This window comes from Phytoactinopolyspora alkaliphila, from assembly GCF_010550695.1.
Lineage (GTDB): Bacteria > Actinomycetota > Actinomycetes > Jiangellales > Jiangellaceae > Phytoactinopolyspora > Phytoactinopolyspora alkaliphila.
This window is the reverse complement of record NZ_JAAGOB010000001.1, coordinates 575,204-631,534: the sequence shown is the minus strand read 5'-3', so window position 1 is coordinate 631,534 and position 56,331 is coordinate 575,204. Positions and strand designations below refer to the sequence as shown.

Genomic DNA, 56,331 nt, shown 5'->3' with positions numbered 1-56,331 from the left:
ATTACCGGCCCTCGAAAACTTCGCCGTCAGCGAACCCCGGATCGCCGGCCTGGTCTACCCACGGCCCGAGTCAGCGGTTGGTGAGCTCTGCCAGCAGGTCGGCCGCCGTGTCACACCGGGAGAGCAAGGTGCCGACGTGAGCTTTGGTTCCACGGACGGGGTCGAGGGTGGGCACACGCTGCAATGCGTCCCGCCCCGGCAAATCGAAGATCACCGAGTCCCACGATGCGGCGGCGATGGTGTCGGCGTATTTGTCCAGGCAGCGGCCACGGAAGTAGGCACGCGTGTCTTCCGGCGGTGCCGAGATCGCCTGGTTCACCTGTGACTCGTCGAGCAGCCGGCGGATCCGGGACTTGGCCGCGAGACGCTGGTAGAGCCCCCGTTCGGGCCGGACGTCGGAATACTGGAGATCGATCAGATGGAGTTTCGGGCTGGACCAGTCCAGGCCGTCCCGCTCGCGGTACGACTCAAGGAGGGACAGCTTGGCCACCCAGTCCAGCTGGTCCGCGAGCGCCATCGGATCGCTGCCGAGCAGCGAGACGATGTTCTCCCAGCGGTCGAGCACGTCAGCCGTCACCGGGTCGACGTCGGTGCCGTATCGGTCCTCGACGAACTTGCGAGCCTGCTCGGCGTACTCCGCCTGCAACTGCACCGCGGTGAGGCGGCGGCCGTCGGTCAGCTCGATCCGGTACTGGAGGCTGGGGTCGTGGGAGACCTCGTGCAGGGCGTTGACCGGGCGATCGATCGCTACGTCCCAGCCGAGAAACCCTTCCTCGATCATGGTGAGGACCAGCGCGGTGGAACCGAGCTTCACGTAGGTGGAGATCTCCGACAGGTTGGCGTCGCCCACGATCACGTGGAGACGGCGGTACCGTTCCGGGTCCGCGTGCGGCTCGTCCCTGGTGTTGATGATGGGGCGTTTGAGAGTGGTCTCCAGTCCGACCTCGACCTCGAAGTAGTCGGCGCGCTGGGAGATCTGGAAGCCGTCCGTACCCCCGTCCTGCCCGATGCCGACTCGGCCGGCTCCGCAGACCACCGGCCGGGAGACGAAGAAGGGCACGAGATGACGCACGATGTCGGCGAAAGGAGTGGCACGGTTCATCAGGTAGTTCTCGTGGCAGCCGTACGACGCGCCCTTGTTGTCCACATTGTTCTTGTACAGGTGGACAGGCGCTGCTCCGGGCATGGCCGAGGCGAACCGCGCCGCGGCCGCCATGATCCGCTCCCCTGCCTTGTCCCACAGGACGGCGTCCAGAGGGTTGGTCACCTCAGGTGAGGAGTACTCCGGGTGCGCATGGTCGACGTAGAGCCGGGCGCCGTTGGTCAGGATCACGTTCGCCAGGCCGATTTCTTCGTCGGTCAGCTGGCTGGAGTCCGCGTTGGTGCGAGAGAGTTCGAAGCCGCGGGCGTCGCGCAGCGGGTTCTCCTCTTCGAAGTCCCAGCGCGCGCGGCGCGCCCGGGCGCGCTGCCCGGCGTAGGCGTTGACCACCTGCGAGGAAGTCAGCATCGAGTTGGCTGCGGGATTGCTCGGAACCGAGATTCCGTACTCGGTCTCGATGCCCATAATGCGGCGTGCGCTCATGAAACGAGCCTACGTGAGAGTTCGGCGATCACGATGAGCCCAAGTACCCAGGACCGCCCCTGCGCACACCTGCCGGACTACCGTCCGTCGGCTCAGGCGGGCCAGCCCCCAGGGTCTCACTCTCCCGTCGGCGCTGGGTCTGGATAGCGCACGCCAAGCTGCTGCAAGGCGTCGTCGAGAATACGCATCACCTCGACTGTGTCCGACAGCGGCATCTCCGGACACTCCGTGCGGCCCTCTCGCACCGCCTGCGCGACGGCGCGGAGCATCGGCACGTAGCCACGTCCCTCGAAGGCGTACTGGAACTCCTCGGGATGCTCCACTCCCCGCTCGGGTGCAGACACATGCACCATGTGCCCCGGGCGGTGGAAGCGCGGTGAGATCTCGATCCGGCCCAGGGTGCCGACGATGCTGGCGCCGCCGGCTTGCGGTGTGGTCAAGGAGGCTTCCAGATGTGCCCGAGCCCCGTTGGGCCAGCTGAGCATCATACCGACCTCCGCGTCCACTCCCTGCTCGCTGAGGACTCCACTCACCGTCACCGACTGTGGCACGCCGAGCAGCATCTGAGCGAACGCCACCGGATAGATTCCCACGTCGAGCAGCACCCCGCCACCCAACGCCGGGTTCCAGAGCCGATGCACTGGGTCGGTCGGCGCGACGAAACCCAGGTCCGCGCTCACGGACCGCACCTCTCCGATGGCGCCGTCGGCCACCATCTGCCGAGCCTTCACGATCAGCGGGTTGAACCGGGTCCACATGGCTTCCATGCAGAACACCCCCCGCGCACGTACCTCGTCGACGAGCGATTCGGTCTCGGCGAGCGAATGCGTGAACGCCTTCTCGCACAGCACCGCCTTACCCGCGGCGGCCGCCAGCCGGACGGCGTGCGAGTGCTGTGGGTGCGGTGTGGCGACGTAGACGATGTCGACATCCGGATCCTCGACCAGCTTCCGCACGGAGTCGTAGGCGCTGGCGACGCCGAACTCACCCGCGAAAGCTTGGGCACGGTCGAGGTCGCGGGAGCTCACCGCCGCCAGCGCGGCGTTCTCCAGCCGCGCCAGGTCACTTGCCATGCTGCGGGCGATACCGCCGGTGGCGACGATTCCCCAGCCGAGTTCACGATCGTCATCAATGCTCATGAGGCACGACCCTAGCGCCCGATGGCACGCGGAATATCGGGCGGGCCCGCCACCACCTTCGCGTCTCCCCCGTCGAATCGGCAGTCGCGAACAGCCACGAATCGCTGGCTGCACGCATCCGCAGAACGCGACAGGCCGAACGGGTGTCTTGCGGGCACTTTAAGAGCTGGTCGTGGCATGCTTCACCGCCACGGCCCGCGACGCCCGCAGGATACCCGTCCGGCCTGTCGTCCCCGAAGCGGAACCGAGCTACAGGTACTGCCCGGTGTTCGCGACGGTGTCGATCGACCGTCCCGCTTCGCCTCCGGTCTTGCCGGAGATGAGGGTACGGATAAAGACGATCCGCTCCCCCTTCTTGCCGGAGATGCGTGCCCAGTCGTCCGGGTTGGTGGTGTTGGGGAGGTCTTCGTTCTCCTTGAACTCGTCGAAGCAGGCGTTGAGAAGATGCTGGACACGGATGCCCTTGACGCCCGTCTCCAGGGCGTTCTTGATGGCCATCTTCTTCGCCCGGTCGACGATGTTCTGGATCATCGCGCCGGAGTTGAAGTCCTTGAAGTACAAGACCTCTTTGTCGCCGTTGGCGTAGGTGACTTCCAGGAAGCGGTTCTCCTCGGTCTCGGAGTACATCCGCTCCACGGAACGCTGGATCATCGCTTCGACCGTGGTGTTCGGGTCCCCGCCGTGCTCCGCGACGTCGTCGCCGTGCAGCGGCAGGTCAGCGGTCAGGTACTTGCTGAAGATGTCCTTCGCCGCTTCGGCGTCCGGGCGCTCGATCTTGATCTTCACGTCGAGTCGCCCGGGCCGCAGGATGGCTGGGTCGATCATGTCCTCGCGGTTCGACGCGCCGATCACGATCACGTTCTGCAGGCTCTCCACGCCGTCGATCTCGGACAACAACTGCGGGACGATCGTGTTCTCGACGTCGGACGACACGCCCGAGCCGCGGGTGCGGAACAGCGAGTCCATCTCGTCGAAGAAGACGATGACCGGGGTGCCCTCACTCGCCTTCTCCCGGGCCCGCTGGAACACCAGCCGGATGTGCCGCTCAGTCTCACCGACGTACTTGTTCAGCAGCTCCGGGCCCTTGATGTTGAGGAAGTACGACTTTCCTTCCGGCCGTCCGGTCTTGCGGGCCACTTCTTTGGCCAGCGAGTTGGCCACGGCCTTCGCGATCAGCGTCTTCCCACAGCCCGGCGGACCGTAGAGCAGCACGCCCTTGGGCGCCCGCAGCTTGTGTTCCCGGAACAGGTCGGCATGCAGGTACGGCAGTTCCACGGCGTCGCGGATCTGGTCGATCTGGCCACCCAGCCCACCGATATCCAAGTAGTCGATGTCCGGGACCTCTTCGAGGATCAGCTCCTCGACCTCGCTCTTGGGGATGCGCTCGTAGACGAAGCCCGAGCGCGGCTCGAGCAGCAGCGAGTCTCCCGATCGCATGCCCGCGTCCTGAAGGGGGGAGGCGATTCGCACCACTCGTTCCTCGTCGGTGTGCCCGATGACGAGGGCTCGCTCGCCGTCGGCGAGGAGCTCCTTCAGCATGACGACCTCGCCGATGCGCTCGTACTCCATGGCACGCACCACGTTCAGCGCCTCGTTGAGCATCACCTCCTGCCCGGGGCGTAGCTCGCCGGCCTCGATCTCCGGGCTCACCGCCACCCGCAGCTTGCGTCCGCCGGTGAAGACGTCCACGGTTCCGTCGTCGTAGCGGTCCAGGAATATGCCGAAACCGGAGGGCGGCTGCGCCAGCCGGTCGATCTCCTCCTTCAGGGCCACGATCTGGTCGCGGGCCTCTCTCAGGGTGGCCGCCATCCGCTCGTTCTGGGCCGTCACCGAGGCGAGCCGCGCCTCGAGAAAGGCCACCTCGCCGGCAAGCTCAGAAGGCTCCCGCCCCGATCCTCGACGTATGTGCTCGAAGCCGTCGTCCTGTGTCGCCACAGTCGCACCTCCTCGTCGGGTGTCGCTCTAGTACCAGACCCTACCTGTGGTTGACCGGATCGCGCCGCCCGGCAGGCGATCGTGACGAGAAGTTGACGTGGAGATCCAATTCACGGTCACGCCTCCGCGCTGGGAGCCGGCCGCCGGCGCCGGGGCGGGGCCTTCACACCCGGTGCCAGGCGGCGTGCCGTCACCAGAAATCCGGTGTGCCCGACCATCCGGTGGCTGGGTCGCACAGCGAGTCCCTCGACGTGCCAGGTGCGCAGCATGGTCTCCGAACTGGCCGGCTCGGTGAAGCCCTCGTGTTCACGGATGGTCTCCACCGTCTTCGACAGCTGCGTGGTGGTGGCGACGTAGCAGCACAAGACGCCGCCCGGGACCATCGCCGAGGCCACGGCGTCGATGCACTCCCACGGCGCCAGCATGTCGAGGATCACCCGGTCGATCTCGGTGTCGGTGAGCTCCTCGACGAGGTCGCCCACGGTCAGGCGCCAGCCGGGAGGCTCGGCGCCGAAGAACCGCTCGACGTTGCCGGCGGCGATCTCCGCGAAGTCCGCTCGTCGCTCGTAGGAATGCAGGGTGCCCTCGCCGCCGATGGCGCGAAGCAGGGACATGGTCAGCGCACCGGAGCCGACGCCGGCCTCAACTACCCGCGCCCCGGGGAAGATGTCGGCCATCGCGACGATCTGCGCGGCGTCCTTCGGGTAGATGACCGTCGCGCCGCGCTTCATGGACAGCACGTAGTCGGACAGCAGCGGCCGCAGCGCCAGGTATGACGTGCCCCCGGTGGAGACGACCACCACCCCTTCGGGCTGCCCGATCAGCGAGTCGTGGGTGAACGAGCCCTTGTGGGTGTGGAACTCGCGGCCGGACTCCAGGGTGATGGTGTGGTGCCGGCCCTTCGGGTCGGTCAGCTGGACCTGGTCCCCTTCGCGGAACGGACCGGTCCGGCGCGCGGTTTCTGTCATCGGCATGCATCGAAGGCTATCCGGCACCGCTCAGCGCGCGGTGAGGGCGGCATCGACGTCGGCGGACGCCAGCACCCCGACCGTCCTGCCGTCGCCGTCGACGACGAGATACTCCGACGCGGGCCGGTGGCGCATCGCCCGCAGGAGATCCTCGCCGCGTACGTCCAGGGGGAGGGTCATGCCCTGCTGCAGAGACCTGGCCACGTGGGAGATGGGGATCCACGGCCTGCGTTCCTCGGGCACGGCGTTCAAGGCCGCCTCGTTCACTACGCCGGTGGGACGGCCCGCGGAGTCCACCACCACCATGGCGCGCGTGCCGGCTTCATGTGCCTGGCGCAGCGCCTCGGAGACAGGCTGGTCCGCGTAGATGCTGCTGGCCGGCCGCGCTAGGCGCCGGGCGTCCAGGCCGGGGAGCTTGGCCCGCATTCTGCCCACGGTTAGCGCCTGGGTGGCACCTCCCCACAACATCACCGATACGAGCACCGCCCACAGGATGCCGAACATCGACGGCCGGCCGCCCGCGAGCAGGAACGGCAGAGCGAACACCAGGACCGCGAGGACCTGTCCGGCCCGGGCTGCGACGATGGTCCCGCGGTTCTCGTCGCCGGTGATCCGCCAGACCACGGCGCGCAGCATGTGCCCGCCGTCGAGCGGGAGCGCGGGCAGCAGGTTGAAGGCGCCGACGACGAGGTTGGCCGCGGCCAGCGCGAGGAGCAGGTACTCGGGGATCTCGGCGGTGACGGGCGCGGCGGCGAGATAGGCCGCGCCCCCGATCAACAGAGACACGGCCGGTCCCGCGGCCGACACGAGGAGGTCCCGGGCGGGAGTGGGTGACTCCCGTTCGATCTCCGTATGCCCGCCGAGGAAGTGCAGCGTGATTCCTCGTACCGGGAGCCCGAACCCGATGGCCGTCATGGCGTGGCTGACTTCGTGGAGGAAGACCGAGGCGTACAAGAGCACCGCGAACGCGAACGTGACCGCGTACGTGCCCACGCCCAGTCCCGGGAGGTTGCGAGCGACGAACGGCTCGAACCCGACCGTGATCACCGCAGCGACGACGAACCAGGTCGGGCTGACGAAAACCGGTACGCCCGCCACCCGCCCGAGCCGGATGCTGCGCCCGACACCAAGTCCCATACCGAAAGCCTACGGTGCCCCGACAGTGTCGGTGCCGTGGTCTACGCTTCGGGGGCATGGACACACTGGGACAGGCTCTGGCCGAGAAGGACACCGCAGCCGTCTCCCGCGCCGGTAAGCGCGAGGCGCCGCCGGCGTTGAGCCTCTCCCCGTCCCGTGCGGCGGACTTCATGAGCTGCCCCCTGCTGTATCGCTTCCGCACCGTCGACCGGCTCCCGGAGCCCCCCAGCTCCGACGCCACCCGGGGCACCGTCGTGCACGGTGTGCTGGAGCGGCTCTTCGACCTCCCAGCGGCTGAACGAACGCCAGAGCAAGCCGTCGGCATGGTCCGTCCGGAGTGGGAGCGGCTGCTGTCGGACGAACCGGAGCTGGCCGGACTGTTCACCGACGACGAGGACGGCTCTGCCCTCCAGGACTGGCTCAGCAGCGCCGAGGGGCTCGTACAGCGGTACTTCACCTTGGAAGACCCGCAACGGCTCGAGCCCGCGGAGCGGGAGCTGTATGTGGAGACGACGCTGGATTCCGGGCTGCGGCTGCGCGGCTATGTGGACCGGCTGGACCGCGCGCCCGCCACCGGTGAGCTGCGTGTGGTGGACTACAAGACCGGCAAGGCGCCACGCGCGGGCTTCGAGCAGCGGGCCATGTTCCAGATGCGGTTCTACGCCTTGGTGCTCTGGCGGCTGCACGGCCAGGTCCCCCGGCTGCTCCAGCTGGTCTATCTCGGCAGCGGGGAGATCCTCCGATATGAGCCGGACGAGGCCGATCTCCGGGCCACGGAACGCAAGCTGGCGGCTCTGTGGAACGCGATCGAGCGCTCCACCAACAACAAGGACTGGCGGCCAAACCCCAGCCGATTGTGCGACTGGTGCGCGCACCAGGCGATCTGCCCAGCGTACGGCGGAACTCCCCCGCCCGTGCCCGAGCGCTCGCTCGTGGATGACTCCGCCGAGACCGAGGCTCCGACGCCGCGCACCTCGGTGGCTGACCTCTAGCGTCGTGCGCCGGAGCATGGCTTGGCGAATCCGTATCCTCCTTCGGTCGGATGAGACACCTCGGCGTGCAGGATGACCGGCAGAATCGTCCGTCCGCTTACCTTTGTTGTCCATGAGCGACGGCCTCGATCATCGGCAACGGGTCAATCCGTGGCTGTTCGACGGCGCTATCGTCGCGGCTCTGCTGACCGTCGGGCTGCTGTCGATGTTCGTCAACGCGGGCAGCATGCCGTCGTACCGCCCCGGGGACGCTCTCGGCGTCCTCCTGATCGCGCTCACCACGGTGCCCGTGCTCTTCCGGCGGGTCGCCCCGGTCTCGTCCGGACTCGTGCTCGCCGCCACCACCCTGCTGTATCTGGTGTGGGACTACGCGTCGCTCTCGTCGACCCCCGCCATGCTCATCGCCGTCTACAGCGCTGGCGCGTACGCCGTGCTGGCCCCGGGCCTGGTGGTGCTCGCGTCCCATTTCACGGTGACCATGGTGTACCTCGCCTCGATCTTCAACACTGTCGACGTCGTGGGGCCTGTGCTGGTGAATCTATGCTTCGCCATACTCGGGTACACCGGCGCGTGGGCGATCGGCAGGGGCATGCGCAACGGTCGCCTGTACACCGCACAGCTGCGGGACCGCGCCGAGCGGCTGGAGGGAGAGCGTACGGCAGAGGTCCGCGTCGCGCTGGCAGAAGAGCGGTCTCGCATCGCCAGGGAGCTGCACGACGTCGTGGCCCATCACGTTTCCGTCATGACGGTGCAGGCGGCCGGCGCCCAGCGCTCGCTTGAGAGTTCGCCCGCCCGCAGCAGTGAGGCGCTCCGTTCCATCGAGACCACCGGGCGGGCCGCGCTGACCGAGATGCGCCGGATTGTCGGCGTGCTCAGGAGCCCGGAACGCACCGGCCAGATCGGGGCACACCTCGAGGCGCACCGGGGCCCACAGCCAGGGGTTGCCGATCTGGAAGGCCTTGCCGATCAGATGCGTGCCACCGGGATCGACGTGACCTTGATCCACAAGGGCGACACCGGTGATTTGCCCGCCGGTGTCGACGTCACCGTGTTCCGGATCGTGCAAGAGGCACTCACCAACGCGCTGAAACACGCCGGTCCGGCATCGGTCCAGGTCAGTCTCGAACGGGCCTCCGATTCGATCACCGTCCGGGTACGTGACGACGGCCGTGGGATGGCCGCCCAGCTCGAAGCACGCCGGCCCGGCCACGGCCTGCTGGGAATACGCGAGCGGGTGGCGATCTACGGTGGGGTGTTCATGGCTGGTCCGCGGCACGGGGGTGGCTACGAGGTGCACGCACGAATCCCCTGCGACAGTGTGGAACAATCAACGGTGCAATGATGACGGCGAACTCTCCGATCCGCGTCCTTCTCGTCGATGACCAGCCACTTCTTCGCACCGGCTTCCGGATGATCCTCGAAGCCGAGTCCGATATCGCGGTCGTGGGCGAGTCAGGCGACGGCCAGGCCGCGGTCACGGACACCAGGGCCCTGCAGCCGGATGTCGTCCTGATGGACATCCGGATGCCTCGCATGGACGGGGTGCAAGCCACCAGGTCCATCACGGGTACCGCCCGGGAGAGCCCGCCTCGCGTCCTGGTTCTCACCACGTTCGACCTGGACGAGTACGTGGTCGAGGCACTGCGCGCCGGGGCCAGCGGGTTCCTGCTGAAGGACGTTCCCGCCGATCAGCTGGTGGAGGCGATCCGGACGGTGGCACGCGGAGACTCGGTGGTGGCGCCGAGCATCACCCGGCGGCTACTCGACATGTTCGCCACCCGGTTCCCGGCTACAGACGCGCCCACGCCCGCCTCCCTCAGTCACCTGACGGCGCGTGAGCGCGAGGTGCTCACCATGGTGGCACGCGGCATGTCCAACGCCGAGATCGCGGCCGAGCTCGTCGTCTCGGAGACGACAGTCAAGACGCACGTCGGCAACCTGCTCACCAAGCTGAGCGTGCGCGACCGCGTGCAGGCGGCCATTTACGCCTACGAGAGTGGACTGGTCACACCAGGCGCTCTGTGATCTCGCCGCTGGACCGGCCGGCGTCGCCGACGGCCGTCGCGCACCGCTCAACTGCGCAATTGAGTGTTGAGCCGCGCGGCCTGTCGCGTGAGGTGGTCGCGTTCGGGGAGGCTGGACGCTGACCTGGCGGCTTCCGCGTAGAGCCGCGCCGCGGTCACTGGGTCACCGTCTCGCGCGTGCAGGTACGCTGCGACGGCGGCGTGGCGGGGCAGCGCGGGGTCGAGCTCTGCCAGGGCAGCCAGGCCGGCCCGCGGGCCGTCGGCCTCGCCGACCGCGACGGCCCGGTTGAGGCTGGCCACCGGGCTGCCGGTGAGGCGCACCAGCTCGTCGTACCACTCGACGATCTGCGACCAGTCGGTCTCCTCGGCCGCCCAGGCGTCGGCGTGGAGTGCGGCGATGGCGGCTTGGGCCTGGAACTCGCCCAAGCGGTCGCGGGCGAGCGCGGCCTGGAGCACGTCGACACCTTCGGCGATCAGGCGGGTGTCCCACAGGCTGCGGTCCTGCTCGGCCAGTGGAATGAGCCTGCCGTCCGGGCCGGTCCGTGCCGGGCGCCGGGCGTGGTGGAGCAGCATGAGCGCGAGCAGGCCCGCGACCTCCTCATGGTTGATCTTGGCCGCCAGCTGGCGAGTGAGCCGGATCGCCTCGCCGGCGAGGTCGACGTCGCCGGAGTAGCCCTCGTTGAAGACCAGATAGAGCACGCGCAGCACCGTGGCGACGTCACCGGGCTGGTTGAACCGGACGCCCGAGACGGTCCGCTTGGCTCTGCTGATCCGCTGGGCCATGGTCGCCTCCGGCACGAGGTAGGCCTGTGCGATCTGACGCGTGCTCAGGCCGCCCACGGCGCGCAGCGTGAGCGCCACGGCCGAAGCCGGTGTCAGGGACGGATGCGCGCATAGAAAGTACAGCTGGAGCGTGTCGTCCACCTCCTCCCCCGCGACGGGCGACGGCTCGGCCTCGACCCGTGTCTCGCGGTGCCGGCGGGAGGCGTCGGCCCGGGCGGTGTCGAGGAACTTGCGCCAGGCCACCGTGACCAGCCACCCCTTGGGGTCCCGCGGCGGCTCGGCGGGCCACACCCGAAAGGCTTCGACCAGAGCGTCCTGCACGGCGTCCTCGGCCGTCGCGAAGTCGACCCCGCGACGGACGAGGACGCCGATCACGGTGGGGGTGAGAGCCCGCAGCACTGCCTCGTCCACCCCTTTGCGTCACTCCGTGATGGTGTGCGAGGCGGTGAGGAACGGCCGCACCTCGAGCCACTCGTGGATGGGCTTGCCACCCGCGCCCGGAGCTGCCGAGAGCTCGCCGGCCAGTTCGAGTGCGCGCTCGTGGGTCTCGACGTCGATCACCATCCAGCCGGCGATCAGGTCTTTCGTCTCCGCGAACGGGCCATCGGTGACCGGTGGCCGCCCCTCGCCGTCGTAACGGACGAACATGCCCTCCGGGGAAAGCCCCTGACTGTCGACGAACTCACCAGTGCCCTCGAGCCGAGCCGCGAAATCCCGCATGTACTGCACGTGGGCCGATACCTCCTCCGGCGTCCACTGGTTCATCGGCACGTCGTTGACCGCAGGCGGGGCGCCCCGGTAGTGCTTGAGCAGCAGGTACTTGGCCATCGTGGGTCCCCCTTCGTACGGTACGGCCCATTGTGGCCGTATTCGCTTCAGGGATGTAGCCGCATGAAAATTCTCGACATCGCGCCCCGGAGCTTTCTGATGGACCGCCACCCGATATCAGAATTTTCATACCGGTGGTCTGTTAATTGAGCGTTTCGCTCGCTAGACTCGCTAAGACGCTGCACCATTGAGCAGACCGCTGGCTCGGAGGAGAGTTCACGCCATGACTGCTACGTCCCCAGGTCTCACGGATCGCGCACCGCTCGCGGACGCCGACGTCGACGCGTTCGAGCGTGACGGCTACATCCGGCTGAAGAATGTCCTGGATCCGGGTCTCCTGCGGGAGCGCGAGCCGGAGATCACCACCAAGGTCCTTGAGCTGAATACCGTGCACGCCCCCATGGCGGAGCGCACCACCACGCAGAAGGCCTTCCTGCAGGTTGGAAACTTGTGGAAGCATAGCCAGGCTGCTCATGACCTGGTCTTCTCACGGAGGCTGGCCCGGATCGCGGCATCGCTGCTCCAGGTCGACAGCGTCCGCCTCTACGCCGACCAGGCGCTGTACAAGGAGCCGAGCGGTGGCATCACGCCATGGCACGCAGACCAGTACTACTGGCCGCTGTCGACCGACCGCACCTGTACCGTGTGGATCCCGCTGCAGGACACGCCGCTGGACATGGGCCCGCTGTCGTTCGCGCGCGGCAGCCACCGGTTCGAGTTCGGCCGTGACCTGAAGATCAGTGACGAGTCGGAGCGCGCGTTGCAGGAAGCGCTGCAGCGGGAGGACTTCCCCATCGACGAGGCTCCATACGACCTCGGTGACGTGAGCTTCCACCTGGGCTGGACCTTCCACCGGGCGGGCCGCAACACCGGCACGGAACCGCGGCGGGTGATGACCGTCATCTACATGGACGCCGACATCCGGGTCGGGCCGCTGGTCCGCCCGGAGCAGCAGAACGATCTCGATGTCCTGATGCCGGGAGCCACCCTCGGCGACGTTCCGGACACGCCACTCAACCCCGTGCTCTACCCCTAAATGATCATGTAAACCATGTTTTCTCGTGCTTCACCATGTCTACAGTCCTGGTGAAGCACGAGAAAACATGGTTTACATGATCATTTAGGCGTCGCTTGGTGGAGGGTGGTCTCAGCCCTTCTCCGCGCCGTGAGTGAGCCCGGAGATCAGCAGCCGCTGCGCGCCGAAGAAGCCCACGATCACGGGGACGGTGATGGCGATCGAGCCGGCCATCAGCACCGTGGCCGGCACGGTGAACTCGGTCAGCTGGGCGATGCCCAGGGCCACGGTCCAGCGTTCCCGGTCCCGCACCAGGAAGAGCAACGCGAACAAGTACTCGTTCCAGGCGATCATGAACACGTAAAGGCTGGTGGCAGCGATACCGGGCAGCGACATCGGCAGCACCACCTTCCAGATCATCTTCAGCCGCCCACAGCCGTCGATCAGTGCGGCCTCCTCGACGCTGACCGGAACGGCGACGAAATAGTTCCGCAGCATGTACAGCGCCACGGGCACCGTCATCGCCATGTAGATGAGCACCAGCCCGAACAGTGACCCGGTCAGCCCGATCCGGCTCATCCCCACGAACAGGGGCACGGCGAGCACGATCCCCGGAAACAGGTAGACAGCGAGGAACATGCCGTTGACCGCCGTGCGGCCGAAGAAGCGCAGCCGAACTGCCGCGTACGCGCCCAGGACACTGCAGCCCACCGCCAGGACGACGGTGCCGACCGCCACGCCGAGCGAGTTGCGCATCAGCCGGGCCAGGCCGAATCCGCCCTCCGACTCGTCACGCAGCGCCGTGGGATAGGAACCGAAGTCCAGCTCGGACGGGGCTGGAAACAGGTCGAGCGGCGCGTTCACCACCGCGGAGAACGGGCGCACGGACAGCAGCATGCCGTAGAGAAGCGGTCCGGCGCTCACCACGACCGCCCCGGCGATGACGAGTACCTTGAGCACCGTCAGGACCCGCTTCTCGGTGGTTCCGCTCATTCGGCTCCGGCTCATCCGATGTTCTCCGCACGGTTGGCTCGTACGTAGACGGCCATCAGGACGGCGAGGATCACGGTCATCACCAGCCCGTAGGCGGCCGCAGTACCGATGTTCGCCCGGGTGATCAGCTCGTCGTACACCTTGATCGCCATCACCTGAGTGCCACCGGCGCCGCCGGTGAGGAGGTAAATGTCGTTGAAGCTCTGGAACGACCAGATGAAGCGCAGCAGGATCAGCAACGCGACGACACCCCTTAACTGTGGCATCACGATGTAGCGGAACCGCTGCGTGATCGACGCCCCATCGATCGACGCCGCTTCCTCGAGCTCGCCGGGAATCACCTGCAGGCGCGCGGTGATGAACAGGAAGGCGAGCGGGGCCGTCTTCCAGATCTCGAACAGGACGACGACGACCAGCGTCACTGGCACCGGAATGCCGAGGAAGGTCTGCGACGTGGTGCTGAGGAAGGCGATCGGGCCGTCCCAGCCGAGGAACTCGGTGCCGAACGCGTTCACCACGCCGTATTGGCTGTTCAGCAGCGTCTTCCAGATGGTGGTGGCGGCCACGATCGGCAGCACGTACGGGATCAGCACGAGGGCGCGGATCAGGCCGCGCCCGGGGAACGGATGGCGCAGCGCGATCGCCACCGCCAGGCCGGCGGCGATCGCGCCCAGCGTGGTGGCGGTGGCGTAGATGGCGGTGGTCCGGAACGACGTCCAGAACACGGTGCTGGAGAGCACTGTCGAGAAATTGTCGACGGTGAACTCGAGGTCGAACAGGGAGATTCGCGGGATGTCCACCAGCCGGACATTCAAGAACCCGAACGCCACCACCGCGAAGAACGGCAGGACGACGACGAGGAAGACCACCAGTACCGTCGGGCTCACCAGGAGCCGGCCGGTCAAGTCGTCACGCCGGGACCGGGTGAGCGGCCGCCGGGTCAGCGGCCGCCTCACCCTCCCCCGCGTCCGGTGCGAAGGCCGGGACGTCCCCAGCGTCATCCGCCGATTTCCTGCTGGACGGTGGACACCTCCGCGGCCAGCTGCGCCGCCACCTCGGCTGGATCGGTGCCTCGGTACAGGGGCTCGATGTTCTGGGCCAGGACGTGCTGGGAGAAGACCGCGCCCGCCACCGTGGCGTCGTCGGTGCCGAAGCCCCAGCGGCTGATCGCGTTGGCGCCGTCCTGCAACGCCTGGACGACCTCCTCGCCGTAGATCTCGCTGATCGACGCGTCGTTCTCCGGATCCGGCCCGAACGGCAGCTCGCCCCAGGCGTCGATGAACTCGGTGGGATTCTCCGCGGTTCCGCCTCGCAGCGGGACCCTGCCCTCGGTGGCCGTCGCCAAGGTGTCGACGTATCCGTCACCCAGGACGTACTCGATGTACTGGCGGGCCTCGTCGGCGTTCGCGCCGACCGGCACACCGTAATTGAGCGTGGCGCCGTACTGCCGCCCGCCCGTCTCGGCGGCGTTCAGGACGGTGACGAAGCCGCTGTTCTCGGCCAGGAACATCGGATCGTCGGCACACTCGGCACAGGTGAGCGGGTTGTTCGGGTCGAGCCCGGCAAGCTCGTCGATGATGTGCGAGGAGAACAGCAGCATCGCGGCGTTGCCGGCCAGATACGCCGCGCGTGCGCTTTCGACGTCGAACTGGCCACCCGCGGAGGAGTCGGCGAGCTCCCGGAAGACGCGCAGCCCTTCCGCACACTCCGGCGAGTCGACGGTGACCTCGCCGTCGGTGATCAGGTCACACCCGGTGGGCTGAAGAATCGCTTCCAGTGACTCCGTCGTGAACGGGTTGCCAGGCTGGGTTCCCAGCGCCATGCCGGACATGCTCCCGGAGCTGAGCTCGGCGGCGATCTCGGCCAGATCCTGCACCGTCTCGGGTGTGTCCAGGCCGGCGTCGTCGAGCAGGTCCTGCCGGTAGACGACGAGGTGACCCCAGCCGTCGCTGGGCACCGCCGCGAGCGCGCCACCGACGGTGACCAGGTCGAGTGCTTGCTCGCTGAACGTCTCCGCGCCGAGGTTCTCCATCACCTGAGCGGGGACCTCGGTGTCGAGCAATCCCTGCTCGTTCCAAGCCGCCGTCTGGTCCGGCGCGTGCAGGATTACGTCCGGGACGTCGCCGGAAGCGGCTCCGGTGACCAGGGACTGATTCTGGTCGGCGCCGGCCAGCGGCACGACCTCCACCTCGATGCCGGTCTCCTCGGTGAACGCCGCGGCCACCGCTTCCTGTCCGGCCAGGCGCTCCGGCGTGACGTGCGGTGTCCACATCGTGATGGGAGACGCGGGCTCCCCGTTTCCCTCGTCTCCCCCGCTCGAATCGTCACCACCGCACGCGGCTACCGCGAGCAATACCCCGGCGGCCGTCAGGCCGGTGGTGATCCGGGTGCCCTGCCGCCGGGGACTGCGCGGGCTCGTGGGTGCTCTCATGCCCAACCTCCAAGGATTTCGCCGTTCATCGGTGTTGTGTCTGCATTCGAATGGTGGCCGCGGACGTGTCGTCCCGCGGAACAGGCAGGGCTCGGCCGTCCAGCGCGGCCAGAGCGAGCAGGACGGTCGCCCCGGTCAGGCCCAACGGGGCCACCGCCGCGGGACGGCCGTCGGCCGTGACCTTCTCCGGCAGGCTGCCCAGCGCGGTGCGGCGGAGGTCCAGCCAACTGAGGAGACGATGGGCGAGAACACGGTCACCGGTAGCCGCGGCGGTGAGCGCGTACAGGGACACCTGAGGCGTCCACGCCGTGCTGTGATCGCTCCACTCCTCTCCCGGCCGGACGCCGCCGTTCGGGACAGCCGTCGCCGACATGGCGGCCCGCCAGGCGTCGAGCACGGCGGGCTCCTCCGGCCCGAAGGGCGGCAGAAGAAACGCCACCGACGCGTCGCGCCCGCCGTGCCCACTCAACCGGCGGCTGTATCCGTGCGCGCCGAACCGGTCCCGGATCGCGCCCGCGAGCTCCCCCGCAGCCCGCGCCGCGCGCCCGGCAAGTTCAGGCTCGTCGTTGCGAAGCAGGTCACGCCCGCATCGCAACGCGAGCAGAAGGGGTGCGGCCGTGCCGAGGGTGGCCTCGTCGACGTCCATCTCCCAGAAGTCCTGCGAAGCCCACGGCAGGCGCGTCCGCGGATCCAACGAATCGAGCGCGGCGGTGATGCCCGCGCGGACCATCGGCAGGAACGCGTCCGCCGCGCCACCGGTCCGGTCGCACGCCCAGGCCGCCCACAGACTCCATCCGATGCCGTCGAGCTGGCGCCCGCGGTTGTCAGGCACGTCGCCGGATCCGTCGGGAAGGTAGCGAGCCTCCCATCCGCCGTCGTCCTCTTGCATGGACGCGACGTATCGGAGCACGTGCGCCGCCTCGGCGTGGCGGCCGGCCACCGCCAGCGCCACCGCCATGAAACCCGCGTCGCGCGGCCACACGTAGCGCCAGTACGGGCTGCCGGCCGCCACCGCGGCGCCGTTGGGAAACGTCAGCACATCGATGTCGATCAGCGCCTCGCGAGCCATGCCCGCGTATGGTGAGCCGGCCCCGGGGATCTCGGCCATGCTGAGCCGCTCCCGGTTGGATTCGACCTGCTCCGGCGTCGCCATCGCGGCGCTCGGCAGCGAACCGCTGGTGACGTCGAGGAAGCCGGTACCCGGCACGCGGCGTATGTCGGAGCCCGGCGGCACCACGAGTGGGCCACCGCCCGTCCCGACGACGACGCCTTCGGAGTACAGGCGAGTCTCGGGTGTCCACGCGGTGCCACGCGTGCCCAGCTCCTGCGGGAGTGTCATGTGCCCTCCGGCTGCGCATAGGCGACGGTGGTGAAGTCGTAGCGATCTCCGCGGTAAAGGGAGCGACCATGCTCGATCTTGCGTCCGTGCTGGTCGTAACCACTCTGTACGACGTAGAGGCCGGCCGCGCGTTCTGGCACACCGAACAGCTCAGCCGTCGGAGCGTCGATATTCATGGCGCTGATCCGCCGCTCGTGCCTGGAGATGCGCACGCCGTACTCGCGCGCGAACAGCGCGTACAAGGACGACTCCAGGTCATGGTCGAGAAGGCCGGGGAAGTAGTCTGCCGGAACCCTGATCCGTTCGATGGACAGCGGTACGTCGTCGGCGAGCCGGACCCGGGTGATCTCGTAGTACAGCGCCCCAGGCTCGATGGACAGGTCGTGCGCGACACCGAACCCGGCCTGCTCGGTCCGGCTCTCCACAAGTTTCGATCCCGGCTTCCACCCCCGCTCGCGGATCTCCTCGGAGAACGACTTGAGCACCGGCGCCTTCGACAGGTGCGGAGCCGCGACGAAAGTTCCCACCCCGGGGGCGGACCTGAGCAGGCCTTCGTCCTCGAGAAGCTTGAGCGCGGCTCGCACGGTGACGCGGGAGACCCCGAACAGCTCGGCGAGGTTTCGCTCCGACGGCAGCACGTCGGCCGGCTGGAGCGTAGCGATGAACTGCTTGACCAGGAGGTCGCGCACCTGCCTGGGTTTGACAGACGGCCGGGCCATAAGGCGGCCTCCTCCCGTCTTGTCCGCATTTGGGACCAGTGGTTAGCTCACGATGGTGATGTTGACGGATACTAGACCGTCGTGGGCATCTTTAGCTAGACCGTCGGTCTGCGAATTCGCGCGGCACGAGAACGCGGCACGCAAGGAAGCCCGGGCGGCTCTTCCTGGATCGCCCGGATGTCCGGGCTCGTCCTCGTGGAGGACCGCCGGGCGTCCCTCATCCGCTGGACGGAGTGCGTAGACCAGCCGAAAACCCGAGCGCACTGTCGGTTCGCGCCCCTAGGTTGGTCTCGGGTCATCTACATCACGAGGAGCACACTGTGACCAACACCAGCCAGCCCGGCCCTCCCGCGGCCAGCGCTGTGGACCTCGCCAAGGTCTACGGCTTCGGCGATACGCAGGTCATCGCCCTGGGCGGTGTCAGCGTCGAGTTCGCCGCCGGACAGTTCACCGCCATCATGGGACCGTCAGGCTCGGGCAAGTCCACGCTCATGCACTGCATGGCGGCCCTGGACTCTCCGACGTCGGGAAAGGTTTACATCGGCGAGGTCGAGCTGAGCTCGTTGAAGGACAAGGAACTCACCCGCATCCGGCGTGACCGGCTCGGCTTCATCTTCCAGGCCTTCAACCTGGTGCCCACCCTCAACGCCAAGGAGAACATCACACTCCCCCTCGACATCGCCGGTCAAGACATCGACAAGGAGTGGTTCGATACCGTGGTCCGCACCGTCGGACTTGCGGACCGGCTGAAGCACAAGCCCAACGAGCTCTCCGGCGGTCAGCAGCAGCGTGTCGCGTGCGCCCGCGCCCTGGTCAGCCGTCCGGATATCATTTTCGCCGACGAGCCGACCGGCAACCTGGACTCGCGCTCCGGCGCAGAGATCCTCGCCTTCCTGCGCAACTCGGTGCGTGAGCTCGGGCAGACCATCGTCATGGTCACCCACGATCCCGGCGCCGCCGCGTACGCCGACCGGGTGCTCTTCCTCGGCGACGGCCAGATCGTCGACGAGATGTTCGACCCCAGCGCTGAGAAGGTTCTCGAGCGGATGAAGAACTTCGACCCGATCGGCCAGGTGTCGTAGACCCATGCTGCGAGCAACCCTGAAGAGCCTGGCCGCGCGGAAGCTCCGGCTGGGAATGAGCGCGTTCGCGATCGTCATCGGCGTCGCGTTCGTGGTCGGCTCCTTCGTCTTCACCGACACACTCAATCGCGCCTTCAGCGACATCTTCGGCGACCTGAACGCCGACGTCGTGGTGCGCCCGGCCACTCCAGAGGGCCAGGACGACTGGATGGCGTTCATGGGCACCGGTGCGTCGGTGACGGTGTCGCAGGAGCTCGTCGACGACGTGGCCGCCCTTCCGGAGGTGGAACGCGCCGACGGCGAGGTGGAGGACGCCAGCGTCTTCGTCCTGGACAAGGACGACAAAGTCGTCGGCGTCGCCGGCGCGCCTGGCGTCGCTGTGAACTGGCACGACGGGCCGTCGGCCGACGGCGAGACGGTCCTCGAGATCGTCGAGGGACGAGCCCCGGAGCGCGCCGGCGAGGTCGCCATCGACGATCAGACCGTCGAGAGCACCGGCTACGAGCTCGGCGATGAGATCCCGATGATCACTCTCGGAGACGAGCCAAGGATCACCGCGGAGCTCGTCGGTGTCTCCCGGTTCGGCGAGAGCGGCAGCCTGGCCGGAGCGAGTCTCGCCGTCTTCGACACCGAGACCGCACAGCAGCTGTTCATGGGCGGCGAGCAGGCGTTCAACCGGATCTCCGTCACGGCCGCGTCCGGCGTCGAGGCCGAAGAGCTGCGCGACGTGCTCACGCAGATGCTGCCCAGCGAGCTGGAGGCAAAAACCGGGGCCGAGGTCGATGAGGAGACCGCGTCGGCCGTCGAGGAGGGCCTCGGCTTCTTCAACACGTTCCTCCTGGTCTTCGCCGCGATCGCGTTGTTCGTGGGTATCTTCCTGATCCTCAACACGTTCTCCATCCTGATCGCTCAGAGAACCCAGGAGATGGCCCTGCTCCGGGCGCTCGGCGCCGAGCGTGGGCAGGTCACCCGGTCGGTACTGATCGAGGCGTTGATCGTGGGGCTAATCGGGTCGACCTTGGGGCTGCTTCTCGGGCTGGGGGTCGCGCTGCTCCTGCAGATGGCTTTCGCGGCCTTCGGCATGGACATCGGCGGCGGCCTGGTCATGTCCCCACGCACGGTCATCGTCGCCTACGCGGTGGGTGTGCTGGTCACGATGATCGCCGCGTTCGTCCCCGCCCGGCGGGCCTCGCGGGTTCCCCCGGTCGCGGCCATGCGCGACGACGTCGTCGCACCCACGTCCTCGGCGCGCCGGTCCTCTCTGCTCGGTGGCTTGCTGACGGCCGGAGGTGCGGCCGCGATGGCGGCGGGCCTCGCCGGCATCGCGCCTTCCCCGGTCGCCTTCGTCGGCGGCGGCGTGCTCGCGGTGTTCATCGGCGTGGCGCTGCTCGCTCCCGTCATCTCACGTCCGCTCGTCCGGGTGATCGCCGGATGGTTCCCGCGGGCCTTCGGAACGGTGGGCAGGCTGGCGCGGGAGAACGCGCTGCGCAATCCCCGCCGCACAGCGGCCACAGCGTCCGCTCTCATGATCGGCCTCGCGCTCGTCTCAGCCATCGCGGTGTTCGGTGCGTCCACCAACAAGAGCATCGACAAGGCCCTCGACGAGGGCATGGAGGCCGATTTCGTGATCGGCAACGCTGTCGGCCAGCCTTTCTCCCCCGCGGTCGCCGAACGCGCCAGGGCGACCGACGGCGTGGAAGGCGTTGCCGCCCTGCGGAACACGTTCGCGGTGGTGAACGGGTCCCAGGAGTTCCTCATGGCCATCGACCCCGAGGCGTTCGGCCAGGCCAGTCAGCTCGACATCGTCGACGGATCGACGGACCTGACCGGTGGCGGCACGATCGTCGGCGAGGACAAGGCAGACCGCGAGGGCCTCGCCATCGGCGAGGAGATCGAGGTCGACCTGCCGGCAGGCGCCAGAACGGTTCCTGTGGTCGGCATCTACGCCGAGAATCCACTCCTCTCCGGAAGCTACATCTTCGGTTTCGACACCTTCGAGGAGCTGGGCGGGCCGGCGGCCGACGCGTCGGTCTATGTCGTGGCCGCGGACGGTGCCGACCTGGCGGGCGTTCAAGCCTCGCTCGAGCAGGCGACCGCGGATCTACCGACGGTCACCGTACAGAATCAGGAAGAGTACAAGCAGTCCTCGCGTGAGGAGATCAACCAGCTGCTGTACATCGTCTATGCCCTGCTGGGCCTGGCCGTTCTGATCGCGATCCTGGGCATCGTCAACACCCTTGCGCTGTCGGTGATGGAACGCACCCGGGAGGTCGGGCTACTGCGCGCGGTGGGATTGAGCCGGCGGCAGCTCCGCACCACCATCCGGCTGGAGTCGATCACCATCGCCGTGCTCGGAGCCGTCCTCGGCATCGGCCTCGGCGTGATCTTCGGGGTGTCGCTGCAACAGGCGATCTCCGACGAGGGACTGGATGTGCTCGACGTACCGGTGGGCCAGCTCGCGGGGTTCGTCGTGCTCGCTGCCCTCGTCGGGGTCCTGGCTGCGGCTTGGCCTGCCCGGCGGGCGGCGAGACTCGACGTGCTCCGGGCCATCACCACGGAGTAGCGGTGCGCAATGAGGAGGGACCGGGCCGATGTGGGCGTTTCTAGTGGCGACGTCCCGCATCGGCCCGGCCTACCGAGCCCAGCAGTTCGGCGACGTCGAGGCCGGCGAGCGAATCGATGAGCACCAGTCCCGGCGCGGGGTCGATGGCCACGGTGTTGGGGACGCCGACGACACGCATGCCCGCGGCGAGGCCTGAGGCCACCCCCGGCGGGGAGTCCTCCACCACCAGGCAGTCGGCCGGGGCGATTCCCAGCTCCGCGGCGGCCGCGAGGTACGGCTCCGGGTGCGGCTTTCCCCGGCTGACGGAGTCCCCGGTGATCACCGCGGTGAATGTCCCAGCTGGTAGCTGGGACACGACCGCCTCGGCGAGCACCCGGTAGGACATCGTCACCAGAGCCGCGGGCACACCCGCGCGGCCGAGTCCTGCCAGTAGCTCGACAGCGCCCGGCCTCCACTCGACCCCCGCCTTCACGCCGGTCAGAACTTCGGCCAGCAAGTGGTCACGCACCTGTTCCGCCGACATCGGCAGGCCGGCTCGCTGCCTGATGTACTCTCCAGCCGCGAGCAGATCACTGCCCACCAGCGCAAGACTGTCCTCTTCGGTCCAGGACCCCCCGTGGGACTCCACGAGAACCTGCTCGGCGGCGATCCACAACGGTTCGGTGTCGACGATGGTGCCGTCCATGTCCCAGAGGACCGCGGCTGGAAGGGGAGCACTCACCCAGCCATGGTCTCATGTACCGCCGTGCCCGGCCCAAACCCCGGTGGCGCCAGCACGCGGTCGGGCGAGGGTCGTAGGCTGGCTTCGGGACGAGGAGGTCCCGCGGGAGCCACGGCGAGGTGGTAGAAGCGTTCGCCGTCGACAATCAACGCAGGGGGAAGGACCGGAGTGATCGAACTCGACAGTGTTCCGCAACTGCACGAGCCTGTCCTCATCGCCGCGTTCGAGGGCTGGAACGACGCTGGCGAGTCCGCGACGGGCGCGGTCGAGCACCTCGAGCAGACGTGGAACGCTGAGCCTCTCGCATCGCTCGATCCGGACGAATACTACGACTTCCAGGTCAACCGGCCTATCGTCTCGCTCGACCCGGACGGGATCCGCAGCCTGCAATGGCCCACCACCAGGATGTCCCTGGCCAACTCCCCCGACCTCGGCCGCGATGTCGTCCTCCTGCGGGGAATCGAGCCCAACATGCGCTGGCGCGGGTTCTGCGCCGAACTGCTCAGCGTGGCAGCGGATCTCGGCGTCGAGCAGGTCGTCACGTTCGGCGCTCTTCTCGCCGACGTCCCCCACACCCGTCCGGTCCCGGTCACCGCGTCCGCCAGTGACCCCGCCACCGCCTCGTCGCTCGGGCTGGAACCATCCCGGTACGAGGGACCTACCGGAATCGTGGGCGTCTTCCAGGACGCGGCCTCCCGCGGCGGGCTGAACGCCGTATCGCTGTGGGCGGCCGTTCCGCACTATGTCGGGCAGTCGCCGTGTCCCAAGGCCACCGTGGTTCTCCTGCGCCGTCTCGAGGACATTCTCGACCTCCCCGTGCCGCTGGGAGACCTGCCGGAGCAGGCCGAGGCGTGGCAGCACGGTGTTGAAGAGCTGGCGCAGGAAGACGCCGACGTCGCCGAGTACGTACAGCGCCTGGAGGAGGCTTCGGACACCATCGACCTGCCCGAGGCGTCCGGCGAGCACATCGCCCGCGAGTTCGAGCGTTACCTCCGCCGCCGCGGACGAGACATCTGAACCGAAGCGGCGCCTCGCGGATGACGCGTGCTCAGCCGTTGAAACCGCGGGGAACCGTGTCGTCCAGTTCGACCGTCTCCGGCCACGGCGCGTGCCCGGCGAGGCGCAGCCAGCGCACCAGCAGTTTGCGGCGCAGTCGCTGAGCGCCCCGAACCATCTCGTTGTGGAATCTCCGAGCGTGTGCCGCACGGCGACAGGCCATCCCCAGCTCATCGAGCGGCTGGCCGAGGCCCGGAATCTCCTCGCGCAGGGCGGCGAGGTCCTGTGGGTCGTCCAGGCCCGTGCACAGCACCGCGGTCAGGTCGCTCTCGGCCTGGTAGCGGCTTTCCTCGTTGACTGTGCGGGCACGCGAGGCCGCGTCGGCGACGACCACTGACGTGGCCGGGTCGAGCAGGCCGGCCGTGGCGAGTTCGAGTGCGGATGCCGAGCGCCGGAGCAGTTCCGCATCGAGCACGGCCCGCGACGCGTCGACACGGGCGTGCAGCCGGTCCAGCCGACCCGCCGTCCAGGACAGGTACACGCCGAGCAGCAGCAGCGCCCCGACGACGATCAGAATCCACATCATGACGTTCAGACCCTAACGGCGAGGCATGCGGAATACGCGGTTGGCCGGCGACCCCACGGCCATCACCATCTCGTACACGGCCAGCACCTCGCCTGCGAGCTCTGACCAGTCGTACCTGCGCACCGCGACGGACGCGGCGTCGCGGTACTGCCGCCGCCGGTCCGGGTCCGCGAGAAGCGCGCAGGCCTCGTCGGCCAGAGCATCGGCGTCGCCGATCGGAACGAGCGCGCCCAGGCGCCCGTCGTCGAGGACCGCGCGGAACGCCACCAGATCGCTGGCCAGCACGGGCGCTCCAGCCGCCATGGCCTCTACCAGAACGATCCCGAACGACTCCCCGCCCGTGTGCGGTGCCACGTAGATGTCGCTGCTGGCGAGCATGGCGGCTTTGTCCTCGTCGCTCACGGCGCCCAGGAAGGTCACGGAGTCCCGATGCTCGGCCGGAATGGCCTGGCGGATCTCGCTGGTGTCGCCCGGGCCGGCGACCAGGAGGCGCGCGTCCGGCATCTTCGCCCGGATCCCCGGCCACGCGGCCAGCAGGACAGGCAGGCCCTTGCGCGGTTCGTCCACGCGGCCAAGGAACGACAAGGTGCCGCCATCGCTTCGCCACTCCGGACGCGCGGGTACGTTGAAACGGTCCACGTAGAGGCCGTTGGGAATCAACACCGGATCGCCCCCGAGGTGCTGCACCAACGTGCGCCGAGCCTCCTCGGAGACCGCGATCCGGGCACTGAGCTTCTCGACGCTGGACTGAAGGATCCCGCGCGCCGCGCTCATCGCCCGGGACCGATCCGTGGCCTGGTGAAAGGTTCCCACCACCGGCATGTCGGCCCACCAGGTGGCCAGCAACCCCAGGCTCATGGTCTCCGGCTCGTGGATGTGCACGACGTCGAAGTCACCGTCGGTGAGCCAGCGCCGCACTCGCGCCGCGGCCCGCGGGCCGAACAGGATCCGTGCCACCGACCCGTTGTAGGGCACCGACACCGGCCGGCCAGCCTTCACCACGTACGGCGGCGCGTGGTCGTCCTCACCGCCCGGTGCCAGCACCGACACGCTGTGGCCGCGGGCCATGAGCTCTTCGCTGAAGTCCCGGATGTGGAACTGCACTCCCCCAGGCACTCCCCATGCGTAAGGGCAGACGATGCCGATCTTCACGTCGACACGAGCTTGTCGTCACTAGGCCGGCGCGGGTCTGCCGCGTCGAGATCGGAGAGAAACAGTCGCTGTGTCATGTGCCAGTCCTCTGGATGCTGGCGGATGCCGTCTTCGAAGGCGTCCGCCACCCGCTGCGTCATGGTCGCGATCCGGTTGGCGCGCTCCTGTGGCACGGGGACCGGCTCGTGAAAGTTGAGCACGATACCGTGGTTCGGCTCGCGGCCTTCATACCACATGGTCACCGGCAGGAGCACGGATCCGGTGCGCATCGCCAGCATGGCCGGGCCGGCCGGCATCCGGGTCGGCTCCCCGAACAAGGTGACCTGGACACCGCGCTGCGACAGGTCACGTTCCGCGGGGAGACATACGAGCTTGCCGTCCTTGAGGTGCTCGGTCAGCTTGGCGATCACGTCGATGCCACCCCCGGAGAGCGGGAAGATGGTCATGCCCAGCTTCTCGCGATAGGCGACGAACTTGTCGAAGAGCTTCTCCGGGCGAAGCCGCTCGGCGACGCTGGCCACCGGAAGACCCGTCTGTCCTGCCCAGGCACCCGCGTGATCCCAGTTCGCCATATGCGGCAAAGCGACCACGACGCCCTGCCCGCGCTCGAGCGGACCCCGCAACTGGCCCTCGTTGATGACTCGCACCCGGGACACGATGCGCTCCCGGTCCCAGTCCCCGATCCTGAACGCGTCGCCCCAGTACCGCATGTACGAGCGCGCCGCTTCCCGGCTCAGCCGCCGGAGCTCGTCGGGGCTGGCGTCGGGCACGACTCTCGCCAGATTGCGTTCCAGGCCCCGCACCGACGGTGAGCGGCGTCGCCACGCGATGTCGGAGAACGTGCGGAGGAGGCCATAGGCGGCCCGCTCGGGCAAGGCGCGCATAATAGACCAGCCGGCGCTGTACATCGCCAGCCGACGGCGATCCGCGAAGCCGCTCATGGCGTAGCCACCTGCTGATAGACGTGCCTGATCCGTTGGAAGACCGTCCATGCGCTCGCGCTCATCAGCAGCCAGAGTACGACCTCGAGCACCACGACAGGCCACCCGAACAGGCCGACGAGCCCGGTGGTGACCAGGATGGCAACCAGCCGGTCCGCGCGCTCGGCGATCCCTCCGGAGGCCGTGTATCCGAGGCTCTCCGCCCTGGCTCGGGCGTAGGAGACGATGGCGCCCAGGGCCAGGCAGGCGATGAGCAACGCCGTCATGCGCAGGTGCTCCCCCTGCCCGGCGAAGTAGATCGCCAGCGCACCGAAAATGGCTGCGTCGCCGATCCGGTCCAGAACCGAGTCGAGGAATGCTCCCCAGTTGCTCTGCCGTCCGGACAGGCGCGCCATGATGCCATCGATGTTGTCGGCGAAGACGAATGCGGTGATGAACACCGTTCCCCAGAAGAACTCGCCTCGGGGGTAAAAGCCCAGCGCCCCCGCCGTGACGCCGGCGGTGCCGACCACCGTCACCACGTCGGGGCTGATGCGAGCCTTGACCAGGGCCCTGGCCGTTGGCGTCAGGATTCGGGTCGTGTAGACCCGGGTGTATTTGTCGAGCATGTGCTGGTCTCGTCCAGTCTTCTCGTCAGAGTGCGATCAGGTGTTCTGCGCCGAACCGGGCGCCCTTGTTGATCAGGTGTGTGCCTTGCCCAAGCCGCCAGGTCACCTCGTTCAGCCCCGCCATCGTACTGATGGAAAGCCCGCGTCCTCTTGCGGATCCGCTCGTGGCGCAGGAGAGTGACGTAAACACCTGGTCGTCGCGGTAGGACCAAAGCTCGTTCCAGGTGTTCCCAACCGCATACCGGTCGGCGTCGGCGCAGAAGCGCTCCGGCGAGAACGTAGGCGACGGCGCCGTCCCCCGAAGGGAGTGACGCGCCATGGCCGGCAGACATGCCAACGATCGCAGCTCCGGAAGCCCTGCGGGTGGTGATGCCGCGCCGTCTGATGCACGCGATGTCCGAAACGTCGTGGTGGTCGGCCACGCGGGTTCCGGGAAGACCACCCTCGTGGAGTCCCTCCTCGCGGCTACCGGCACGGTCTCGCGGGCAGGGCGCGTGGAGGACGGCACCACCGTCAGCGACTACGACGACGCCGAAGCCCGGCAACAGCGCTCGGTGAACCTTTCCATCGCGCCACTGATGCACGCCGGGATCAAGGTCAATCTGCTGGACACGCCGGGCTACGCCGATTTCGTCGGTGAGCTCCGGGCCGGCCTGCGCGCGGCGGACTGTGCGTTGTTTGTGGTTTCCACCGCGGCGCCACTGGACGGGACCACACGCATGCTCTGGACCGAGTGCGCCGCGGTAGGCATGCCCCGAGCTGTGGTGCTGACAAAGCTCGACCATCCCCGTTCCGACTACGCCGACACCCTGACCGCCTGCCGCGAGGCATTCGGCGCGAACGTCCTGCCCCTATACCTCCCCACGCCCGCGGACGGCGCACCCATCACCGGGCTGGCCGGCATGCTCAGCCGCCGCCTGTACACCTACGCCGACGGCCGCCGGAAAGAGGCAAAGCTCGGCGACGACGACGCCCTCCGCCTGGAGGAGGCGCGAGGTGAACTGATCGAGGGCGTCATCGAGGAGTCCGAGGACGAGACATTGATGGAGCGCTATCTCGGCGGTGAGGAGATCGATCCGAAGATCCTCATCGACGACCTCGAGCGTGCTGTGGCCCGAGGCTCCTTCCATCCGGTGATCCCAGTGTGCTCCGGTACCGGCCTCGGAACAGCCGAACTGCTCGAAGTCATCACCAGCGCGTTCCCGTCTCCTGCCGAGCACCCGATGCCGGACGTCTACACCGTTCACGGCGCCACGAGGAACGGCGTGGCCTGCGACCCGGGCGGCCCGCTCCTGGCCGAGGTCGTCAAGTCGACGACCGATCCCTACGTCGGGCGGATCAGCCTGGTCCGGGTCTTCTCCGGCACGTTGCGCCCGGACATGCCCGTTCACGTCTCCGGCCACTTCCTGGCCGACCGCGGCCACGAGGAACACGACGAGGACGAACGGATCGGGACCCTCTCCTGTCCTTTGGGAAAGGTCCAGCGCCCCATCGACAAGGCCGTCGCCGGCGACATCGTCGCCGTGGCCAAGCTGTCCCGCGCCGAGACGGGCGACACCCTCTCGGACCCGGCAGACCCACTCGTCATGCGCCCGTGGGACATGCCCGAACCGATGCTCCCGGTGGCCGTCGTCGCCCACGCGAAAGCCGACGAGGACAAGCTCTCGCAAGGGCTCGCCCGGTTGGCGGCCGAGGACCCCACGCTGCGGGTGGAGAACAATCCGGAGACCCACCAGCTGGTGCTCTGGACGTTGGGCGAGGCTCACACCGACGTCCTCCTCGACCGGCTGGCGTCCCGGTACGGCGTGCACGTCGACCAGGTTCCGGTACGTGTCCCGCTCCGGGAGACCCTGGCGGCGAAGGCCTCAGCGCGAGGACGCCACGTCAAGCAGTCCGGCGGGCATGGCCAGTACGGCATCTGTGAGATCGAGGCGGAGCCGCTTCCCGAGGGGTCGGGCCTGGAGTTCGTGGACAAGGTGGTGGGCGGTGCCATCCCGCGGCAGTTCATCGCATCTGTGGAGAAGGGCATCAGGAGCCAGATGGAGAAGGGCACCACGCCGGCCGGCTATCCGATGGTGGACATCAAGGTCACCCTTCTCGACGGCAAGACCCACAGCGTCGACTCCTCCGACATGGCATTCCAGATGGCCGGAGCGCTGGCGCTGCGGGAGGCCGCCCAGACCGCGGGGGTCAACCTGCTCGAGCCGTACGACCACGTCTCGATCATGGTCCACGACGAGGACGTGGGCGCCGTCATGGGCGATCTCTCCGCTCGCCGCGGGCACGTCCTCGGCACCGAGTCGGTGGGTCAGGGCCGCAGCCTCATCCGCGCCGAGGTGCCGCAGACCGAGCTGGTCCGCTATGCCATCGAGCTTCGAGCTATGAGCCACGGAACCGCCACGTTCACCCGTGGCTTCGCCCGGTATGAACCCATGCCCCAGCACCTCGCCGCCAAAGCCCTCGAGTAACGCCCCGTTTCCCACGCCTCCCGGCTCGTTTCCACACAACGATCACCACGATCGGTGTGGGACGCGTCAGCTCGGCCAGTTCGCCACCAAGAGCTCACGAGTCTCGGAGAGCAGCTGTGGCATGATCTTGGTGTCACCCAGCACGGTCATGAAGTTCGCATCCCCGCTCCATCGCGGCACGACGTGCTGATGCAGGTGCGCGGCAAGCGAACCCCCGGCCACGCCGCCGAGGTTGAGCCCGACGTTGAAGCCGTGTGGCTGCGACGCCGCCTTGATCGCCAGGATCGCGTCGCGGGTCATGGTGGTCAGCTCGGCGGTCTCATCGCCGGACAATGACTCGAACTCGCCGACGTGCCGGTGGGTGACCACCATGAGGTGCCCCGGATTGTACGGGTGCAGGTTCAGCACTGCATACACATGGGCACCACGTGCCAGCACGAGACCGTCGGCGTCGGTCATGGTGGGGATGGTGCACAGCGGGCACGTGTCGCCGTCTCGGCCGTTGCCCGGCTCGCCTTTGATGTAAGCCATCCGGTACGGCGTCCATAACCGTTGCAGCCGATCCGGCACGCTCACCCCTTCCATCCCGTGCGTCCTGCACACCGAGTGCCATGGACCACGGTGTGCAGGACGCTGCCGCTCATACCTGGACGCGGCGCTCGACGGCGCTGACGATCTCCTCGATCGCCTCCGCGACCGGGACCCCGTTCTTCTGGGTGCCGTCCCGGTATCGGAAGGACACCGCGCCCTTCGCCACGTCGTCGTCGCCAGCCAGAAGCATGTACGGCACCTTCTGCTTCTGCGCATTGCGGATCTTCTTCTGCATCCGGTCGTCGGAGGTGTCGATCTCCACCCGGACACCCCGTGCACGAAGACGGTCCGCCACATCGTCGAGGTGCGGTGTGTGCTGATCGGCAATGGGGATGCCGACCACCTGCACCGGCGCCAGCCAGGGCGGGAATGCACCTGCGTAGTGCTCGGTGAGTACGCCGAGGAAGCGCTCGATCGAGCCGAAGAGCGCGCGATGAATCATCACCGGTCGCTGCCGGGAACCATCCGGGGCGGTGTACTCGAGCTCGAACAGCTCAGGCTCGAAGAAGTCCAACTGGATGGTCGACAGCTGCCAGGTCCGGCCGATCGCGTCCTTCGCCTGCACGGAGATCTTCGGGCCGTAGAAGGCGGCCCCGCCTGGATCGGGAAGCAGCTCCAGCCCAGACTCGGTGCCGACCTGCTCCAGGATCTGGGTCGCTTCCTTCCATGTCTGTTCATCCCCGACGGACTTCTCGGGATCGCGGGTGGACAGCTCCAGGTAGAAGTCGTCCAGCCCGTAGTCGGCCAGTAGATCGAGGACGAACGTCAGCAGCCGCGCCAGCTCTTCCTTCATGTCCTCGCGAGCGCAGTAGATGTGTGCGTCGTCCTGGGTGAATCCACGGGCTCGGGTCAAACCGTGCACCACGCCAGACTTCTCGTAGCGGTACACCGCGCCGAACTCGAACAGCCGAAGGGGCAACTCCCGGTAGGAGCGGCCACGGGAGCGGAAGACGAGGTTGTGCATCGGGCAGTTCATCGGCTTGAGGTAGTAGTCCTGCCCCTGCCGCTTGATGTTGCCGTCAGCGTCGCGTTCCTCGTCCAGGTGCATCGGGGGGTACATGCCGTCGGCGTACCACTCCAGATGCTTGGAGGTCTCGAAGAGATGAGCCTTGGTGATGTGCGGTGTGGAGACGAAGGAGTACCCGGCGTCGATGTGCCGTTGCCGGGAGTAGTTCTCCATCTCCATCTTGATCGTGGCGCCCTTTGGATGGAAGACCGGAAGCCCGGAGCCGATCTCGTCAGGGAAGCTGAAGAGGTCCAGCTCGGCGCCCAGCTTGCGGTGGTCCCGCCGCTCCGCCTCGGCCAGCCGGTCCAGGTAAGCCTGCAGCTCTTCCTTGCTCTCCCATGCGGTGCCGTAGATCCGCTGCAGTTGAGGATTCTTCTCGCTTCCCCGCCAGTACGCCGCCGCCACCCGCATCAGCTTGAACGCGGGGACATGCTTGGTGGTGGGCACATGCGGGCCGCGGCACAGGTCCTTCCAGGCCACCTCTCCCCCACGGCGCACGTTGTCGTAGATGGTGAGCTCGCCCGCGCCGACCTCCGCCGAGGCGCCTTCAGCAGCGTCGGCCGCGCCGCCCTTGAGCCCGATCAGCTCGAGCTTGTACGGCTCGCCCGCCAGTTCCGCGCGCGCGTCGTCGTCGGCCACCGCGCGCCGGACGAACTGCTGACGTTCCTTGATGATGCGCTGCATCTGCTTCTCGATGCGCTTCAAGTCGTCCGGATTGAACGGCTCGGCGACGTCGAAGTCGTAGTAGAACCCGTTCTCCACCGGCGGGCCAATTCCCAGCTTGGCTTCGGGGAAGAGCTCCTGCACGGCTTGGGCGAGCACATGCGCGGTGGAGTGGCGCAGGATGGCGCGGCCGTCATCGGATGCGATCTCGACCGGCTCCACCTTCTCACCGTCATTCAATGCGCGGGACAGGTCCACCAGGTCGTCGCCGACGCGCGCCGCGATCACGGTGCGCTCATCCGCGAACAGATCGGCGGCCGTCGTGCCCGCATCGACCTGTCGCTCGGCCCCGGCGACGACGATACGGATCTGTTCGGACACGACGACTCTCCCTGGTGTGGAACGAATGTAGGAACCCGCACGATGCTACCCGTGCCACCTGCTCGGGCCGTAACGGATATCGGCGTGACACGGTCCGCCGCAGCCGTTACCTCACCGTGACACCACGCATACCCGACCACTGGTACAAATGATCCACCTTCTGTCCGGAGAGAGGTGTGCCGGTGACTCTTCGTCGGTGGTCCACGGTCCTGCTGTCCGTCTTTCTCTTCCTGGTCTGGGCTCCTGCCACTCCGGCGGCGCCCGACGACGACTCCCCGCGCGGACCGTCCGATACCGACGCGCCGTTCGACGACACCTCCGGCCCCTCCGGCGTTCCCCAGAATGAGCGCGGGCACGCGGCGGAGAATCCTGGGCAGCAGCATGCGCCGGCGGTCGCCGGCGACCGGCTGCCCGGCAAGCCGCAAGACGACGTCATCGACGACGTACCGGTCGATCCGGACGACGCTTCCATCCCGTTGAACCTGATCCCCTACCACGACATCCCGCCGGCCCTGCGCGCGCTGCAAGAGAGCGAGCGGGTGAGCGTGGAGATCATCGGCCAGTCCGTCCTCGGCCGGGACCTGCACCTTGTCGTGGTCACCTCGCCGATGAGCGACGCGGATTGGGATGACTGGCAGCGCCTGTCCGACCTGCGCATCGACGACCCGCACGCCGCCGCCGCCGAGCTGGAGTCCGGCGGCTACGACGCCTGGCGCACGCCGTTGCTGATCAACAACAACATTCACGGCAACGAGTGGGAGGGCACCGACGCGAGCCTTCAGGTCTTGGAAGAGCTTGCCTTCTCCGACGATCCCGCGGTGCTGGACGTGCTCGACAACCACGTCGTCGCTGTCGTCATCACCAACAACCCCGACGGGCGGGTCGCCGGCACCCGTGCCAACGCGAACGGCTTCGACATGAATCGGGACTACATCACCGCGTCCCAGCCGGAGGTACGCGCCGTCCGGGCCCAGATAGCCCGCTACAGTCCGCTGACCATGCTGGACATCCACGGCTACGTCTGGAGTAACAGCACTGGTGCCGGCTTGATCGAGCCGACCACCGGCCCGCACGGCGACAACTACGAGTACGACCTCTACATCCCTCAGGCGCTCCGGCACGCGCTGGCGATGGAAGACCGCGTGCTGGACGACCTCGGCACGGACCTCGAGGCATTCGCCGCGACCCGGAACAGTTTCACCTGGCGCGGGCATGCCGACATCCCGTATCGGAACCGGACCACGGGCTGGGACGATTGGCCACCGATCTTTACCCCCATGTATGCGATGTACCACGGTGCGGTCGGGCACACCATCGAGATCCCGCTCAACCCGCGCGGCCTGGCCGACGAGACCGAGCGCCACACTCGTACGGCACTGAACACGCGCTACGCCGTGGCCACCATCGAGGCCAACCTCGCGTATGCCACCGAGCACCGCGACGATCTGCTGGCCAACCAGCTCGAGTGGTTCCGCCGGGGCGCCGACGGCGAAGCCACCCGGCCGATCGACGACGAGCTGGCGCTCTCCCTGGCCGCCGGGGACAACGCCAAGACCCATCTGCAGGACTTTCCCCGCGCTTACGTGATCCCGGTAGGCGCCGGCCAGCGCAGCGACACGGCGGCAGCAAGCCTGGTCCGGTTCCTGGTTGCGAACGACGTACGGGTCCATCAGGCGTCCCGCCCGGTCAAGCTGGGCGGCGTCCACGTCAAGGCCGGGTCGTACGTCGTCGACATGCATCAGGCGAAGCGCGGCCTCGCGAACACCGTTCTCGACGTCGGCCGCGATGTCACCGACGACTTCCCGCTGATGTACGACATCTCCGCGTGGAGTCACGGCCATCTCTGGGGTGCCACCACGCAGCGAGTCGGTGAGGCCAGCGTGGACGGGCGCGCACTTCGACCGGTCACGTCCCCCGACCCCACCGGTTTCGTACCTCCCGGCCGGCGCGCCCAGTACGGACTCACCGTGGATTCACTCGCGGGCGTCCAGGCGGTGCACCACCTGCTCGGATTGGGCATGGAGCTGCGGCGCACCGCGGACGGCACGTTCGTGGTGCCGGCAGCGCAGCGCTGGCAGATCGAGGCCGTCCAGGACACGGCGGACACCTTCGGCGTGGCGTTCAGTGTGCTTCCGCCGTCCCGGGAGACCCGCGGCGCCGCACCGTTCACCGGGGTCCGGCTCGCCGTCAGCACGTCGGCCGGCGAGTACTTCGCGCTCACCCGGATGGGATTCAGGCCCACCACAGTCACGCATGCGGGATTCAACGATGGGCTGTACGCGTTCGACGACTTCGACGCGCTTTACATCTCGGCGTCCAGCTTCAACCCGCTGAACCTGAACGCCGCTCAGGGTGCCGCGTTCGCCCAGTGGCTCGAGGATGGCGGCACCGTGGTGGGCGTCGGCGGCGGCGGCGCGCAGTTCAACCAGCGTGCTGGCCTGCTGGACGTCGGCGTCGCGCAGGGCCCGGGCTCGGCCAACGGCATCGTCGCTGTCGAGAACACCCCTGGATCGCCGGTCACCGGCGCCGCGTTGTCGAGCTCGTTCGTCGACGCTCCGGTCTATTTCACCAGGGTCGGCGTGGACGTGCGGGTCGAGCAGGCCCTGGCCGAAGGGGCGTTCTTCCTGGCCGGGCACTGGCTGGGTCACGACAGCGCGGCCGGTCGGGCCGTCGTCGTCAGTGGATCCGCGCGGGGCGCGAACGTGACGCTTTTCGGCACCCAGCCACTGTTCCGTGCTCACCCCGAAGGGCTGTACCCACAGGTGGCCGCGGCGATCTGGTAGCCCTAACTCACAAGAGCGCGATGGATCGCGGCGGCGAAACGGTCCGGGGCGCCCGGACCGTGCTCCAGGAAGAGACTCGGCTCGGTGAGCTCCAATTCCAGCACGATCGGCGAGCCGTCGGCACCGGGGATGAGGTCGACCCTGGCGTAGAGGAGCTCTGCGCCACCGGGAATCGCCGCCAGGGCGAGCTCGGCCACCTTGTGCTCGACGTCCGACGGCGTCCGGGGCGTGATCCGCTCCTCCCGGAACAGGCCCTCGACGCCCCGGTCCGGACCGTCGAGCATCGGGCCCTTGCGGATGGCATGGCTGAACTCTCCCCCGATGTAGAGCATCGAGGTCTCTCCGAATGCGTCCACGGCGGACAGATACGGCTGGATCATCACCGTGCCGCCTCTGCCGGTCACGCGGGCGACGTGCTCGCGAGCCAGCTCCCGGTGCTCGTCGTCGTCCTTGCGGTATCGGCCCGTGTCGACCGATCCGGCGCTCACCGAGGGCTTCACGACGTACTCGTCCGCGCGGGCGATCGCCGGGAGGTCCACGCCGCGCTCGCCGGGAACGACGACGGACTCCCCCGGCTCGATCCACTGGGTGGCCACAACGGGCACGCCCGCGACCTCGAGGTCGCGCAGGTAGCGCTTGTCGGTGTTCCAGCGCACCACAGCCGCCGGGTTGAGCAGCGACGGCATGGCATCGGCCCACGCGAGGAACTCGGCCCGGCGCAGTGTGTAGTCCCAGGTGGACCTCAGAACCACTAGTTCGAATGCGGTCCAGTCAGCCGCCGGGTCGTTCCACACGACGGGCGTGGCCTCGATGCCGCGCTCCGCGAGCGGCGGCAGGACGCGACGTTCGTCGTCATCGAGCGCGGGCAGCTCGGCGCATGTCGCAAGCGCGATTCGGGCCATGTGTGTGCCTTTCGACGTTCTTCTTGAGCCGATCCGACGATACGCGACCGGCCGCCGATCGTCCGGAGGCTAACGTGGGCAAGGTGACCACCGTCGCCCGCCAGCTCGCCGACCTTCCCTACGGTCATCTGCTCGAGCCACACGACGGGCCACTGCGTCCGGGTGCCGAGTACGACACGGTGCTGTTCGACTCTCTGGACTTCCAGGACGCCGAGGCCAGTGGAGCACGGTTCATGGAGTGCGCGTTCACGACGGTGACGTTCTCGGGCGGCAGTGTCCGATGCCGCTTCAACGAGGTGTGGCTGCGTGCCGTGCGTGTCGTCGGAGCGGAGCTCATCGAAGCGGACTGGCTCGACACCACCGTGTTGTCCTCGGCCTTCTCCGGGATCGAGGCCTACAGCAGCCAGTTCCGGCGAGTGGTCTTCGAAGACTGCAAGTTCGACTCGGTGAATTTCCGTGCCGCTCAGTTCTCCGACGTCGTCTTCGAAGGCTGCCTGCTCGACGAGGTCGACTGGAGCGGTGCTCACCTCAGCGGCGTCAGCTTTCCCCGGTCCACCTTGCGCGGCGTCCGGATGCCCGGCGTCACCATGGAGCGGGTCGACTTCCGCGGCGCGGCGCAGCTTCACCTCGCCGATGGTTACGGTTCGTTGCGGGGCGCCACGGTGGACGGCGATCAGCTGGCTGGCATCGCTCCGATGCTGGCGGCCGAGCTGGGCATCACGGTCGACTACGGGTGACGTGAGATTCGATGCCGCGTTGAGGAACGTCTGCCGGCCGGCAGACGTTCACTCACCTGACGCCTCATGCGATGTTGCGCCACTGCGGCGGCCGAGCGTATTCACAGCCGAATGATTTGACACCTCTCCCGTTCAGGGAGTGACACGGCCACTCGCTGCCGTGAGGAAATCACCTGAAGAGTCGAAAGGATCCCCCATGCCCAAGAAATTGTTGCTGTCCGCCGGAGTAGTGCTGTCACTGCTCGGCGTCGCTGCCTGTGGCGAGGACGACGAGGCCGGTGACGCCACCGCACCCGAGTCGGCGCCCACGGCCGAGGACGAAGGCACCGGCCAGGAGGCGGCACCAGAGCCCGACCTGGAGGGCATCCCGGATGTCGTCGCGGTGGTGAACGGCGAGGAGATCTCCCGGGACGAGTTCGTCACCACCTACGAGAGCCAGTTCCAGCAGATGGCGATGCAGGCGCAGATGTCGGGCGAGGAGGTGGACCAGGAGCAGCTGAAAGCACAGACAGCCGACAGCATGGTCGACTCCGAGCTTCTTGTCCAAGAGGCCGACGACCGTGGATTCGACGCCTCCCAGGACGACGTCGACACGACCCTGAACGAGCTCGCCGAGCAGAACGGTCTCGGAACCGCCGACGACTTCCTCGCCGCACTGGCCGAGCAGGGCATGCCGGAAGAAGAGGTCATGAAGCAGCTCGAGCTCCAGGTCAAGGTCGACCAGCTGATCAGTGACGAGGCCGGCGACATCGAGCCGTCGGAGGACGAGCTACGCAAGCTCTACGACGACGCGGTGGCTCAGCAGGAGGCTGCAGGCGAGGAAGGCGCCGCCGAGGCAGGTACTGAGGAAGGCGCCGAAGTGCCGTCCTTCGAGGAGGTGCGCCCGCAGCTCGAGGAGCAGGCCATTTCGCAGAAGGAGGCAGAGGTCGCCCAGGCGTTGCTGGCGGACCTGCGCGAGAGCGGAGACATCACGGTCAATCTCTGATCCGCTCGGACCTCACCCGTGCCGTGAGCGGGCTACTCCTCGATAGCGCCGCCCACGGCACGCAGGTGCTCCCTGAAGGTCAGCGTGGGCTCCGTCTCGCGCCGCGAGAGGTATTCACCGAATCGCACTTGTTCGCGCAGAGACAGGCCATCGCGGATCCGCTCGGCCTGCCGTCGTTCGGTATCCCGGATTCCCTGGGCGAGCGAGAACACCTCGTCCGCCCGGGCCGCGGGAAGAAAGATCACGCCGTCGTCGTCGCCGAGTGCCAGGTCGTCGCTGCTGACTGTCCAGTCCCCCACCCGCGCGGACGTCAAAGCGTCGCCGGGACGCCGATCGAGGCGCTGCGGCCCACTCGGAATCGCGCCGAGACTGAACACCGGCAGGCCGATCTCCAGAATGTCGGCAGTGTCGCGATGCAGGCCCCAGATCACGATCCCCTCGAGTCCGACGGCCTGGCTCTCCCACGCGACGAGGTCCCCGACGCACGCCTCGTCGAGGCGTCCGCCGTTATCGACGACGAGGACCGTGCCCGGGTCGGCGTCGTGCAGGACCTCGAGGAAGATGTCGACACTGCCCACATGCCGAGCCGGGGCCACCTGGCCCGCCAGCCGGGTGCCGGGGACCACGGCCCGCACCTGCGTCGGGGCGCAGCGCACCTGGACGCCTGCGCGGATACACGCATCGGCGACGTGTGCGGTGGTGAGGGTGGCGAATCGACCCTGAAGATCCAGCTGGTCCATTGCATTGATTCCTCTCGTCGGGCTCACCGACGAGTTCATCATGTCTCGTGCTTCGCGGCCAGAGTCAGCAGGTCCGCCTCCGGCGACGCACCCGGAGCGACGCTGGCGTCCGGCGGATGTCCCCGGGTGCTGGCCCGGTACAGATAGACGGCGAAGGTGCTGACCCAGACGCAGGCGAGCACGGCAATCGTCCGCTGGATCGCACCCACCCAGCCGGGAAAGAGCGCAGAGATCATCAGGGTGAACAGCACCAGCGTCAGTGCCCCGCTGACCATCGACGGCACCCGGAGGTAACGCCACCCGTTCTGCCGGCTGACGCTGAGCGAGATCAGGATCTGCGAGACTCCGGCGACGACGAAGGTCAGCCCGCTCACGACGTCATGCACGGCGTGGTAACCGGAGACCTCCCCCAGGCTGACCTTGAGCGAGCATTCCGGCAGCTGAACGCCACAGTCGTGGCGCATCGAGCCGGCGAGGAACACGCCGACGCCGCTGAGGACAATGCCCATGGAACCGAGCCGGCCCATTCTCCCCGGCAGGACATGGACCAACCCGGCTCCCAGGAACATCACGCCCACGCCGAACACGACCAGTGCCAAGATCATGATCCACGGATCGGCCGCGCCGACCGCGGCTAGCGAGCTGATGTAGTCGCTGCGGGGGTTGTAGTGCTCCTGCAAGCGGCCCGCGATGAGCCATCCCGCGGTGAAGACCAGCGCCCCGATGATGGCTGGCGTCGCGAGCCAGGTGGGTATCTTGCGCTGCCGGGCTCGGTCTGGAAGCACCAACACCATGAGGAAGCGTCACCTCGTTTCTCCGTCCACTCGACGCTTCCGGACCACGGATCTCAATAAGCGACAGCGCCGACGAAGAGGGACATACCCGACCTCAGAAGATCACAAACATATAACGACGAGATCACGTGTCGTTATATTTCGCCGTCCTCCCGGCGCGCGTCAGCGCGGAACCGTGACGACGATCTTGCCGACCTGACTGTTGGACTCCATGTGGCGATGCGCTTCCACGATCTTCTCCAGCGGGAACAGCCGGTCGATGACGGGGCGAAAGGCGCCGGTACGCAGGCCCGAACTGACAAAGGCTACGGCGCGCCGCATCCTCACGGGATCCCTGGTGGTCTCCAGCACGGTGTACGTGCGCACACTCAACGCTGGCATGCCGAGGTCGAAGCCGGGATACGGCGTCGGCCGCCCGCTCTGCGCACCCCACAGAAACAGCGTTCCGCCGGAGGCCACGGCACCGGCTAGGTCCAGCAGGTGCTGGAGGCTCTCGTCGACCCGGTACGCCGGAGGATCGTGAGTCAGCTCGATGCCGGAGACAAGGACATCAAATGCGGCGACTTCGACATCGCCGTCAGCAAGTCCACCGCCACCCACCACTTCACGGTGTTGCGGGAGGCCGGCCTGATCCGGCAGTACTACGTCGGAACCGCACGGATGAACTCCCTGCGGCGGGCCGAGATGGACGAGGCTTTCCCGGGCTTGCTCGATGCCCTCACCTCGGCATCAAGGACGCGGCACCTCGGGTGTCGAGGCGAGCCGCTCCGCTGCCGTCGCCTGAGATCGTTCAGAGTCAGTCCACGCACAGGCAGAAGGGATGGCCCGCCGGGTCGAGGAAGACCCGGAACGACGTTCCCGGCTGGTGATCGTGCTTGGTAGCCCCGAGTTCCAGGACGGCGGCCTCCGCTGCGTCAAGGTCGTCCACCATCACGTCGAGGTGCATCTGCTGGGGCACCTGCTGATTCGGCCACGCAGGCGGGGTGTAGTCCTGCACTTGCTGGAACGAGATGCACTGACCTTGCTCGCCGCGGATGTCGGCCCAGTCGTTGGAGACGTCGATCTTCCAGTCCAGCATCGCGTTGTAGAACGTGGCGAGAGCCGCTGGGTCCGGGCAGTCGATGACGACGCTTGGAAATCGTGCGATAGCCATAACGGCATGCTAGGCGCGATTGCGGACGATCCGCAGCCGGTACACCGGCAATTCTCGCTCATGGGGATGCCAGGATGTCACATGGGACGCGCATCCCGACCGGGTCGTCGCACACATGGTCCTGATGGACCTGCCAGAACTCGGCCGGCTCGTGGCCGACGTACGCGCCTCACTGACGCGGGACGGCGTCGTCGCCTTCTCGATCCTGCACCCGTGTTTCTTCGCCCACGCTCCAATCGAGGGCGTCGCTTTGTTACCGGCTTGAGTTCGGCTAGCGGCCGCGAAGACACTACGGGGCACCGACCCGTTCACACTCGGCGTGGCCTCTGGAGAACCCATTTCTGGCGGCTTGGTGCTCTGGACTCGGCTGGCGCTAGGCCCGCTCGCCGCCGACGGCAGTAAGGGCAGCTGCCACAGCCGTTCGAGGTGCATTGGCAAGTGGCGCGTGGCGAAGGCTTCCGGCGGTCGAACGCCAAGGCACGCATACGGCTCGGGTTCTGGGCCTCGCATCTTACGATCACAGCGTGGGCGAGACGTTGCGGATTGGTGCCTGCCAAACGGCGGAGATCTTGGGCGACATCGAGCCAGCGCTGGCGTGCATCGAAGACTTCGCGACGGAGGCCGATGTACGAGGCGTCGATCTGCTGCTGTTCCCGGAGTGCTTCCTGCAAGGCTATTTGGTCGAGGAGCAGCACGTACATGAACACGCGGTGGATCTCGGCTCCCCCAGGTTCGGCTCTGTATTGAGGCGGATGGAACGATTTAAGCCGACGCTCGTGTTCGGTGTCATCGAACAGGACGGCCAAACGTACTTCAACACCGCCGTAGTCGTCACTCGCGGCCGGCTCATGGGCGTCTATCGCAAGACGCACCTCGTGCCTGGTGAGTCCTTGTTCCACAAAGGTGATGCCTACCCCACGTTCGAGATGCAGGGGATCAGGTTCGGCATCAACATCTGTTACGACACTCAATTTGCCGAAGCCGCCGCCCCCATCGCAGCACAGGGCGCGCAGCTTCTCCTCGTCCCAGCGCAGAACATGATGCGCCGGGACGCCGCACATCACTGGAAGCATCTGCACAACACGATTCGTACTGAACGAGCGCGAGAGGCCGGGATGTGGTTGGTGTCGGCAGACGTCACCGGCGAGCGCGATGAGTGTCGCATTGGTTTGGGTCCGACCAGCATCATCAACCCGCGGGGTGAAGTAGTGGCGGAGGTTCCTCTGATGACGACGGGCATGGCCGTCGCCGACATCAGCTGACTCTCACCGAGCCGCGTCGTCTTCCGCTCTGGGGCGCCACGGCCTGCGTGGCCTCGATGGCGGCGGACATCGCTACACCGGTCGTGAACACCAACAGTCACCGGCGGCTCCGCGCCGGGCCCCGGGGGCGGTCATCGTGTGCCGGCCGGTCTCCAGTGCCGTGGGTGCAGGTCGAACCGAGCCAGCTCGCGTCCGGCCAGACCCCATGCGTGCCAGTACCGCGGCTCGAACTCCAGCTGCGGCACGGTCATCCAGCTCGCCACGAGTCCCTCCACAAGTAGCTGCGCCTCGTCCAGACCGGGACCGATGCAGTAGATGTTGTCCCCGAAATTGGTGGCCGCGAACACCTTGTCATGGCGGACGACGATCTCGCCGTAGCCACTGACTTGGCCCTGGTGAACGACGCGTTTGGTCTCCAGGTCCATGGCAAACCAGGTACCGCTCAGGCGCTTGTAGACGCCGTAGAGCACGCCGTCGTGGACGTCGACGTGCTGCATGCTCTGCATCTGAGGCAGTGGCTCCGCTCGCCACAGCATCGTCCTGGTGTCGAGGTCGAACGCACCCACCTGGGCGGTGTCCCGGACCCGTGGCACGCTGCCGCCGCCCCACGTGTCTCCGGCCAGGTAGGCCACCCCATCCACGACGGCGACGGAGAGGATGCTCTGGTCGGGCAGAACCCCTGGAAATACCTCCATCTCCCCGTTGCTCAGGTCAAGCAGCGTCAGCGCTCCATCCAGGTATCCCGACGCGGCGGCGCTGGCGATGACGGCCAGATTCCGCTCTGCGTCGTAGGCGATCTCCCACGGCCGCTGCTGTCCGTGGCCGATGACACCGATAGAGCGGACGTCGTCGGTGGCGGGCTCAATGTCCACAATCTCACCGCTTGGATATAGCGCACACAGAACCTTCCCGGCGTCGTGCGGGAGCAGCGCCTTGGCTTCGCCGGACACCCGGATCCGGCGGGAGCTGCCTTGCCACGGCCGGTGAACGGTGACATAGAAGTGGCCGCCCACGTGTACCGAGCCGTCCGGGTCGAGGGCGATGGACTGGGCGAGGTCCGGCCCAGCGACGTCGGTATCGGTGAGGTCGAACAGCTCGGTGCTGCCGTCGTTCAGGTCCAGATACCAGAGGACTCCACTGCCTCCGCAGCCGACCAGGGTGGAATCGTCGAGCTTGCTGATGCCGCGGATCTCGTCCCCCGGGTTGGGCGTTCCGACGACGACGAGCGCGTCGCCCTCGCGCCGGTAGACCGTTCCGGCACCACGGCCTGAGCAGTACATTTCCCCGTCCGCGGTGACGGTCAAGGAGTCGATCATCCGTGGGCTGTCCGGGGTGGACATGACAGTGACGTCGGACCCGTCCGGCGCCATGTCGATCAGATCGTTTCCTGCCGTCGCCAGCACGCGCCCGCCCGCGGCGACGATAGCTCCAATGGCGCCCGGACCGCTCACCTGCGCCGGAACGATGTCGGTCATCGCGCCACTGGCACGGTCGATCCGGATGATGTGCCGGATCGGCGTCGTGCCCACGTAGACGAACTGGTCATCGGCGGCGATGACCCGGGCAAATTCGACATCCGACGCCACTCGGCCGAGATTGCGGAGTTCACCGGTAGCCGGTTGGTACTCCCATGCCTCCGCGCGCGGCGACGTGCCCGCGTAGACGGTGCCGTCTGGAGCCGTCGCAAGACACCACACGAACCCGCCGTTCGGCCCGATCTGGCCGAGAAAGTCCACCTGGTGCGTCGCTGGGTCGTAGCCGTAGAGGTCCGGAAACGGGTAGGTCCCGGCATAGACCTTGCCGCCGGAGAACGTCGCGGCCCATCCGCCGTCGCCGCGGTCCAGCCGGTCGATCCGCTCGACGCTGCGAGCCACCAGATCGACGGTGACGAGCTTGGGTGGAGTCTGGCCGCGCGTGACGAAATAGCCGGTGGTGCCGTCAACGGCCATCCCCACGATGGCCGCCGTTCGCGCGGCGGTGCCGAACAGCTCGGGATGCGGCACGTTACGAGCCGGTGCGGCGGCTGCCCACGCTGGTGCGGTGGCACCTGCGAACCCACCGGCGGCGAGCGCGCCGACGCCTGCTGTGCGGAAGAACGATCGCCTGTTCACCTCGGGCATGATGACCCTCCTTCAGGACCGGGAAATGACGTGTGTCTCATCGAGTTCGACCCGTCCGTCTGGCAGGCCGCGGTGGCGGAGGACGGAGAGTGACAGCGTGACCGACTCGGTGTCGCGCACCGTCCGGAACACCGTGCATTGGCCGGCGTCGTCGGTCACGCACGCGGCCCGTGGCGCGGGCCGCGGTTCCCAGTGGCCCTCGACCCGGACCCCGCGCAGCGGCCGGCCGAACGGGTCGGTCACGGTGACGGCGGCGTGCGCCCGCCAGCCGTCCTCGTCGCCCGCGTTGAGGGGTGCAGCGCCGGTTTCGGTGGTGAGGGACACGTGCGCGTGTGCAGGGACCGCGATCCGGACGAGCGTCCGGCCGCGGGTGGTGTAGAGGGTGGTGTCGTCCGGGGTGGCGACGACCGTCGGCCGGCCAAACCACTCGCCGGCCAAGCCCGAGGCTACCGGCACGACAGCCGGTGCGTGCGACAGATCTGTCCAGGTGACCCGGAAGACCGTGTCTCCGTCGCTCGTGTACACCCCGGTGGCTGTGAGGGTGAGCGGCCCGCCGCGGGTGCCGGCCTGTTTCGTCCAGGTGATGGTGCGGATGGCCGGGTCGACGCCGAAGAGCAGCCCGGTGGAGGTGATGCCGACGAGCTGGTCGCCGATGGTGATGAGGTCTGTGACGGCGATCGCGCCGGCGGGAGCCGGGATCGACCAGATGACGTCGCCGGTCGTGATGTCGACAGCGGCGAGCTCCGCTCGCGTGGCGATCGGGTTGGTGCCCAGCCCGGTCGTGATGTCGCTGCCAATGTAGGCGACGCCGCCGTCGGCCGTCACCGCGGAGATGGTCTGATCGGGCACGATGTTGCGGTAGACGTCCAGGCTATTGCTATCGGCGTGATAGATGGCCAGGGCGCCGCCGTACTTGCCGTAGTCAGGCTCAGTACCGACCAGCAGCCGATCCGCGTCTGCCTGGTAGTGCGAGTCTCTCGGCCGGGTCTGCTCGTTGCCGATGTCGGCCAGCTTTTCCAGGTCACCGCTGCGCGGATCGAAGGAGTAGATCAGGGCTTGGGTGTACACGGAGAAGTAGACGATGTCTCCGGCCGGGGTGATTGACTTCGCCTCCCCTGGCACGAAATGCCGGACGCTCTGGCCGGTGCCGATGTCGTGCACCTGGACACCGGCCGCGCCGGCGACGTAGACGTGCTGGTCGTCGGCCGCCATCGCCATTGGTCCCTCTGGGCTGGCCGGAACCCCGGCCGCGTCCAGTGAGTAGCCGGTGACCGTTCCGGTGCTCGAGTCGAACGAGTAGGCCGAGCCGTCGACCAGTCCCCACACCAGTCCGCCGTGGTAGGTGAGGCCGTTTGCGGCCATCTCCGGCGCGGGGACCGCTACCGCCTCGGCGGTGCCGCTCCATAGTGAGTACCGGTACAACGTGCCCGACGGGCGGGCCGCGAAATACGCTTCTCCGGGCTCGGCACCGGTGACGGCCACCACGAAGCGTTCGTTCGGCGCTTGAACCAGCTCGTTCCGATCCGGGTTCGTCGTGTCCACGGCGAGCAGCTGGCCGCGGGGTGAAATGCCGCCCAGCAGCGTGCCCTCGTGCAATGCAAGCGACGACACGAACGTCGCGCCGTCCAGCGACGATGGCGTGATGTCAGAGACGGCTCCAGTGGACCGGTCGATGCGGACGAGGTGGGCGCGAGATCCGATGCCCGCGTAGAGATAGTCCTCATCGACTTCAAGCGCCCTGACGTAGTCCTGGCCCTCCACGATGACGCCCAGGTCGGTGACGGCGTCGGTGGCCGGATCATAAGAGAAGATCCGTCCACCGGACGATGCGTAGGTGCCGGTGTACACGACGCCATCAGGGGCTACCACCATCGCGTAGATGACGGCGCCCGAGCCGCCCGCGGTCAGTATCTCGTCGACCGTGCCCGTGGTCGTGTCGACCCGGTAGACCTTGGCCGGCGTGTAGGTGCCGACGTAGACGTCGGTGCCGGACACGGCGGTCACCCAGGCGCCCTGCCCTTCCGGGAGATCGACCTGCGCGACAGCCTCTCGGGTCGCAGGGTCCAGTCCGACGACCGACGTCGGAGAGGTCAGCCGGGTCGAGAACCAAAGAATGTCGTCGATGAAGTGTCCGGAACCGGTGGGCGTGGCGACGCTGGCTGGGCCGACGTCTTCGATGGCCCACTCTGTGTCTTCGGCACCAGCGGCTGCATTGGCCGGGAGTAGGAGTCCGGCGAACAGGAGCGTGGCCAGGGTAAATCGACGGATCATGGATCGTCCTCCATGGTCGGATAGGCGAGCCTGGAGCTTGACGGGGGATCGAATCTGATTGGCAGAGTAATCAATCAATCAGATTTGAGCAATCCCCAATCACGCAATTAGGCTGGCCGCATCTCGATTGAGATGACCGAAATGGAGGTATGCGTCTCTAAAGGCGAACGATGCGCAGGTGCCGCCACACCTGACGGCGACAAGGACAAGACCATCGGCACCGGCGCCGAGTCCAAGTTCGCGGGTCGCGGTCATGGCAGGGCTGGTTCGGGCCGAGCACCCTGTGATCAATGGAGGGTTCTTTCAGCGATGGAAGATCATGTGGGCCAGGGCCTAGAGAGTCTTCCACCGTTGAAAGAACTTTCCACCGTTGAACGTGCCCTGGGGCCGATTCGTCGATCTAAGATCCCTATGAGCCGATCGGTCAGCTCACGGCCTGCTTGACGAGCTCAGCGAGCTTCTCCCAGGCCTTCTCGCTCGGCTCGGTCAGGGCATACGAGCTCGGCCAGAGTCCGCTGGAATCGTCCAGATTCGCGTGCGCGCTGAACCCGAACGTCGAGTACCGTTCCTTGTCCGTTTGCCCGCTGCGGAAGAAGCACACGACTTTCCCGTTTCTGGCGTAGCCAGGCTGCCCGTAGTACAGCTTCGGTGCCAGCTCAGGAGCCTCCGTCGTCACGATCTCGTGCACACGTTCAGCCAGCACACGATCGGATTCCGGCATCTCAGCGATCTTTGCCTGCACATCCGCCTCGTCAGCCGCAGCCTTGTCCGCGCTGCGGCCACGCTGACCCTGCGTCTTCAGCTCCGCGGCCCGCTCCTTGATCGCGGCGCGCTCCTGCTCGGAGAACCTCTCCTCGGGCGATGCGCCCTTGTTCTTCTCGTCAGATTTCGATGCCTTGGCCATCAACGGTGCTCCTCGGCTCGTCCCGGTGATCCGTGCGATTTGCGTTCACACTAAACGCCCTGAACGATTGGCACTTCTCGATTCCTGACCGATCAACGGCACCACCGGTCGTCAACCCGAATACAGCTCAACGCCTCGAACCAAGGGGTTACCTGGACCACGTGCGCGGACCGTGCTGTCCGTGATCCCGGCGAACACGGCCGGCCATGCGTTCTAATCCATACTCAATGCCGCGTGAGTGTGATCGACGATGCGCTGAGCTGCCTCGGGTGAAGGAATGGCGGACGTGTCAAGCACGAGCGCGTCCGGCGGTGCAGGCAGCACTCCTTGCGTGCGCAGAATAGTCCTCAGGGCGTCGGCATCCCGGAGCTTGTGCCGCTCCGCTCGCCCGGGCAGCGCCACGCGTCGTACCAGCTCGTCCTCTGGGCAGGTGAGCCATACCGGCACGAACTGAGCTCCCCGTCCCGCAGCCGTGTCGCGAAGCATCTGCACGAACTGTTCGTCCTCTGGTTCGCTGCTGAGGTAGTTCGTGAAGATGTGACTCACCTCCGGACGAGCGTCCGTCACCGCGGTCATCGTCGCCTCGCGAACTCGCTCCACCAGCTCCCACACCCAGTCGGGCAGGGGCGTACGACCGTCGGCACCGTACGCCCGGAAGATGGGGTCGTTGACGAGGTGGTTGTCGATGAGGGCCGCTCCGGTTAGATCCGCCAGCTCGCTACCGATGGTGTGCTTGCCAACGGCAGGCGGTCCAACCAGGTACGTGATCGTGGGCACGTTGGGATGCTATCGGCTGCGGGGTGCGGTCATCGAAGGGAAACGTGACGTGACCAACGGATCATGGAGGAGATCGTCGTCGTGACCCATCGATACCAAGCGGTACGACCCCCGGGCCAGACCGGGCACTCCGCTTTCGAGCACGAAAGACGCGGCCGTGCTCACGTCCCGACGACCCACTGTGCGTAGAAGATGCCGAGGCCCATGGCGACGCAGAGGCCGGCGATGATCCAGAAGCGGATCACGATCGTGACCTCGCTCCAGCCCTTGAGCTCGAAATGGTGATGGAGCGGCGTCATCCGGAACAGGCGTTTGCCGCCGGTCAATTTGAAGTAGCCGACCTGCAGCACCACGGACATGGTGATGATCGCGAACAGGCCGCCGAGAATGACGAGCAGCAGCTCGGTGCGGGTGGTGATGGCCAGTCCGGCCATTGCTCCGCCAAGCGCCAGCGCCCCGGTGTCGCCCATGATGATCCTGGCGGGGGATGCGTTCCACCACAGGAACCCGAAGCATGCGCCTACCAGCGCGGCCGCCACGACGGCAAGGTCGAACGGGTCGCGCACGTCGTAGCACGCCGGTCCCGGAGCGGTAAGGCAGCTCTGGTTGAACTGCCAGATCCCGATAAGCGTGTAGGCACCGAAGACCAAGACCGACGCGCCTGTGGCTAGGCCGTCCAGGCCGTCGGTCAGATTCACCGCGTTCGAGGTACCGGAGATGATCAGCAGAGCCCAAACGACGAACAGCACGGCCGGCAGGACGATCGGGGTGTCGCGCAGGAACGACACAGCCTGCGACGCCGGAGTCAACGACTGGTCGTTCTCGAACCGGATCGCCAGAAGCGCGAACGCAAGCGCTACCACCACCTGCCCAGCCGTCTTCGCCCGACTGCGCAGGCCCAAGCTCCGCTGTTTGAAGATCTTGATGTAGTCGTCGACGAACCCGACCAGGCCGAGCCCGACCATCAGGCCGAGCACAAGCAGCGCCGAGACCGAGGGCTCGGACGGACGGACCAGGTGCGCCGCCGCGTAGCCGGCAAGCGCCGCCAGAATGATCACCATCCCGCCCATCGTGGGCGTGCCCCGCTTGGTCTGATGGCTTGTCGAGAGTTCGTCCCGGATCGGCTGGCCGTAGCCACGCCGGACAAGCGCCTGGATCGCTACCCGAGTTCCGAGAATCGAGACCACCAGACTCACGACGGCCGCGGTGAGTAGAGCAGTCACCTAGCGTTCTCCTTTATCCATCAGCGCATCAGGGACTGCTCAGGTCCCGCTGCCCGCGTGCACCGCAGCGTTCTCCGCCACGACGATAGCGGACCTCGAACACCAATCTGCTCGCACCCGCCCTGAGGCCACGCACCACGTCGAGTGGACTGGTTGGTGGATGGTACGACTCAGATTCGTGCCGAGACTTCGCTCTGAAGCTTGCTAGCTGCTCTGCTATCTAGAAGTCGCCCTGGAGGCGTTCGACGGGCTGGCCCGTGAGCTCTGCGATGAGATCAAAGTCCTTGTCCAGATGCAGGACGGCAAGCCCCGCGAGTTCGGCGGCAGCGGCGACGAGCAGGTCAGGGATCTTCACCGCACGATGGTGTCCCTGCGCCGCGAGTAACCCCTGCACCTCGACCGCACGCGCTTCCATGCGCGGAGTCAGGTTTTCGACCGGCAGACTCGCCGCTGGCGGCTCCTGAATCCCGACCCGCCAGTCACGACCGGATCGGGCCGAAAAGCCCATCTCCAACAGCGTCACAGTGGTCACCCGGACCAATCCCCGGTTAATCCGATCCAACCACTGGTCGGCATCTGGCGATGCACTGAGACGTACGTAGGCAGACTTGTCAATGACCCAAAGATCGGTCACGACCACGCCTGTTCCATCACCGACTCGTCAGCCAGATCTGCGAACAGGTCCGCCGAACGAGCCAGGTCGACACGCGTCGCAGGCCGCGCGCCGATCTGGGCGAGCCGCGACACCTCGCGCTTCAGGTACTCGCTCCGCGACAGTCCCTGCCGTTCAGCGTTGGCGTCGATCCGCCGCAGGTCATCCTCATCTATGTTGCGAATCAGCAAGTCGGTCATGACGGCCACCTCCGATAGCACACGATATCACCCTTGGGCCAACGCCACGACAAGCGGCGTGGCAAACGGCGTATTCTGCATCCGTGGGCCTGCTATTCGACACACGCGAGTCCGACTCGCCGTGGTTCGACATCGTGTGGACCTGCAGGAGCGAGCTGGTCGCTGAGATGACCTCCGTGGCAGGTGTGCGCTGGGGCCTGGTGTTCTGGGAGCATGAGGGTCGGGCGTACGCGGGCGTGACAGGTCCCGAGACCAGGACGGGCACCGCGCCGGTGCCGGAGGGCGCGACCTTCATGGGTATCGAGTTCGCCGTGGGGACCTCGCTCCGGGCCGTGCCCACGACGGCACTGGTCGACGGTGGCGTCGAACTCCCCGACACCACGCGCCGCACCTTCCGGCTGGACGGTGCGCGCTGGGAGACGCCAGGCCCCGACGACGCCGAGGCTCTGGTCGATCGTCTTGTCCGGTCCGGAATCGTCGTCCGCGATCCGCTCGTCGCCGAGGTTCTCGGTGGCCGTCGCCCGGCCGTCTCGGGCCGCACGCTCGAACGCCGGTTCCGAGCTGCAACGGGGCTCACCCAGGGCGCCATACGGCAGATCGAGCGCGCTCGCACCGCCGCGGAGCTCCTGGCCGCCGGCGACCCCGCCGTCGACGTGGTCGCCAAACTCGGCTACTTCGACGAGCCGCATCTGGCCCGTGCCCTGCGCTCATACGTCGGACGTACGGCAGGGCAGCTCCACGACGGCACCGGCGGCGCGATCGGTCTGACTCTGGATCAGCGCGTGACGTCGTAAATCAGTTTGATGATCCCGTTCGAGTAGGTTTCGGACTCCCTGAGGCGCAGAACCTGCTTGTCCCTGTCCGACCGGCTGAAGAGGCTCTTTCCGGCCCCGAGCAGTACCGGGAAGACGAGCAGGTTGTACTGGTCGATCAGACCCTCGTCCGACAGCCGTCTGGCAAGTTCCGCGCTGCCGTGGATAAAGATCGCGCCACCCTCGCCTTCCTTGAGCGCGGCCACGTCCTCGGTCGAGCGCAGGATCGTCGTCGGGCCCCAGTCGTCGACGACGGCGTCGTCGGGCAGCGTCGACGACACCACGTACTTGGGCAGATCCTTGTACGCGGCGTGGTCCTCTGAACCGGGCCAGACCGGAGCGAAGACCTCGTAGCTTCGGCGCCCGAACATCAGCGCCGTCGTGTCGGCGAGTTCCTCGCTCTTGATCGACCAAGCCTCGGGCACGAACTCGAGGTCTTTAACCACCCAGCCACCATTCCGATGTTCCTCGTCTGGCCCGCCACCGGGCGAGTCCACGACACCGTCGAGCGACATGAACGCTGTGTAAACCAGATGACGCATGGTGCTTTCTCTCCTCATGGTCGAGATGGTGGGGCGAATTGCCTGCGCACCGCGGCGGTGCTCTCGCGCTTACGGTAGACGGAGGCCGCCGCGGCCGTCTTGGACAGAAACGACAACGGCACCGTCGCTCTGTGGGCTCAGGCCCGCGCGACCGCCGGCCAGCCTGGAGAGTGGAACTCGAGACTCTGTGTCAGCCCGGGGTAAGGACGCAGAACTCGTTGCCCTCCGTGTCGGCGAGGCACATCCATGGCACATCGCCCTGGCCAACGTCGGCGTCAGTGGCACCCAGCGCCCGCAACCGGGCTACCTCTGCCGCTTGATCGTCACCGGAGTACGGCTTCAGGTCGAGATGGACACGGTGCCGCACCGTGTTCACGTCGGGCGTGCGAAGGAACTCCAGATACGGACCGACACCCTTGGCCGAGCGCAACCTCGCATAATCGTCGTTCACCTCGTGCAAGGTCCAGTCCATCGCCTCGCTCCAGAACCGGGCCATGGCCCGCGGATCCGCGCAGTTGACCACCACGGCGGCGATCGGCCCCGTGTCCTGGTAGATCGATCGAGGCTCCAGCACGCAGAACACGTTGCCCTCCGGGTCGGCCAGGACGGTCCACGGCACGTCGCCCTGGCCGATGTCGGCTGGCGTCGCACCGAGCTCCTGCAGACGCGCGACCAACTCCGCCTGATGGGCAGCCGAGGTGGTGGCGAGATCGAGGTGCGTGCGGTACTTCACCGTTTCGGGATCAGGGACAGTGACGACATCGATGCAGACGGCGACCGGGTCCGGCCAGACGAAGTCCACTGGTTCAACGTTGGTCACACCGGGTCCCTCGCTGGAAACACCCCAGCCGAGCGCCTCCGCCCAGAACCGGCCGAGTGCTGAGTCATCCCGAGCTTTGAAATTCACCTGAACAAGTCGCAACGCCATGGCGCACGACCCTATACCCGACCTGACCTGCGAGGCATGTTTCAGAAATCACCATCGAGGCGTGTGGCCGCCGCGGAACGCTCACCCGTTCCGATCCCGCCTCAATGAGCGCGGTGGTCTCGGTCGTCTCAGTGGAGACAGAGGCAAAAGGGATGGCCCGCCGGGTCCGCGTAGACCCGCCAGTTGGCCTCCCGACGCACCTGGTCCGTACGCTCCAGCACGGTCGCGCCGAGCTCCAGCGCTCGCTTCTCGTCCGCCTCGATGTCGTCGACATCGAAGTCCAGATGTACCTGCTGGGGCATCTGCTCCCCTGGCCACTCGGGTGGGCGGTAGCCCTGCACCCGCTGGAAGGCCAGCGGAGTCCCTTCAAACCCGCGCACCTCCACCCAGTCCGGTACGTCCGGGTCCATCACGATCTGCCCGCCGAGAAGTTCCGCGTAGAACTCCGCGAGCCGTACCGGGTCCGGGCAGTCCAGCGCGACTGCCTGAAGCCTGCGAATCATCTGCGGCTCCTCTCCCTTTCCGACGCGATCCGAGCCTATCCCGCTGCCGAACCGCATATGGACGGCCTGCCACGTAATCTTCGAAAGAATTCCGGTTGCGGTGCCGGATCGGGACAGAGGGGCGTAGCACGGTGCGGGGCCGCCCACAGGGGCGTCCCCGGACCACAGGAAATGATCTTCAGATGCAGCCGTCGATAACGGTGATCGACAGGCCATCCAGCTGGGAAAATACGAGTGGGCGATACTGGGATCGAACCAGTGACCTCTTCGGTGTGAACGAAGCGCTCTCCCGCTGAGCTAATCGCCCGGGCGCGAGGAAAACCATACCCCACTCCGAACCCCACGCCCAACTGGCCCCGGCCAGCTCACGCACCGGCATGTCACCGCCTCGTCATTCCGTTATCTACTCGTTACAAAAGCTGCGTCACGAGTCCCCTGACTTTCCGTCTTGGGGGCATGGAACACATGACGGTCTCGTACCCGATGACCCTGCGGCTCCTGAGCAGCCAGACCGGCTCACGTCCGCTACCTGCGCAGTTCCACTATTCCGCACGTGATCCGTTAGCGGTGACAGTGGTGTTCGACGCCCAATCCGAATCTCCGGTCAGCTGGGTGTTCGCCCGTGATCTCCTCGCCGAGGGTCTTGACGGCCGGGCAGGGATCGGGGACATCTCGCTCTGGCCCACCGAGGATGAGGCCGGCCTGCCCGCCCTGCAGATCAGGCTGTCCTCCCCCGACGGCGACGCCTACATCCTGGCGTCGGCGTCGCAGGTCGAGGAGTTTCTCGCCCGCACGTGGCGAGTGGTGCCGCCGGGAGCGGAGTCTGCGCTGCTCGGCATCGACCTTGCGCTCGTCTCGTTACTCGACGGCGCATAACGAGCGGGTTTCCAAAAGGTACCTATCCGGACCTGGTGTTGTGCATTGACGGCGTTGCGGTCTACGGTCGGCCAACCGACAACCGTCTCCCGAGGTAGGCCGTGACTTTCAGCCACGACGTACAGAACTCGCTCAGCATCGTCGTCGACCTGATCAATACTGATCCGGCGATCGCTGGCCAGGAGCTCCTCCCCGATGTGGACGCCCTGCGCGCTTTCGTCGCCGAGCACGTCATCAGCGACGTGGGCGAGTTGAACGCCAGTGATCTTCGTCACGTACACGCGTTGCGTCCCAAGCTGCGGGAGATCTTCCTCGCCGACACGACCGAAGAAGCCTCAGCTCTGGTCAACGATCTGCTGGCGAAGGCGCGGCTGTGCCCGCGGCTGACCGACCACGACGGCTACAACTGGCACATCCACTACTTCGCGCCCGGCGCCGAACTGGCCGAGCACCTGCTCACCGACAGCGGCATGGCGCTGGCATTCGTCGTCGTCGCCGGCGAACAGGAGCGCCTGCGGGAGTGTCACGCTCCCGACTGCCAGCGGGTCCTCGTCGACCTGTCGCGCAACCGTTCCAAGCGGTACTGCGACAGCCGCACCTGCGGAAACCGCCTCCATGTCGCCGCCTATCGGGAGCGACGCCGCGCTGCGGGCTGAGCGCGACGAGCCGTACGCCTTCGCCGGCCGGCAACCTGAGCTAGGGCTCCGTAGTCTCGGCGCTACGCCGCGCGAATTCTTCGCTCACCCGCCGTGTCACCGGCCCGGGAGCGTCGAGCTCACGACGCTCGCCGTCGTGGATCACCGCGTCGACGGCTTGCACGTCACGGACCGACGAGGTGAGGAAGATCTCCTCGGCACGCTGGAGCACGTCGAAGTCCAGTTCCGCCTCTTCCGCCTCGGTCCATTCCAGGACCAGCGCCCGCGTGACACCCGCGAGGCACCCGGTGGCGAGAGAGGGCGTCAGCAGCTTGCCGTCGACGACCACGAAGATGTTGCTGCCGGTGCCCTCACACAGCCTGTCCTGGGTGTCGGCGACGATGGCCTCGCTGGCGCCCAGCGAGTGGGCACGCTCCAGCGCGATGACGTTCTCCGCGTACGACGTGCTCTTCAGCCCAGCAGTGGCGCCACGCTCGTTGCGTCGCCACGGGACGGTGGCGATAGCGGTGGTGGCTGGATACGGCTCGACCGGCACACAAGCGACGACCAGTGTCGGCGACGAGTCTCCCCGCGCCGACCCGAGCGGCGACACTCCACCGGTGTAGGTGATGCGCATCCGCGCCAACGGCGGTGAGCCCAGTGCGTCCAGAACCTCCGCGATCGCCTTCCGGAGCAGTGTCCCGTCGGGGGCAGGCAGCCCCAGCCCAGCGGCTGAACGAGCCAGGCGCGCGATATGCCGCTCCATGGCGAACGGGACGCCGTTCACCACCTTCGTCGTCTCGAAGACACCGTCACCCACGGTCAATCCGTGGTCCAGCACACTCACGGTCGCTTCCGCGGCCGGAGACATCTCACCGTTCACCCAGATCAGCACGAGGCCAAGCCTACGAGACGATCGGCCTTCAGTTCCGTCTCGGCCCACTCCCGCTCGGCATCGGAGCCCCATGTGATGCCCGCTCCGGTCCCGAAGCAAAGTGTGTCCGCGTCCGACCAGAAGGTCCGGATACCGACGGCCAGCTCACCTTCGCCGGTGTCGGCGTCCACCCATCCCACGGCGCCGCAGTAGGGCCCACGCGGCGCGGGCTCGAGGTCCGCGATCGCGTCGAGCGCACTGGACTTGGGCGCCCCGCTGACCGAACCCGGTGGAAAAGTGGCATGAATCAGCTCAGCCCAACCCACGCCCTGGTGAAGTTCTCCCCGTACCGTCGAGACGAGGTGCACCAATCCCGGGTGCTTCTCCACCGACAGCAGCTCCTCCACGGCGACGGACCCGGGGCGGCACACGCGCGACAGGTCGTTGCGGACCAGATCGACGATCATCACGTTCTCCGCCTCGTCCTTGGCGGTCAGGTCGGCCTCTGTCCGTCCCGTCCCCTTGATGGGCGACGACCAGACCGTGCCACCACGACGACGCAGATACAGCTCAGGCGACGCCGTCACCACGTGTGCGCCGGGCACTTGAACCAGACCGCCGAACGGCGCGTCGTGCCGCTCCGCCAAGCGGGCCGCAAGATGCAGCAGCCCGTCCGCGCCCGTTCGGTACGGTGCCTGCATCACGCGGCACACATTGACCTGATACACCGTCCCAGCGGCGATCCGTTCCCGGACCTCCTGGACCGCCGCTACGTAGCCGGCCCGGTCCAGTGATGTGGTCCACTCCCCCAGTCCCGGCCCGCGCCAGGCGCCGACGTCGGTCAGCGGGGCTTGTTCCCATGTGTCGAATCTGGCACAGACTGCGGTTCCCTCAAACGTCACGACTACAGCCCAGCGACCGGTGCCGTCCAGCACCGTCAGGTCGTCGGTGACCTCGGACAGGCCAGTGGCAAGCATCCCTCCGAGATGCGCCATCGGACGCACGAGCTCCGAACCGTCCACGTCCGGTGACGCTACCCGATGCGGCCGATGCCCGACACTTTTCGTCAATCCCAGCACCCTGTTTGGATCCAGAGGCCTGGATGGGCTAATGTTCTTTCCGCAGCCCGGTCCGCCGGAAACGGCGGGACAGGTGCACGCGGACGTAGCGCAGCTGGTAGCGCATCACCTTGCCAAGGTGAGGGTCGCGGGTTCGAATCCCGTCGTCCGCTCGGATTGAGGCCCAAGCCAGGCCTCACCTCGGTGGAGTGGCCGAGAGGCGAGGCAACGGCCTGCAAAGCCGTCTACACGGGTTCAAATCCCGTCTCCACCTCGCTGACACACAGCAGCCGAAGAATCAATGGCAGCGGGCGATTAGCTCAGTGGGAGAGCGCTACCTTGACACGGTAGAGGTCACTGGTTCAATCCCAGTATCGCCCACCCGCACATATGCAGGTCAGGCCTCACGTGGGCGACGCCGAGCGTCTAGTCGCCTTCATAGTCCGCAATACGGGCCATCTCGATGCCCAAGATCATGCTTAGCGCGCCTTCGACGCTCGCCATGGTCTCTGGCTTCACCTCGCCGAGACGGCGAAGGAAACGACCTCGAGACACTGCCCGGATTGCTCGAACAACCGCGACACTTGCCGTCTCGACACCCTCGCCCGGTGAGACTTCCGGCCGCAATGGCGAGGGCGTCCGTGAACTCGACACTGGCACAACCACCAACAGCTCATCGGGAACGCCAGCGTTGATCTGGTCAACGGACGCCACGATCACCGGTCTGTTCTTTCCGGGCTCGCCTTGTCGGGCCGCACCGAACGACACGAGCCACGTACAGAGCAGTCACACCTGTAGGGACTCGACACCAGCAACCGCCCCTCACCCGCTGAGCCGGAACCAGTAGTTGACGGTCGGGCCTTGTGATGCCAACCCGCCACCCATCGCCTCGTAGAGGGACCGTGCGGCGAAGTTGTCCGCCCCGGTCGTGAGGAACATCTTCGTAGCGCCGGCTGC

At 67.2% G+C, this 56,331-nt stretch carries 54 protein-coding genes, 4 tRNA genes and 1 pseudogene (1 of these 59 running past the window's edge); 20 read left to right on the top strand and 39 right to left on the bottom strand.

The features are described 5' to 3' along the window. Nucleotides 1-70: 70 nt before the first annotated feature. From dop to G1H11_RS02740, 5 genes are all read right to left on the bottom strand, one after another. Entirely contained in the window at nt 71-1,582 is a 1,512-nt protein-coding gene (gene dop / locus G1H11_RS02760; protein WP_163815738.1) for a depupylase/deamidase Dop, read from the bottom strand. 116 nt (nt 1,583-1,698) lie between these two features. After that, entirely contained in the window at nt 1,699-2,721 is a 1,023-nt protein-coding gene (locus tag G1H11_RS02755) for a Gfo/Idh/MocA family protein (protein ID WP_163815736.1), read from the bottom strand. Between the two features lie 249 nt (nt 2,722-2,970). Continuing rightward, nucleotides 2,971-4,626, bottom strand: coding sequence for a proteasome ATPase (arc, locus tag G1H11_RS02750; RefSeq protein WP_425501177.1), 1,656 nt, complete (start codon nt 4,624-4,626; stop codon nt 2,971-2,973). A 146-nt stretch (nt 4,627-4,772) separates the two neighbouring features. Beyond that, entirely contained in the window at nt 4,773-5,630 is an 858-nt protein-coding gene (locus tag G1H11_RS02745; protein ID WP_163815733.1) for a tRNA (adenine-N1)-methyltransferase, read from the bottom strand. A gap of 24 nt (nt 5,631-5,654) precedes the next feature. Further along, entirely contained in the window at nt 5,655-6,761 is a 1,107-nt protein-coding gene (locus G1H11_RS02740) for a site-2 protease family protein (RefSeq protein WP_163815731.1), read from the bottom strand. Nucleotides 6,762-6,817: 56 nt separating this feature from the next. Here G1H11_RS02740 and G1H11_RS02735 point away from each other — a divergent pair, with 56 nt between their 5' ends. The 3 genes from G1H11_RS02735 (at nt 6,818) to G1H11_RS02725 (ending at nt 9,778) form a co-directional block, all read left to right on the top strand. Further along, complete coding sequence (locus G1H11_RS02735; protein ID WP_163815729.1) at nt 6,818-7,753, top strand: RecB family exonuclease; 936 nt, start codon at nt 6,818-6,820, stop codon at nt 7,751-7,753. A 112-nt stretch (nt 7,754-7,865) separates the two neighbouring features. After that, the gene (locus G1H11_RS02730) at nt 7,866-9,095 is read left to right on the top strand and encodes a sensor histidine kinase (protein WP_163815727.1); all 1,230 of its coding nucleotides are present in this window, start codon (nt 7,866-7,868) and stop codon (nt 9,093-9,095) included. Next, nucleotides 9,095-9,778: a response regulator gene (locus tag G1H11_RS02725; protein ID WP_163815725.1), complete on the top strand. Its 684-nt coding sequence runs from the start codon at nt 9,095-9,097 to the stop codon at nt 9,776-9,778. Before G1H11_RS02730 ends, G1H11_RS02725 begins: the two co-directional genes overlap by 1 nt. A 47-nt stretch (nt 9,779-9,825) precedes the next feature. Here G1H11_RS02725 and G1H11_RS02720 read toward each other — a convergent pair whose 3' ends face one another. Both G1H11_RS02720 and G1H11_RS02715 read right to left on the bottom strand, forming a co-directional pair. Then, entirely contained in the window at nt 9,826-10,971 is a 1,146-nt protein-coding gene (locus G1H11_RS02720; protein WP_163815723.1) for a DUF6596 domain-containing protein, read from the bottom strand. Between the two features lie 9 nt (nt 10,972-10,980). After that, nucleotides 10,981-11,388 (bottom strand): YciI family protein, encoded by a 408-nt coding sequence (locus G1H11_RS02715; RefSeq protein ID WP_163815721.1) that lies wholly within the window; start codon nt 11,386-11,388, stop codon nt 10,981-10,983. Nucleotides 11,389-11,611: 223 nt separating this feature from the next. Here G1H11_RS02715 and G1H11_RS02710 point away from each other — a divergent pair, with 223 nt between their 5' ends. After that, nucleotides 11,612-12,424 (top strand): phytanoyl-CoA dioxygenase family protein, encoded by an 813-nt coding sequence (locus tag G1H11_RS02710; RefSeq protein WP_163815720.1) that lies wholly within the window; start codon nt 11,612-11,614, stop codon nt 12,422-12,424. Between the two features lie 111 nt (nt 12,425-12,535). On the opposite strand, the gene G1H11_RS02705 is transcribed toward G1H11_RS02710, so the two are convergent. The 5 genes from G1H11_RS02705 to G1H11_RS02685 are packed head-to-tail and all read right to left on the bottom strand — an operon-like array spanning nt 12,536 to nt 17,885. After that, complete coding sequence (locus tag G1H11_RS02705; RefSeq protein ID WP_216843375.1) at nt 12,536-13,396, bottom strand: carbohydrate ABC transporter permease; 861 nt, start codon at nt 13,394-13,396, stop codon at nt 12,536-12,538. An 11-nt stretch (nt 13,397-13,407) separates the two neighbouring features. Next, nucleotides 13,408-14,352, bottom strand: coding sequence for a carbohydrate ABC transporter permease (locus G1H11_RS02700; RefSeq protein ID WP_216843374.1), 945 nt, complete (start codon nt 14,350-14,352; stop codon nt 13,408-13,410). 41 nt (nt 14,353-14,393) lie between these two features. After that, complete coding sequence (locus G1H11_RS02695) at nt 14,394-15,827, bottom strand: ABC transporter substrate-binding protein (RefSeq protein ID WP_163815715.1); 1,434 nt, start codon at nt 15,825-15,827, stop codon at nt 14,394-14,396. Nucleotides 15,828-15,852: 25 nt separating this feature from the next. Further along, nucleotides 15,853-17,166 (bottom strand): glycoside hydrolase family 15 protein, encoded by a 1,314-nt coding sequence (locus G1H11_RS02690; RefSeq protein ID WP_163815713.1) that lies wholly within the window; start codon nt 17,164-17,166, stop codon nt 15,853-15,855. After that, entirely contained in the window at nt 17,163-17,885 is a 723-nt protein-coding gene (locus tag G1H11_RS02685; protein WP_163815711.1) for a GntR family transcriptional regulator, read from the bottom strand. The genes G1H11_RS02690 and G1H11_RS02685 overlap by 4 nt, the downstream gene beginning before the upstream one ends. Before the next feature lie 320 nt (nt 17,886-18,205). Here G1H11_RS02685 and G1H11_RS02680 point away from each other — a divergent pair, with 320 nt between their 5' ends. Next, complete coding sequence (locus tag G1H11_RS02680) at nt 18,206-18,967, top strand: ATP-binding cassette domain-containing protein (RefSeq protein ID WP_163815709.1); 762 nt, start codon at nt 18,206-18,208, stop codon at nt 18,965-18,967. Between the two features lie 4 nt (nt 18,968-18,971). Continuing rightward, on the top strand, nt 18,972-21,530 hold the full coding sequence (locus G1H11_RS02675) for an ABC transporter permease (protein ID WP_163815707.1): 2,559 nt from the start codon (nt 18,972-18,974) through the stop codon (nt 21,528-21,530). 40 nt (nt 21,531-21,570) lie between these two features. On the opposite strand, the gene G1H11_RS02670 is transcribed toward G1H11_RS02675, so the two are convergent. Beyond that, nucleotides 21,571-22,251, bottom strand: coding sequence for an HAD family hydrolase (locus G1H11_RS02670; RefSeq protein WP_216843373.1), 681 nt, complete (start codon nt 22,249-22,251; stop codon nt 21,571-21,573). Nucleotides 22,252-22,419: 168 nt separating this feature from the next. Between G1H11_RS02670 and G1H11_RS02665 the strand changes: the two genes are divergently transcribed. Further along, nucleotides 22,420-23,268: a PAC2 family protein gene (locus tag G1H11_RS02665; RefSeq protein ID WP_163815706.1), complete on the top strand. Its 849-nt coding sequence runs from the start codon at nt 22,420-22,422 to the stop codon at nt 23,266-23,268. A gap of 31 nt (nt 23,269-23,299) precedes the next feature. Here the strand turns inward: G1H11_RS02665 and G1H11_RS02660 are convergent, their stop codons facing one another. Genes G1H11_RS02660 through pgsA form a run of 4 tightly spaced genes read right to left on the bottom strand, consistent with a single transcriptional unit; the run spans nt 23,300 to nt 26,534 of the window. Next, nucleotides 23,300-23,830 (bottom strand): hypothetical protein, encoded by a 531-nt coding sequence (locus G1H11_RS02660; protein WP_163815968.1) that lies wholly within the window; start codon nt 23,828-23,830, stop codon nt 23,300-23,302. A 15-nt stretch (nt 23,831-23,845) separates the two neighbouring features. Continuing rightward, nucleotides 23,846-24,985, bottom strand: coding sequence for a glycosyltransferase (locus tag G1H11_RS26815; protein WP_163815704.1), 1,140 nt, complete (start codon nt 24,983-24,985; stop codon nt 23,846-23,848). Continuing rightward, complete coding sequence (locus tag G1H11_RS02650; RefSeq protein WP_163815702.1) at nt 24,982-25,926, bottom strand: phosphatidylinositol mannoside acyltransferase; 945 nt, start codon at nt 25,924-25,926, stop codon at nt 24,982-24,984. The genes G1H11_RS26815 and G1H11_RS02650 overlap by 4 nt, the downstream gene beginning before the upstream one ends. Then, complete coding sequence (gene pgsA, locus G1H11_RS02645; RefSeq protein ID WP_163815701.1) at nt 25,923-26,534, bottom strand: phosphatidylinositol phosphate synthase; 612 nt, start codon at nt 26,532-26,534, stop codon at nt 25,923-25,925. Before pgsA ends, G1H11_RS02650 begins: the two co-directional genes overlap by 4 nt. A 317-nt stretch (nt 26,535-26,851) precedes the next feature. On the opposite strand from pgsA, the gene G1H11_RS02640 reads away from it, so the two are divergent. Beyond that, nucleotides 26,852-29,002, top strand: a complete 2,151-nt coding sequence (locus tag G1H11_RS02640) for an elongation factor G-like protein EF-G2 (RefSeq protein WP_163815699.1) — start codon at nt 26,852-26,854, stop codon at nt 29,000-29,002. 66 nt (nt 29,003-29,068) lie between these two features. On the opposite strand, the gene G1H11_RS02635 is transcribed toward G1H11_RS02640, so the two are convergent. Both G1H11_RS02635 and thrS read right to left on the bottom strand, forming a co-directional pair. After that, nucleotides 29,069-29,587 carry an HIT family protein gene (locus G1H11_RS02635; RefSeq protein ID WP_163815697.1) on the bottom strand — a complete coding sequence of 173 codons (519 nt, stop codon included), beginning with the start codon at nt 29,585-29,587 and terminating at the stop codon, nt 29,069-29,071. A gap of 55 nt (nt 29,588-29,642) precedes the next feature. Then, nucleotides 29,643-31,643 carry a threonine--tRNA ligase gene (gene thrS, locus G1H11_RS02630; protein WP_343074790.1) on the bottom strand — a complete coding sequence of 667 codons (2,001 nt, stop codon included), beginning with the start codon at nt 31,641-31,643 and terminating at the stop codon, nt 29,643-29,645. 182 nt (nt 31,644-31,825) lie between these two features. Between thrS and G1H11_RS02625 the strand changes: the two genes are divergently transcribed. After that, nucleotides 31,826-34,426: a M14 family zinc carboxypeptidase gene (locus G1H11_RS02625; protein ID WP_163815695.1), complete on the top strand. Its 2,601-nt coding sequence runs from the start codon at nt 31,826-31,828 to the stop codon at nt 34,424-34,426. 2 nt (nt 34,427-34,428) lie between these two features. On the opposite strand, the gene G1H11_RS02620 is transcribed toward G1H11_RS02625, so the two are convergent. Beyond that, entirely contained in the window at nt 34,429-35,328 is a 900-nt protein-coding gene (locus G1H11_RS02620; RefSeq protein ID WP_163815694.1) for an ATP-grasp domain-containing protein, read from the bottom strand. Nucleotides 35,329-35,411: 83 nt separating this feature from the next. On the opposite strand from G1H11_RS02620, the gene G1H11_RS02615 reads away from it, so the two are divergent. Beyond that, nucleotides 35,412-36,065, top strand: coding sequence for a pentapeptide repeat-containing protein (locus G1H11_RS02615; protein ID WP_216843371.1), 654 nt, complete (start codon nt 35,412-35,414; stop codon nt 36,063-36,065). Between the two features lie 196 nt (nt 36,066-36,261). Next, complete coding sequence (locus G1H11_RS02610) at nt 36,262-37,050, top strand: SurA N-terminal domain-containing protein (protein ID WP_163815691.1); 789 nt, start codon at nt 36,262-36,264, stop codon at nt 37,048-37,050. A 32-nt stretch (nt 37,051-37,082) separates the two neighbouring features. Here the strand turns inward: G1H11_RS02610 and G1H11_RS02605 are convergent, their stop codons facing one another. The 3 genes from G1H11_RS02605 to G1H11_RS02595 all read right to left on the bottom strand — a co-directional run bounded on the left by G1H11_RS02605 (nt 37,083) and on the right by G1H11_RS02595 (nt 39,184). Then, a complete protein-coding gene (locus G1H11_RS02605) occupies nt 37,083-37,790 on the bottom strand; it encodes an RraA family protein (protein WP_163815689.1) in 708 nt (235 codons plus the stop codon). Nucleotides 37,791-37,828: 38 nt separating this feature from the next. Further along, complete coding sequence (locus tag G1H11_RS02600) at nt 37,829-38,584, bottom strand: DUF998 domain-containing protein (protein WP_163815687.1); 756 nt, start codon at nt 38,582-38,584, stop codon at nt 37,829-37,831. 162 nt (nt 38,585-38,746) lie between these two features. Beyond that, nucleotides 38,747-39,184: a zinc-binding dehydrogenase gene (locus tag G1H11_RS02595; RefSeq protein WP_163815685.1), complete on the bottom strand. Its 438-nt coding sequence runs from the start codon at nt 39,182-39,184 to the stop codon at nt 38,747-38,749. On the opposite strand from G1H11_RS02595, the pseudogene G1H11_RS26810 reads away from it, so the two are divergent. Next, a pseudogene (locus tag G1H11_RS26810) lies at nt 39,065-39,307 on the top strand (ArsR/SmtB family transcription factor); the annotation flags it as partial. The gene G1H11_RS02595 and the pseudogene G1H11_RS26810 overlap by 120 nt on opposite strands. 73 nt (nt 39,308-39,380) lie before the next feature. Here the strand turns inward: G1H11_RS26810 and G1H11_RS02585 are convergent. Continuing rightward, nucleotides 39,381-39,737 carry a VOC family protein gene (locus G1H11_RS02585; protein WP_163815681.1) on the bottom strand — a complete coding sequence of 119 codons (357 nt, stop codon included), beginning with the start codon at nt 39,735-39,737 and terminating at the stop codon, nt 39,381-39,383. Between the two features lie 19 nt (nt 39,738-39,756). On the opposite strand from G1H11_RS02585, the gene G1H11_RS02580 reads away from it, so the two are divergent. Continuing rightward, nucleotides 39,757-40,002 (top strand): class I SAM-dependent methyltransferase, encoded by a 246-nt coding sequence (locus tag G1H11_RS02580; RefSeq protein WP_163815679.1) that lies wholly within the window; start codon nt 39,757-39,759, stop codon nt 40,000-40,002. 259 nt (nt 40,003-40,261) lie between these two features. Further along, a complete protein-coding gene (locus tag G1H11_RS02575) occupies nt 40,262-40,999 on the top strand; it encodes a carbon-nitrogen hydrolase family protein (protein WP_216843369.1) in 738 nt (245 codons plus the stop codon). A 131-nt stretch (nt 41,000-41,130) separates the two neighbouring features. On the opposite strand, the gene G1H11_RS02570 is transcribed toward G1H11_RS02575, so the two are convergent. From G1H11_RS02570 to vapB, 7 genes are all read right to left on the bottom strand, one after another. Further along, nucleotides 41,131-43,119, bottom strand: a complete 1,989-nt coding sequence (locus tag G1H11_RS02570; RefSeq protein WP_163815677.1) for an NHL repeat-containing protein — start codon at nt 43,117-43,119, stop codon at nt 41,131-41,133. A gap of 12 nt (nt 43,120-43,131) precedes the next feature. Further along, nucleotides 43,132-45,390, bottom strand: coding sequence for an NHL repeat-containing protein (locus tag G1H11_RS02565; RefSeq protein WP_163815675.1), 2,259 nt, complete (start codon nt 45,388-45,390; stop codon nt 43,132-43,134). Between the two features lie 424 nt (nt 45,391-45,814). Then, a complete protein-coding gene (locus G1H11_RS02560; protein WP_163815673.1) occupies nt 45,815-46,294 on the bottom strand; it encodes a DUF1801 domain-containing protein in 480 nt (159 codons plus the stop codon). 213 nt (nt 46,295-46,507) lie between these two features. Beyond that, a complete protein-coding gene (locus G1H11_RS02555) occupies nt 46,508-47,071 on the bottom strand; it encodes a P-loop nucleotide/nucleoside kinase family protein (RefSeq protein WP_163815671.1) in 564 nt (187 codons plus the stop codon). A gap of 161 nt (nt 47,072-47,232) precedes the next feature. Continuing rightward, a complete protein-coding gene (mraY, locus tag G1H11_RS02550) occupies nt 47,233-48,294 on the bottom strand; it encodes a phospho-N-acetylmuramoyl-pentapeptide-transferase (RefSeq protein WP_163815668.1) in 1,062 nt (353 codons plus the stop codon). A 220-nt stretch (nt 48,295-48,514) separates the two neighbouring features. Continuing rightward, nucleotides 48,515-48,934, bottom strand: coding sequence for a PIN domain-containing protein (locus tag G1H11_RS02545; protein ID WP_216843368.1), 420 nt, complete (start codon nt 48,932-48,934; stop codon nt 48,515-48,517). Then, a complete protein-coding gene (gene vapB, locus G1H11_RS02540; RefSeq protein ID WP_163815666.1) occupies nt 48,925-49,146 on the bottom strand; it encodes a type II toxin-antitoxin system VapB family antitoxin in 222 nt (73 codons plus the stop codon). The genes G1H11_RS02545 and vapB overlap by 10 nt, the downstream gene beginning before the upstream one ends. A gap of 83 nt (nt 49,147-49,229) precedes the next feature. On the opposite strand from vapB, the gene G1H11_RS02535 reads away from it, so the two are divergent. After that, nucleotides 49,230-49,940, top strand: a complete 711-nt coding sequence (locus tag G1H11_RS02535; RefSeq protein WP_163815664.1) for a helix-turn-helix domain-containing protein — start codon at nt 49,230-49,232, stop codon at nt 49,938-49,940. Here the strand turns inward: G1H11_RS02535 and G1H11_RS02530 are convergent. From G1H11_RS02530 to G1H11_RS02515, 4 genes are all read right to left on the bottom strand, one after another. Next, the gene (locus tag G1H11_RS02530) at nt 49,922-50,500 is read right to left on the bottom strand and encodes a dihydrofolate reductase family protein (RefSeq protein WP_163815663.1); all 579 of its coding nucleotides are present in this window, start codon (nt 50,498-50,500) and stop codon (nt 49,922-49,924) included. The genes G1H11_RS02535 and G1H11_RS02530 overlap by 19 nt on opposite strands. A 190-nt stretch (nt 50,501-50,690) precedes the next feature. After that, complete coding sequence (locus G1H11_RS02525) at nt 50,691-51,428, bottom strand: VOC family protein (RefSeq protein WP_163815660.1); 738 nt, start codon at nt 51,426-51,428, stop codon at nt 50,691-50,693. Between the two features lie 128 nt (nt 51,429-51,556). Next, nucleotides 51,557-51,931 carry a VOC family protein gene (locus G1H11_RS02520; protein WP_163815658.1) on the bottom strand — a complete coding sequence of 125 codons (375 nt, stop codon included), beginning with the start codon at nt 51,929-51,931 and terminating at the stop codon, nt 51,557-51,559. Nucleotides 51,932-52,166: 235 nt separating this feature from the next. After that, nucleotides 52,167-52,238 (bottom strand) — tRNA-Val (locus G1H11_RS02515). Between the two features lie 149 nt (nt 52,239-52,387). On the opposite strand from G1H11_RS02515, the gene G1H11_RS02510 reads away from it, so the two are divergent. Both G1H11_RS02510 and G1H11_RS02505 read left to right on the top strand, forming a co-directional pair. Further along, nucleotides 52,388-52,807, top strand: coding sequence for an SsgA family sporulation/cell division regulator (locus tag G1H11_RS02510; protein WP_163815656.1), 420 nt, complete (start codon nt 52,388-52,390; stop codon nt 52,805-52,807). Between the two features lie 101 nt (nt 52,808-52,908). Then, complete coding sequence (locus G1H11_RS02505) at nt 52,909-53,463, top strand: CGNR zinc finger domain-containing protein (RefSeq protein ID WP_163815655.1); 555 nt, start codon at nt 52,909-52,911, stop codon at nt 53,461-53,463. A gap of 40 nt (nt 53,464-53,503) precedes the next feature. Here the strand turns inward: G1H11_RS02505 and G1H11_RS02500 are convergent, their stop codons facing one another. Both G1H11_RS02500 and G1H11_RS02495 read right to left on the bottom strand, forming a co-directional pair. Beyond that, on the bottom strand, nt 53,504-54,337 hold the full coding sequence (locus G1H11_RS02500) for an aminotransferase class IV (RefSeq protein WP_163815653.1): 834 nt from the start codon (nt 54,335-54,337) through the stop codon (nt 53,504-53,506). Continuing rightward, complete coding sequence (locus G1H11_RS02495; RefSeq protein ID WP_163815960.1) at nt 54,331-55,311, bottom strand: chorismate-binding protein; 981 nt, start codon at nt 55,309-55,311, stop codon at nt 54,331-54,333. Before G1H11_RS02495 ends, G1H11_RS02500 begins: the two co-directional genes overlap by 7 nt. A 163-nt stretch (nt 55,312-55,474) precedes the next feature. Here G1H11_RS02495 and G1H11_RS02490 point away from each other — a divergent pair. From G1H11_RS02490 to G1H11_RS02480, 3 genes are all read left to right on the top strand, one after another. Then, nucleotides 55,475-55,547 (top strand) — tRNA-Gly (locus G1H11_RS02490). Between the two features lie 30 nt (nt 55,548-55,577). Next, a tRNA-Cys gene (locus G1H11_RS02485) sits at nt 55,578-55,648 on the top strand. 35 nt (nt 55,649-55,683) lie between these two features. Continuing rightward, nucleotides 55,684-55,755, top strand: a tRNA-Val gene (locus tag G1H11_RS02480). A 45-nt stretch (nt 55,756-55,800) separates the two neighbouring features. Here G1H11_RS02480 and G1H11_RS26805 read toward each other — a convergent pair. Both G1H11_RS26805 and G1H11_RS02470 read right to left on the bottom strand, forming a co-directional pair. Then, complete coding sequence (locus tag G1H11_RS26805) at nt 55,801-56,142, bottom strand: type II toxin-antitoxin system PemK/MazF family toxin (RefSeq protein ID WP_343074789.1); 342 nt, start codon at nt 56,140-56,142, stop codon at nt 55,801-55,803. A gap of 54 nt (nt 56,143-56,196) precedes the next feature. Then, on the bottom strand, nt 56,197-56,331 hold the 3' portion of the coding sequence (locus G1H11_RS02470; protein WP_163815651.1) for a GNAT family N-acetyltransferase. Its footprint extends 279 nt past the window's final position; 135 of the gene's 414 nt are visible here — the last part of the coding sequence; its start codon lies beyond the right edge, outside the window; the stop codon is at nt 56,197-56,199.

What these genes read in the sequence shown, in the direction of transcription:
- dop (WP_163815738.1), bottom strand. Translation starts at nt 1,582, where the DNA reads ATGAGCGCACGCCGCATTATGGGCATCGAGACCGAGTACGGAATCTCG.
- G1H11_RS02755 (WP_163815736.1), bottom strand. Translation starts at nt 2,721, where the DNA reads ATGAGCATTGATGACGATCGTGAACTCGGCTGGGGAATCGTCGCCACC.
- G1H11_RS02745 (WP_163815733.1), bottom strand. Translation starts at nt 5,630, where the DNA reads ATGCCGATGACAGAAACCGCGCGCCGGACCGGTCCGTTCCGCGAAGGG.
- G1H11_RS02740 (WP_163815731.1), bottom strand. Translation starts at nt 6,761, where the DNA reads ATGGGACTTGGTGTCGGGCGCAGCATCCGGCTCGGGCGGGTGGCGGGC.
- G1H11_RS02735 (WP_163815729.1), top strand. Translation starts at nt 6,818, where the DNA reads ATGGACACACTGGGACAGGCTCTGGCCGAGAAGGACACCGCAGCCGTC.
- G1H11_RS02730 (WP_163815727.1), top strand. Translation starts at nt 7,866, where the DNA reads ATGAGCGACGGCCTCGATCATCGGCAACGGGTCAATCCGTGGCTGTTC.
- G1H11_RS02725 (WP_163815725.1), top strand. Translation starts at nt 9,095, where the DNA reads ATGACGGCGAACTCTCCGATCCGCGTCCTTCTCGTCGATGACCAGCCA.
- G1H11_RS02715 (WP_163815721.1), bottom strand. Translation starts at nt 11,388, where the DNA reads ATGGCCAAGTACCTGCTGCTCAAGCACTACCGGGGCGCCCCGCCTGCG.
- G1H11_RS02710 (WP_163815720.1), top strand. Translation starts at nt 11,612, where the DNA reads ATGACTGCTACGTCCCCAGGTCTCACGGATCGCGCACCGCTCGCGGAC.
- G1H11_RS02705 (WP_216843375.1), bottom strand. Translation starts at nt 13,396, where the DNA reads ATGAGCGGAACCACCGAGAAGCGGGTCCTGACGGTGCTCAAGGTACTC.
- G1H11_RS02695 (WP_163815715.1), bottom strand. Translation starts at nt 15,827, where the DNA reads ATGAGAGCACCCACGAGCCCGCGCAGTCCCCGGCGGCAGGGCACCCGG.
- G1H11_RS02690 (WP_163815713.1), bottom strand. Translation starts at nt 17,166, where the DNA reads ATGACACTCCCGCAGGAGCTGGGCACGCGTGGCACCGCGTGGACACCC.
- G1H11_RS02685 (WP_163815711.1), bottom strand. Translation starts at nt 17,885, where the DNA reads ATGGCCCGGCCGTCTGTCAAACCCAGGCAGGTGCGCGACCTCCTGGTC.
- G1H11_RS02675 (WP_163815707.1), top strand. Translation starts at nt 18,972, where the DNA reads ATGCTGCGAGCAACCCTGAAGAGCCTGGCCGCGCGGAAGCTCCGGCTG.
- G1H11_RS02660 (WP_163815968.1), bottom strand. Translation starts at nt 23,830, where the DNA reads ATGTGGATTCTGATCGTCGTCGGGGCGCTGCTGCTGCTCGGCGTGTAC.
- G1H11_RS02650 (WP_163815702.1), bottom strand. Translation starts at nt 25,926, where the DNA reads ATGAGCGGCTTCGCGGATCGCCGTCGGCTGGCGATGTACAGCGCCGGC.
- pgsA (WP_163815701.1), bottom strand. Translation starts at nt 26,534, where the DNA reads ATGCTCGACAAATACACCCGGGTCTACACGACCCGAATCCTGACGCCA.
- G1H11_RS02640 (WP_163815699.1), top strand. Translation starts at nt 26,852, where the DNA reads ATGGCCGGCAGACATGCCAACGATCGCAGCTCCGGAAGCCCTGCGGGT.
- G1H11_RS02635 (WP_163815697.1), bottom strand. Translation starts at nt 29,587, where the DNA reads ATGGAAGGGGTGAGCGTGCCGGATCGGCTGCAACGGTTATGGACGCCG.
- G1H11_RS02620 (WP_163815694.1), bottom strand. Translation starts at nt 35,328, where the DNA reads ATGGCCCGAATCGCGCTTGCGACATGCGCCGAGCTGCCCGCGCTCGAT.
- G1H11_RS02610 (WP_163815691.1), top strand. Translation starts at nt 36,262, where the DNA reads ATGCCCAAGAAATTGTTGCTGTCCGCCGGAGTAGTGCTGTCACTGCTC.
- G1H11_RS02605 (WP_163815689.1), bottom strand. Translation starts at nt 37,790, where the DNA reads ATGGACCAGCTGGATCTTCAGGGTCGATTCGCCACCCTCACCACCGCA.
- G1H11_RS02600 (WP_163815687.1), bottom strand. Translation starts at nt 38,584, where the DNA reads ATGGTGTTGGTGCTTCCAGACCGAGCCCGGCAGCGCAAGATACCCACC.
- G1H11_RS02585 (WP_163815681.1), bottom strand. Translation starts at nt 39,737, where the DNA reads ATGGCTATCGCACGATTTCCAAGCGTCGTCATCGACTGCCCGGACCCA.
- G1H11_RS02570 (WP_163815677.1), bottom strand. Translation starts at nt 43,119, where the DNA reads ATGCCCGAGGTGAACAGGCGATCGTTCTTCCGCACAGCAGGCGTCGGC.
- G1H11_RS02565 (WP_163815675.1), bottom strand. Translation starts at nt 45,390, where the DNA reads ATGATCCGTCGATTTACCCTGGCCACGCTCCTGTTCGCCGGACTCCTA.
- G1H11_RS02560 (WP_163815673.1), bottom strand. Translation starts at nt 46,294, where the DNA reads ATGGCCAAGGCATCGAAATCTGACGAGAAGAACAAGGGCGCATCGCCC.
- vapB (WP_163815666.1), bottom strand. Translation starts at nt 49,146, where the DNA reads ATGACCGACTTGCTGATTCGCAACATAGATGAGGATGACCTGCGGCGG.
- G1H11_RS02530 (WP_163815663.1), bottom strand. Translation starts at nt 50,500, where the DNA reads ATGCGTCATCTGGTTTACACAGCGTTCATGTCGCTCGACGGTGTCGTG.
- G1H11_RS02525 (WP_163815660.1), bottom strand. Translation starts at nt 51,428, where the DNA reads ATGGCGTTGCGACTTGTTCAGGTGAATTTCAAAGCTCGGGATGACTCA.
- G1H11_RS02520 (WP_163815658.1), bottom strand. Translation starts at nt 51,931, where the DNA reads ATGATTCGCAGGCTTCAGGCAGTCGCGCTGGACTGCCCGGACCCGGTA.
- G1H11_RS02510 (WP_163815656.1), top strand. Translation starts at nt 52,388, where the DNA reads ATGGAACACATGACGGTCTCGTACCCGATGACCCTGCGGCTCCTGAGC.
- G1H11_RS02495 (WP_163815960.1), bottom strand. Translation starts at nt 55,311, where the DNA reads ATGGCGCATCTCGGAGGGATGCTTGCCACTGGCCTGTCCGAGGTCACC.